Source organism: Streptomyces angustmyceticus, from assembly GCF_040701845.1.
GTDB lineage: Bacteria > Actinomycetota > Actinomycetes > Streptomycetales > Streptomycetaceae > Streptomyces > Streptomyces angustmyceticus_A.
The window spans coordinates 1-57,123 of record NZ_JBFBHQ010000025.1 but is presented as its reverse complement, the minus strand read 5'-3'; the positions used below and the strand labels follow the sequence as shown (position 1 = coordinate 57,123).

At 72.9% G+C, this 57,123-nt stretch carries 51 protein-coding genes (1 of these 51 only partly in view); 23 read left to right on the top strand and 28 right to left on the bottom strand.

Going from position 1 to position 57,123, the window contains the following annotated elements; translation table 11 throughout:
* On the top strand, positions 1–256 hold the 3' end of the coding sequence (locus AB0411_RS31500; protein ID WP_366420675.1) for a choline/carnitine O-acyltransferase. Its footprint begins 1,559 nt before the window's first position; the window shows 256 of its 1,815 coding nt (coding positions 1,560–1,815); the start codon falls outside the window, past its left edge; the stop codon is at positions 254–256.
* A 94-nt stretch (positions 257–350) separates the two neighbouring features.
* Here AB0411_RS31500 and AB0411_RS31495 read toward each other — a convergent pair whose 3' ends face one another.
* From AB0411_RS31495 to AB0411_RS31485, 3 genes are all read right to left on the bottom strand, one after another.
* Entirely contained in the window at positions 351–1,220 is an 870-nt protein-coding gene (locus tag AB0411_RS31495; RefSeq protein ID WP_366420674.1) for an Fpg/Nei family DNA glycosylase, read from the bottom strand.
* A gap of 91 nt (positions 1,221–1,311) precedes the next feature.
* Positions 1,312–1,935, bottom strand: coding sequence for a hypothetical protein (locus AB0411_RS31490; RefSeq protein ID WP_366420673.1), 624 nt, complete (start codon positions 1,933–1,935; stop codon positions 1,312–1,314).
* The gene (locus AB0411_RS31485) at positions 1,932–2,552 is read right to left on the bottom strand and encodes a hypothetical protein (RefSeq protein ID WP_366420672.1); all 621 of its coding nucleotides are present in this window, start codon (positions 2,550–2,552) and stop codon (positions 1,932–1,934) included. The genes AB0411_RS31490 and AB0411_RS31485 overlap by 4 nt, the downstream gene beginning before the upstream one ends.
* A 344-nt stretch (positions 2,553–2,896) precedes the next feature.
* Here AB0411_RS31485 and AB0411_RS31480 point away from each other — a divergent pair, with 344 nt between their 5' ends.
* The 5 genes from AB0411_RS31480 to AB0411_RS31460 all read left to right on the top strand — a co-directional run bounded on the left by AB0411_RS31480 (position 2,897) and on the right by AB0411_RS31460 (position 6,092).
* Positions 2,897–3,922 (top strand): sensor histidine kinase, encoded by a 1,026-nt coding sequence (locus AB0411_RS31480; protein WP_366420671.1) that lies wholly within the window; start codon positions 2,897–2,899, stop codon positions 3,920–3,922.
* Positions 3,919–4,563 carry a response regulator transcription factor gene (locus AB0411_RS31475; RefSeq protein WP_366420670.1) on the top strand — a complete coding sequence of 215 codons (645 nt, stop codon included), beginning with the start codon at positions 3,919–3,921 and terminating at the stop codon, positions 4,561–4,563. Before AB0411_RS31480 ends, AB0411_RS31475 begins: the two co-directional genes overlap by 4 nt.
* Positions 4,564–4,718: 155 nt before the next feature.
* Positions 4,719–5,489: a hypothetical protein gene (locus tag AB0411_RS31470; protein ID WP_366420669.1), complete on the top strand. Its 771-nt coding sequence runs from the start codon at positions 4,719–4,721 to the stop codon at positions 5,487–5,489.
* Complete coding sequence (locus AB0411_RS31465) at positions 5,486–5,860, top strand: GntR family transcriptional regulator (protein WP_366420668.1); 375 nt, start codon at positions 5,486–5,488, stop codon at positions 5,858–5,860. The genes AB0411_RS31470 and AB0411_RS31465 overlap by 4 nt, the downstream gene beginning before the upstream one ends.
* Before the next feature lie 40 nt (positions 5,861–5,900).
* Positions 5,901–6,092 carry a hypothetical protein gene (locus AB0411_RS31460; protein WP_366420667.1) on the top strand — a complete coding sequence of 64 codons (192 nt, stop codon included), beginning with the start codon at positions 5,901–5,903 and terminating at the stop codon, positions 6,090–6,092.
* Here the strand turns inward: AB0411_RS31460 and glnA are convergent.
* Positions 6,089–7,498, bottom strand: coding sequence for a type I glutamate--ammonia ligase (gene glnA, locus AB0411_RS31455; protein ID WP_086715079.1), 1,410 nt, complete (start codon positions 7,496–7,498; stop codon positions 6,089–6,091). The two genes, AB0411_RS31460 and glnA, sit on opposite strands and share 4 nt — an antisense overlap.
* A 339-nt stretch (positions 7,499–7,837) precedes the next feature.
* Here glnA and AB0411_RS31450 point away from each other — a divergent pair, with 339 nt between their 5' ends.
* Entirely contained in the window at positions 7,838–8,305 is a 468-nt protein-coding gene (locus AB0411_RS31450) for an RDD family protein (RefSeq protein ID WP_366420666.1), read from the top strand.
* A 305-nt stretch (positions 8,306–8,610) separates the two neighbouring features.
* On the opposite strand, the gene AB0411_RS31445 is transcribed toward AB0411_RS31450, so the two are convergent.
* The 4 genes from AB0411_RS31445 to lipB form a co-directional block, all read right to left on the bottom strand.
* Complete coding sequence (locus AB0411_RS31445) at positions 8,611–9,321, bottom strand: DUF4191 domain-containing protein (protein ID WP_366420665.1); 711 nt, start codon at positions 9,319–9,321, stop codon at positions 8,611–8,613.
* Positions 9,322–9,331: 10 nt separating this feature from the next.
* The gene (locus tag AB0411_RS31440; protein WP_086715072.1) at positions 9,332–9,550 is read right to left on the bottom strand and encodes an SCO2195 family GlnR-regulated protein; all 219 of its coding nucleotides are present in this window, start codon (positions 9,548–9,550) and stop codon (positions 9,332–9,334) included.
* A gap of 212 nt (positions 9,551–9,762) precedes the next feature.
* Positions 9,763–10,713, bottom strand: a complete 951-nt coding sequence (lipA, locus tag AB0411_RS31435) for a lipoyl synthase (RefSeq protein WP_366420664.1) — start codon at positions 10,711–10,713, stop codon at positions 9,763–9,765.
* Between the two features lie 172 nt (positions 10,714–10,885).
* A complete protein-coding gene (lipB, locus tag AB0411_RS31430; RefSeq protein ID WP_366420717.1) occupies positions 10,886–11,653 on the bottom strand; it encodes a lipoyl(octanoyl) transferase LipB in 768 nt (255 codons plus the stop codon).
* Positions 11,654–11,984: 331 nt separating this feature from the next.
* Between lipB and AB0411_RS31425 the strand changes: the two genes are divergently transcribed.
* Positions 11,985–13,439 carry a regulator gene (locus tag AB0411_RS31425; RefSeq protein WP_366420663.1) on the top strand — a complete coding sequence of 485 codons (1,455 nt, stop codon included), beginning with the start codon at positions 11,985–11,987 and terminating at the stop codon, positions 13,437–13,439.
* A 19-nt stretch (positions 13,440–13,458) separates the two neighbouring features.
* Here AB0411_RS31425 and AB0411_RS31420 read toward each other — a convergent pair whose 3' ends face one another.
* From AB0411_RS31420 to AB0411_RS31410, 3 genes are all read right to left on the bottom strand, one after another.
* Positions 13,459–14,835 carry an NAD(P)/FAD-dependent oxidoreductase gene (locus AB0411_RS31420; protein ID WP_366420662.1) on the bottom strand — a complete coding sequence of 459 codons (1,377 nt, stop codon included), beginning with the start codon at positions 14,833–14,835 and terminating at the stop codon, positions 13,459–13,461.
* A 252-nt stretch (positions 14,836–15,087) separates the two neighbouring features.
* A complete protein-coding gene (locus AB0411_RS31415) occupies positions 15,088–15,972 on the bottom strand; it encodes a TIGR01777 family oxidoreductase (RefSeq protein ID WP_366420661.1) in 885 nt (294 codons plus the stop codon).
* A gap of 93 nt (positions 15,973–16,065) precedes the next feature.
* Positions 16,066–16,584: a DUF4240 domain-containing protein gene (locus tag AB0411_RS31410; RefSeq protein WP_366420660.1), complete on the bottom strand. Its 519-nt coding sequence runs from the start codon at positions 16,582–16,584 to the stop codon at positions 16,066–16,068.
* A 242-nt stretch (positions 16,585–16,826) separates the two neighbouring features.
* Between AB0411_RS31410 and AB0411_RS31405 the strand changes: the two genes are divergently transcribed.
* Both AB0411_RS31405 and AB0411_RS31400 read left to right on the top strand, forming a co-directional pair.
* Complete coding sequence (locus tag AB0411_RS31405; protein WP_366420659.1) at positions 16,827–18,719, top strand: hypothetical protein; 1,893 nt, start codon at positions 16,827–16,829, stop codon at positions 18,717–18,719.
* A 126-nt stretch (positions 18,720–18,845) separates the two neighbouring features.
* Positions 18,846–19,784 (top strand): SDR family oxidoreductase, encoded by a 939-nt coding sequence (locus AB0411_RS31400; protein ID WP_366420658.1) that lies wholly within the window; start codon positions 18,846–18,848, stop codon positions 19,782–19,784.
* Between the two features lie 17 nt (positions 19,785–19,801).
* Here the strand turns inward: AB0411_RS31400 and AB0411_RS31395 are convergent, their stop codons facing one another.
* The 7 genes from AB0411_RS31395 to AB0411_RS31365 form a co-directional block, all read right to left on the bottom strand.
* A complete protein-coding gene (locus tag AB0411_RS31395) occupies positions 19,802–20,875 on the bottom strand; it encodes a helix-turn-helix transcriptional regulator (protein WP_366420657.1) in 1,074 nt (357 codons plus the stop codon).
* A 690-nt stretch (positions 20,876–21,565) separates the two neighbouring features.
* On the bottom strand, positions 21,566–24,238 hold the full coding sequence (gene aceE / locus AB0411_RS31390) for a pyruvate dehydrogenase (acetyl-transferring), homodimeric type (RefSeq protein WP_366420656.1): 2,673 nt from the start codon (positions 24,236–24,238) through the stop codon (positions 21,566–21,568).
* Between the two features lie 329 nt (positions 24,239–24,567).
* Positions 24,568–25,191 carry a GntR family transcriptional regulator gene (locus AB0411_RS31385; protein WP_086715052.1) on the bottom strand — a complete coding sequence of 208 codons (624 nt, stop codon included), beginning with the start codon at positions 25,189–25,191 and terminating at the stop codon, positions 24,568–24,570.
* A gap of 184 nt (positions 25,192–25,375) precedes the next feature.
* The gene (sucB, locus tag AB0411_RS31380; protein WP_366420655.1) at positions 25,376–27,142 is read right to left on the bottom strand and encodes a 2-oxoglutarate dehydrogenase, E2 component, dihydrolipoamide succinyltransferase; all 1,767 of its coding nucleotides are present in this window, start codon (positions 27,140–27,142) and stop codon (positions 25,376–25,378) included.
* 56 nt (positions 27,143–27,198) lie between these two features.
* Positions 27,199–28,587, bottom strand: coding sequence for a dihydrolipoyl dehydrogenase (gene lpdA, locus AB0411_RS31375; RefSeq protein WP_366420654.1), 1,389 nt, complete (start codon positions 28,585–28,587; stop codon positions 27,199–27,201).
* 325 nt (positions 28,588–28,912) lie between these two features.
* Positions 28,913–30,448 carry a leucyl aminopeptidase gene (locus AB0411_RS31370; protein WP_366420653.1) on the bottom strand — a complete coding sequence of 512 codons (1,536 nt, stop codon included), beginning with the start codon at positions 30,446–30,448 and terminating at the stop codon, positions 28,913–28,915.
* Positions 30,449–30,648: 200 nt separating this feature from the next.
* Positions 30,649–31,443, bottom strand: a complete 795-nt coding sequence (locus AB0411_RS31365) for an adenosylcobinamide-GDP ribazoletransferase (protein ID WP_366420652.1) — start codon at positions 31,441–31,443, stop codon at positions 30,649–30,651.
* A 115-nt stretch (positions 31,444–31,558) separates the two neighbouring features.
* On the opposite strand from AB0411_RS31365, the gene AB0411_RS31360 reads away from it, so the two are divergent.
* Positions 31,559–32,296 (top strand): hypothetical protein, encoded by a 738-nt coding sequence (locus AB0411_RS31360; RefSeq protein ID WP_366420651.1) that lies wholly within the window; start codon positions 31,559–31,561, stop codon positions 32,294–32,296.
* Here the strand turns inward: AB0411_RS31360 and AB0411_RS31355 are convergent.
* The 5 genes from AB0411_RS31355 to AB0411_RS31335 form a co-directional block, all read right to left on the bottom strand.
* Positions 32,271–32,918, bottom strand: a complete 648-nt coding sequence (locus tag AB0411_RS31355; RefSeq protein WP_366420716.1) for a hypothetical protein — start codon at positions 32,916–32,918, stop codon at positions 32,271–32,273. The two genes, AB0411_RS31360 and AB0411_RS31355, sit on opposite strands and share 26 nt — an antisense overlap.
* Before the next feature lie 173 nt (positions 32,919–33,091).
* Positions 33,092–34,858 carry a phosphatidylglycerol lysyltransferase domain-containing protein gene (locus tag AB0411_RS31350; protein ID WP_366420650.1) on the bottom strand — a complete coding sequence of 589 codons (1,767 nt, stop codon included), beginning with the start codon at positions 34,856–34,858 and terminating at the stop codon, positions 33,092–33,094.
* Between the two features lie 144 nt (positions 34,859–35,002).
* Complete coding sequence (gene cobT / locus AB0411_RS31345; RefSeq protein WP_086720767.1) at positions 35,003–36,049, bottom strand: nicotinate-nucleotide--dimethylbenzimidazole phosphoribosyltransferase; 1,047 nt, start codon at positions 36,047–36,049, stop codon at positions 35,003–35,005.
* A gap of 16 nt (positions 36,050–36,065) precedes the next feature.
* The gene (locus tag AB0411_RS31340) at positions 36,066–36,815 is read right to left on the bottom strand and encodes a class I SAM-dependent methyltransferase (protein WP_366420649.1); all 750 of its coding nucleotides are present in this window, start codon (positions 36,813–36,815) and stop codon (positions 36,066–36,068) included.
* Between the two features lie 62 nt (positions 36,816–36,877).
* Positions 36,878–38,206: a bifunctional adenosylcobinamide kinase/adenosylcobinamide-phosphate guanylyltransferase gene (locus tag AB0411_RS31335; RefSeq protein WP_366420648.1), complete on the bottom strand. Its 1,329-nt coding sequence runs from the start codon at positions 38,204–38,206 to the stop codon at positions 36,878–36,880.
* A 161-nt stretch (positions 38,207–38,367) separates the two neighbouring features.
* Here AB0411_RS31335 and AB0411_RS31330 point away from each other — a divergent pair, with 161 nt between their 5' ends.
* Entirely contained in the window at positions 38,368–38,583 is a 216-nt protein-coding gene (locus AB0411_RS31330) for a hypothetical protein (protein WP_366420647.1), read from the top strand.
* 160 nt (positions 38,584–38,743) lie between these two features.
* Here the strand turns inward: AB0411_RS31330 and AB0411_RS31325 are convergent, their stop codons facing one another.
* Positions 38,744–39,340 (bottom strand): DUF3043 domain-containing protein, encoded by a 597-nt coding sequence (locus AB0411_RS31325; protein WP_366420646.1) that lies wholly within the window; start codon positions 39,338–39,340, stop codon positions 38,744–38,746.
* A 314-nt stretch (positions 39,341–39,654) separates the two neighbouring features.
* On the opposite strand from AB0411_RS31325, the gene AB0411_RS31320 reads away from it, so the two are divergent.
* From AB0411_RS31320 to AB0411_RS31290, 7 genes are all read left to right on the top strand, one after another.
* Positions 39,655–40,455 carry a PspA/IM30 family protein gene (locus AB0411_RS31320; RefSeq protein ID WP_366420645.1) on the top strand — a complete coding sequence of 267 codons (801 nt, stop codon included), beginning with the start codon at positions 39,655–39,657 and terminating at the stop codon, positions 40,453–40,455.
* A gap of 56 nt (positions 40,456–40,511) precedes the next feature.
* The gene (gene pspAA, locus AB0411_RS31315; protein WP_159480488.1) at positions 40,512–40,790 is read left to right on the top strand and encodes a PspA-associated protein PspAA; all 279 of its coding nucleotides are present in this window, start codon (positions 40,512–40,514) and stop codon (positions 40,788–40,790) included.
* Positions 40,791–40,871: 81 nt separating this feature from the next.
* Complete coding sequence (locus AB0411_RS31310) at positions 40,872–42,173, top strand: sensor histidine kinase (protein ID WP_366420644.1); 1,302 nt, start codon at positions 40,872–40,874, stop codon at positions 42,171–42,173.
* Positions 42,170–42,856, top strand: a complete 687-nt coding sequence (locus AB0411_RS31305; RefSeq protein WP_366420643.1) for a response regulator transcription factor — start codon at positions 42,170–42,172, stop codon at positions 42,854–42,856. Before AB0411_RS31310 ends, AB0411_RS31305 begins: the two co-directional genes overlap by 4 nt.
* 151 nt (positions 42,857–43,007) lie before the next feature.
* The gene (locus AB0411_RS31300) at positions 43,008–46,262 is read left to right on the top strand and encodes an efflux RND transporter permease subunit (protein ID WP_366420642.1); all 3,255 of its coding nucleotides are present in this window, start codon (positions 43,008–43,010) and stop codon (positions 46,260–46,262) included.
* 256 nt (positions 46,263–46,518) lie between these two features.
* A complete protein-coding gene (locus AB0411_RS31295; protein WP_366420641.1) occupies positions 46,519–47,604 on the top strand; it encodes a methyltransferase domain-containing protein in 1,086 nt (361 codons plus the stop codon).
* A gap of 106 nt (positions 47,605–47,710) precedes the next feature.
* The gene (locus tag AB0411_RS31290) at positions 47,711–48,157 is read left to right on the top strand and encodes a hypothetical protein (protein ID WP_366420640.1); all 447 of its coding nucleotides are present in this window, start codon (positions 47,711–47,713) and stop codon (positions 48,155–48,157) included.
* Positions 48,158–48,326: 169 nt separating this feature from the next.
* Here AB0411_RS31290 and nadA read toward each other — a convergent pair whose 3' ends face one another.
* Complete coding sequence (gene nadA / locus AB0411_RS31285) at positions 48,327–49,526, bottom strand: quinolinate synthase NadA (protein WP_366420639.1); 1,200 nt, start codon at positions 49,524–49,526, stop codon at positions 48,327–48,329.
* Between the two features lie 357 nt (positions 49,527–49,883).
* Between nadA and erpA the strand changes: the two genes are divergently transcribed.
* On the top strand, positions 49,884–50,237 hold the full coding sequence (gene erpA / locus AB0411_RS31280) for an iron-sulfur cluster insertion protein ErpA (protein WP_006606077.1): 354 nt from the start codon (positions 49,884–49,886) through the stop codon (positions 50,235–50,237).
* 123 nt (positions 50,238–50,360) lie between these two features.
* Here the strand turns inward: erpA and AB0411_RS31275 are convergent, their stop codons facing one another.
* Together AB0411_RS31275 and AB0411_RS31270 are read right to left on the bottom strand one after the other, a co-directional pair.
* A complete protein-coding gene (locus AB0411_RS31275) occupies positions 50,361–51,890 on the bottom strand; it encodes a hypothetical protein (RefSeq protein ID WP_366420638.1) in 1,530 nt (509 codons plus the stop codon).
* Positions 51,891–51,994: 104 nt separating this feature from the next.
* The gene (locus AB0411_RS31270; RefSeq protein WP_366420637.1) at positions 51,995–52,222 is read right to left on the bottom strand and encodes a hypothetical protein; all 228 of its coding nucleotides are present in this window, start codon (positions 52,220–52,222) and stop codon (positions 51,995–51,997) included.
* Between the two features lie 159 nt (positions 52,223–52,381).
* Here AB0411_RS31270 and AB0411_RS31265 point away from each other — a divergent pair, with 159 nt between their 5' ends.
* Positions 52,382–53,356, top strand: coding sequence for a carbohydrate kinase family protein (locus AB0411_RS31265; RefSeq protein WP_366420636.1), 975 nt, complete (start codon positions 52,382–52,384; stop codon positions 53,354–53,356).
* 11 nt (positions 53,357–53,367) lie between these two features.
* Here AB0411_RS31265 and AB0411_RS31260 read toward each other — a convergent pair whose 3' ends face one another.
* On the bottom strand, positions 53,368–54,846 hold the full coding sequence (locus tag AB0411_RS31260) for a cysteine desulfurase/sulfurtransferase TusA family protein (protein WP_366420635.1): 1,479 nt from the start codon (positions 54,844–54,846) through the stop codon (positions 53,368–53,370).
* Positions 54,847–55,231: 385 nt separating this feature from the next.
* Between AB0411_RS31260 and ctaC the strand changes: the two genes are divergently transcribed.
* Positions 55,232–56,194, top strand: coding sequence for an aa3-type cytochrome oxidase subunit II (gene ctaC, locus AB0411_RS31255; RefSeq protein WP_366420634.1), 963 nt, complete (start codon positions 55,232–55,234; stop codon positions 56,192–56,194).
* A partial coding sequence (locus tag AB0411_RS31250; protein WP_366420633.1) for a cbb3-type cytochrome c oxidase subunit I occupies positions 56,191–57,123 on the top strand: 933 nt, incomplete at its 3' end. The genes ctaC and AB0411_RS31250, both read left to right, overlap by 4 nt.

Below are 57,123 nucleotides of genomic sequence, written 5' to 3'. Positions count from 1 at the left end.
ACCCGGCTGGCTGACGATGCGCGACGACTACCTGAGCACCAGCTCCGCGCCGTCCGCCAACATCCAGTACTTCGGCTTCGGCTCCACCAGCAGCCGCTGCATCGGCGTCGCCTACGTCCTGCTGCCCGACCGCTTCCACCTCTACCTGAGCACGCCGCTGGCCGTGGCCGACCAGATGGTGACCTTCGCCGACCGGCTCCGCGAGGCGGTGGCGGAACTCCGGGAACTGCTGGCGCCCGGGGAGGGCGGGGCCTGACCGCTCGCACCACCGCATGACACCTGCCGGTCGGGGACCCCGGCCCCCGACCGGCCCGTCGCCGTCCGGCCCGCCCGGCTCCTCGCTCCCCTGCCTACTTCAGCAACCGGGACATCCGCCGGTCCGCGAGCACCTTGCCCCCGGTCTGGCAGCCCGGGCAGTACTGCATCGCCCAGTCACTGAACGACACCTCACGGATGGTGTCCCCGCACACCGGGCAGGCCTCCCCCTTCCGCCCGTGCACCCGCAGCCCGCTCTTCTTCTCCGCCTTGAGGTCCTTGAGCGCCAGCCCCTGCGACCGCTCCACCGCCGCGGCGAGCGTCGTACCGATCGCCTCGTAGAGCCGCGCCACCTCCTCCGCCGAGAGCCGGGCGGCCGGCTTGAACGGCGACATCTTCGCCGCGTGCAGAATCTCGTCCGAGTAGGCGTTCCCGATCCCGGCGATCACGCTCTGGTCCCGCAGCACCCCCTTGATCTGCCGGCCTTCCTCCGCCAGCAGCCCCGCGAACGCCTCCGCCGTGAACCCGTCGGAGAGCGGATCCGGCCCGAGCCGCGCAATGCCCGGCACCTCCCTCACCTCGCGCACGACATACACCGCCAGGTGCTTCTGGCTCCCGGCCTCGGTCACCTCGAACCCCGCACCGTCGCCGGGCTCCCCGAGCCGCACCCGCAACGCCAGCGGCCCCTTCCCCGGCCGCGGCGGCACCGCCGGCAGCCGCTCGCTCCACCGCACCCACCCCGCCCTCGCGAGGTGCATGACCAGGTGCAGCTCCCCGGCACGGAGATCGAGGAACTTCCCGTGCCGGCGCACCTCGTCGAACGCCCGCCCTTCGAGCGCGGTGAGCGGCGGGTCGTACGTCTTCAGCGCATGGACGGAGACCGGGTACACCCGCTCGACGACCCGCCCCACGACATGCTCGCCCAGGAACCGCGCGAGCGACTCGACCTCCGGCAATTCAGGCATAACGCCAGTGTGCCCCGGAAGTGCGGTGGACACCGGTCGCGGCTGCGGGAGGCCGGCGGCGTGAGCGGGGCGGCGACACCGCCCCTGGACGTCACCGCGACCGTGACCGGCGTACCCGACGACGGCGCAGCCAGTAATGCCCGGTCACCACCGCGAGCAGCGGGCCCCAGGCCGTCAGCGGCAGGTAGCAAGCGGTCATGACCCAGTACGCGACGCCGTCCGGTGCGTCCGGGTGGCCCATGGCGTCCGGCGCGTTCCAGCCGAGCGCGCCCAGTACGCCGAAGGCGGTGAGGACGGTGGCCCCCAGCCCGGCCGGGACCACGGCCACCGCCGTCGGTACCCGCCGGCCGCCGAGGAGCGCAATCCAGCGGGGAAAGACCTCGCCCCAGCGCTGGACGAGCCCGAGCGTCAGCAGCCCGAGGCCCTCGGCGAACAGGGTCAGGGCGATCATGTAGAGCGAGAACCCGCTGCCGAAGGTGACCGTGGCCATCGCCTCGTCACCCGTGAAGCCGACCGGTATGCCCAGGGCCGCCACGATCCGCCACAGGCCGCTGGGCAGCGGGGCCGACGCGGCGAGGCGCGCGAGCCGGACCACCCAGCGCGGCGGCTCGGCTGTGGCCGTGGGCGAGGTGGACGACGTGGACGCGGTGGCCGTCGCGGCCGGCCCGGACGCCGAGGACGGCCCGGACATCGCGGACGGCTCCGGGGGCCTCACTTGCCCCCCTCGCCGGGCAGCGGCGGCAGTACGTGCCGCACCCGGAAGTCACCGCTCTTGACGGTCTCGTAGGGCGCTGCGCTCAGGCAGGCGGGGACCTTCATCCTGGGTATCTCGTCGACCGCCCAGCTGTAGCCGACCCGGTCGTGCCGGCCGTCGTCGTACACGGTGAACCCGACCCGCTTGCCGACGATCCGGCGGTCGGGATGGTCGGAGCGCGTGATGATCCCGCTGGCCGTGGCCACGGGACCGCCGGTCAGCAGGCAGTCGATCCGGCCCGCGAAGGTGGCACCCCGTGTGCCGTCGTGGGAGTAGTGGCTGAAGCGGAAGCTGCCGCGCGAGGTGCCGCCCGCGCCGACGGGGGCGAACCCGTGCGCGTCGAACGAGAAGGCCACCCGCTCACCGTCCGCCCCTCGGTCCATCGTCGCCGAGCCGGTGAGACCGGACTCCACGGCCGCCGCGGACTTCGCCGCCACCACACCGGATAAGCCCGCCCCGCCGGCCGACGCGGCAGCGGCACTCCCCTCGTACAGCCCGAGCGGACCCATCGACCCGAGCAGCCCCAGCGCCGCCACCGTGGCGATCGCGCCCCCCACCGTCGTCCTCACATATCGCATACCGAACTTCCCGCCTTCCTCAGCCCGTCGGGGCCGCATCGCCCCGTTGACGCGTTCAGCTTCCGGGGCGAGGCGGGCCCGCGCCCATCGGCCAACCGGCAGATCCACGGGCACAGGAAGCGGCCGCCTCTGCCGATCGGCAGAGGCGCCACCCGTAGCGCGCTCCATAAGCTGGACAGGCGGAGGACGCGCCGGCCGGACCGGGCCGAAGGGCGCGCCGCCGAACCGAGCGAGCGGAGGCGCCGCCGGGCGGGAGCCAGGCGGACCGGGGGAGAGGGCCAACGATGAAACCGGTACACGGCCGCGCAGCGCTGGGCCCGGGCGGACCGGGGGAGGGGCCGGCGATGAGAGATGTCCCCACGTCGTTACGCGCCTGGTCGGGCCGAGCGGCCGGGCTCGCCGCGGTGCTCCTGCTCACCGCCGCCTTCGGCTGGGCCCCGGACACCGCACCGGACGGCTCCGGCCCGCTCTTCGCCGCGGCGACGGCGCTCGTCGTGCTGCAGGCGGCCGCGTTCCGGTGGGCGCCGTGCCGCGAGGCGGCCGTGGGCACCGGCCTCGCGGCCGTCGCGCTGGTGCTCTGGGCCCAGCCGCTCGTGCCGGCCGCGTCCCTCTACGAACGGGTCGGCATGGGGGCGTTCTGGTTCCTGCCCACGCTGGGTGCGGCCGTAGTGGGCGGCTACCCCCGGCTGATGGCACGCCGCGGGGCCCGGGCCGTCCGCGAGGCCCGGCACCGGCAGCAGCTGGAACTCGCCCACGACCTCCACGACTTCGTCGCCCACGACATCAGCGGCATCGTGGCGCAGGCCCAGGCCGCCCGCTTCGTGGCCGGCCGGGACCCGGAGGCGGTGGCCGGGGCGCTGGAACGGATCGAGCGGGCGGGCCTCGCCGCCCTGGCCTCGATCGACCGCACGGTCCACCTGCTGCGGGAGCCGGGCCGCGAGGCCGGCCGCACGGCCCTCCCCGGCACGGCCCGGCTCGCCGAACTCGTCGACAGGTTCGACGCGGACGGCCGTACCCGGGCCCGTCTCACCATCGCCCCCGCAGCGCGGGCGGCGCTCTCCCGCGAGGCCGCCGCCACGATCCAGCGGGTCGTCACCGAAGCCCTGACGAACGTCCGCCGCCACGCCCCCGACGCGGCCGGCGTCGAGGTGGCCCTCACCCACGAGGACGGCACCGTCCGCCTGACCATCACCAACGACACCGGCCGCACCCGGCCACGCGGCCGCGAACACGGCGGAACCGGCCTGCTCGCCCTCACCGAGCGCGTCCGTGCCCTGAACGGCACCCTCCACACCACCGGCGACGACGGCACCTGGCGCCTCACCGTCACCCTCCCCGCCCCGCCTCCCGCCCCTGGAGACCCGGCATGACGCCGACCCGCGTACTGATCGCCGACGACCAGGACGACGTCCGCGGCGGCTTCCGGATGATCCTCGACTCGCAACCGGACATGACGGTGGTCGGCGAGGCCGCGGACGGCATCCACGCCGTCGACCTCGCCCGCACGCTGCGCCCGGACGTGGTCCTCGCCGACATCCGGATGCCACGCCTCGACGGCCTGGAGGTCACCCGCCGACTCGCCGCGCACACCCGGGTCGTGGTCGTCACCACCTTCGACCTGGACGACTACGTCCACGCCGCCCTGCGCCACGGCGCCGCCGGCTTCCTGCTGAAACGCTCCGGCCCCACCCTCCTGATCGAGGCGGTACGCGCCGCAATGGCGGGCGACACCCTGATCAGCCCCCAGATCACCGTCCGCCTCCTGCGCCACCTCACCCCGCCGGCCGCGGCCGCCCCTGCCCCGGACCCGCTGACGGCCCGCGAACGCGACATCGCCCGCCTGGTCGCGCAGGGCCTGACCAACGCGGAGATCGCCGTGCGCCTGGTCATCACGCCCGGCACGGTGAAGACCCACCTCGCCCACATCCAGGCCAAGTTGGGCGTCCGCAACCGCGTCGGCATCGCCGCCTGGTCCTGGCGATCGGGCCTGACCGCCCCCGACAGCCCCTAGGACACTCGCCCCAACTTGTATCGATCCATTGACACAAGATTCCCCTCCCGGGCATCTTGTGTTGACCACTCGATACAAGCCGGGCTTGCGGGCGAGCGGCGTCCGCTGCCGCCGTGCGCAAGCCGCGCAGCCGACACCACTCACCGGAGTCCCCCATGCTCGACACCGACCGGCCCGCGTCCCGCCTCCGGTCCCGGGCCGACCGCCACGCCCGCTGGGCAGGGCTGGCCGTGGGCGTCATGGCCGCACCGCTGTGGGCCACCGTCGACATCACCCATCACCCCCTCAGCACCTTCGAGGCGGGCGTACCCCTGGTCAGCTTCGTCACCGCCTTCGGCCTGTGCGCGGTGGGCGGCGTCCTGCTCGGCGACGTCCTCACCCCCCGCCCCCTGGAAGCGGTACGCACCGCCGTCCTCACCCCGCGCCGGATCCGGGACCACGTGCCGCGCGCCATGACCCCTGTGCTGCTCCTCCAGGCGGTGTTCCTCGCCGTGCTGGTGGGCACAGGGGCCGCCGTGGCCACCCAGGGCGCCATGGACCAGGCGTACCGGGCCATCGGTGCCGGCTGCGACGGGACCGAACCCTCCGTCAGTCTCTGGGCCGGCATCTTGTCCGGCAGGCAGATCCTCGGCTCTCTCGCCCTCGGCACGGTCGCCTGCGCCTGGGCCCTGCGCCGTGTCGCCCGCCGTGCGGGCGGCGACCAGGAGCGCCGCGACCGCTCGCGGGCCATCATCGCGGCCTGGGGAGTGCTGGTCTCGACCCTGCTGCTGCTCGTCGCCCTGATGGCCGCCACCTGGCAGACGCACTGCGCCGCCACACTGGGTACCGTCACCGCCGTGGCGATCTACCCCATGGGCCTGTCGGCCCCCTTCACCCTGGCCTGGTCCCTGTTCAACGTGGTGGCGCCCCGGGCGGCCCGACGATGACCGGGCCTGCCGTCCGCGTCGACACCACCAGCCCGGTACCCCCGTACGAACAGATCCGCGCCCAGCTCGCCGCCCTGATCACCACGGGCCGACTGGCCGAGGGCGAACGCCTGCCGACCGTGCGTCAGCTCGCCACCGACCTGGGCCTGGCACCGGGCACCGTGGCCCGCGCGTACCGCGAGCTGGAGACCGCCCACCTGATCCGCACCCGCCGTGGCGCAGGCACCCGGGTCGCAGCGCCCCCGCCCGCACCGAAGCACCTCGATCCGGCCCGACTCGCCGCACTGGCACAGGACTTCACCGCCACCGCCCGCGCCCTGGGCGCCGACACCGAAGCCATCCTGACCGCCGTCCACCAGGCCCTGGACTAGAACGCCAGCAGCCGTTCTCCGCTCTCCGCCGTCCAGCGCGATGCGCGTGCTGCGTCCGGCCCCAGCGGGCACCAAGGCCCGCACCAACGCCGCGGTGCGGGCCGCACCGGACGAGGCGGGCCCGCCCACCGAACAGCACGACGGCCGCGCCTCCCGGAACCGGAAGAGCGCGGCCGACGGCCTGCAGACGGCACAGGGCAGCGGAAACCGCTCCGACCTGCGGCGTTCTTAGATGTCGAAGTACAGCTCGAACTCGTGCGGGTGCGGGCGCAGCTGGATCGGGGCGATCTCGTTGGTGCGCTTGTAGTCGATCCAGGTCTCGATCAGGTCGGAGGTGAAGACGCCGCCCTGCTGGAGGTACTCGTTGTCGGCCTCGAGGGCGTCGAGGACGGCCGGGAGGGAGGTCGGGACCTGGGGGACGCCCGCGTGCTCCTCGGGGGCGAGCTCGTAGAGGTCCTTGTCGATCGGCTCGGCCGGCTCGATCTTGTTCTTGACGCCGTCCAGGCCCGCGAGGAGGAGGGCGGAGAAGGCGAGGTACGGGTTCGAGGACGGGTCCGGGGCGCGGAACTCGACGCGCTTGGCCTTGGGGTTCGAGCCCGTGATCGGGATACGCATGGCCGCGGAGCGGTTGCGCTGCGAGTAGACCAGGTTGACCGGGGCCTCGAAGCCGGGGACCAGGCGGTGGTAGGAGTTCACCGTCGGGTTGGTGAAGGCCAGCAGCGACGGGGCGTGCTTGAGGATGCCGCCGATGTAGTAGCGGGCGGTGTCCGAGAGGCCCGCGTAGCCCTGCTCGTCGTAGAAGAGGGGGCTGCCGCCCTGCCACAGGGACTGGTGGACGTGCATGCCGGAGCCGTTGTCACCGAAGATCGGCTTGGGCATGAAGGTCGCGGTCTTGCCGTTGCGCCAGGCGACGTTCTTCACGATGTACTTGAAGAGCATCAGGTCGTCGGCCGCGGCGAGCAGCGTGTTGAACTTGTAGTTGATCTCCGCCTGGCCGGCGGTGCCGACCTCGTGGTGCTGGCGCTCGACCTGCAGGCCGGCCGCGTCCAGCTCCAGGGAGATCTCGGCGCGCAGGTCGGCGAAGTGGTCGACCGGCGGGGCCGGGAAGTAGCCGCCCTTGTACCGGACCTTGTAGCCGCGGTTGTTCTCCTCCGAACCGGTGTTCCAGGCGCCGGCCTCGGAGTCGATGTGGTAGAAGGACTGGTTCGCGCCGGTCTCGAAGCGCACGCTGTCGAAGACGTAGAACTCGGCCTCGGGACCGAAGAACGCGGTGTCCGCGATGCCGGTGGAGGCGAGGTAGGCCTCGGCCTTCTTGGCGATGTTGCGCGGGTCACGGCTGTACTGCTCGCCCGTGATCGGGTCGTGGATGAAGAAGTTGATGTTGACGGTCTTGTCGCGGCGGAACGGGTCCACGCGAGCCGTCGACAGGTCCGCGCGCAGCGCCATGTCGGACTCGTGAATGGCCTGGAAGCCGCGGATCGAGGAGCCGTCGAAGGCGAGTTCCTCGGCCGGGTCGAACGCCTTTGCCGGGATGGTGAAGTGCTGCATCACACCGGGCAGGTCGCAGAACCGGACGTCGATGAACTTCACGTCCTCGTCCGCGATGAACTTCTTGGCCTCGTCGGCGTTCTGGAACATCCAACTCCTCCTAGCCCGGTCACCGGTCGGCGGACGCGGGATTGCTACTCGGAACGCGACCATGTGCGGTGGCGCGTTGCCCGACCATAGGCAGGCGGGATTTCCCAAGCATGACCCATTTGTTTCGCCGAGGTTAACCGGCGTACGCCTGCCTTTATTCACCAGTGTGACCCATAAAGGGGCATTTTGGCCCGGGGTGGCGGGCCGTTCGTTGCGGCGTCGCGCCGAGTCGTTCCGCCCCTTCGGGCCCGCCCCGGCGGCCGGACCGGAAGAGGGGCCGAACCGTCCCGTACCGGACCTCGCCGCAGCGAATGTATGCGGTCGCAGTACCGTGGTCGGGTGGACAACAGGCAAGCAATCGGATCGTGGATCTCCGGGCCCCGCGCGGCAGCCGAGGACATGGGTGTCGAGTTCGGATACCGCGGGCAGCAGCTCGGGCTGCCGGAGACGGGGCCGGGCTCGATCGCGCGCCCCGGACGGCGCTTCGCCGCGCTCTTCCTCGACTGGGCGCTGTGCATGCTCATCGCGTTCGGGCTGCTCAGCGGCGGTAAGGCGCAGGCGGCGAGCAACTGGGCGCTGCTGGTCTTCGCGGTGCTCAGCGTGCTGACGGTGGGCACGGTCGGCTTCACGCCCGGCAAGCGGCTGCTCGGCCTGCGGGTGATCGCCGAGGGCGGCGGCCGGCTGTCGCTGCCGCGGGTCGTGCTCCGCACGGTGCTGCTCGTCGTGATCATCCCGGCCGTCGTGTGGGACCGGGACGGCCGGGGCCTGCACGACCGCCTCGCGCGCGCCGTCCAGGTCCGCATCTGAGGAGGCCGCGGGGGAGCCGCCCGGGGCCCCTGCCGTGGCGCCGGGGCGGCTCCGCGTCCGAGGAGCCCCTACGGGTTCCCCCGAGGCCGTACGGGTTCCGTCCTTGAGGCCGTACGGGTTCCGCCCCCGAGGCCGTACGGTCCCGCCTGCCCGCCCCTCCGGACCGCCCCGGAGCGAAGCCGCCCAGCAAGCCGCACAACCCAGCCGCACGACGAAACGCCCCGGAGCCTTCGCCCCGGGGCGTTCGTCGTTCGTCGGAGTGTCGGGACCGCCGGCCGGGCGCGGGTGCGCCGGCGCCGGTGCGGTCAGCGGGCCTTGCCGCCGCCCTTGGGCATCCGCATGCCCTTCGGCATCGGGCCCTTCGGGACCGGCATGTTGCTCATCAGGTCGCCGAGCGCCTTGAGGCGGTCGTTGACGGCCGTCACCTGGGCGCCGGGGAGCACACGCGGCAGCTTCAGCAGCGTCGTACGCAGCTTCTTCAGCGGCACCTGGCCCTCGCCGTCGCCCACGATGATGTCGTGGACCGGGGCGTCGGCGACGGTGCGCGCCATCCGCTTCTTCTCGGCGGCCAGCAGGCCGCGGAGACGGTTCGGGTTGCCCTCGCCGACCAGCACGATGCCGGCCTTGCCGACGGCGCGGTGGACCACGTCCTGGCTGCGGTTCATGGCCACCGCGGGGGTGACCGTCCAGCCGCGGCCGACGTTGTCCAGCACCGCGGCCGCCGCGCCGGGCTGGCCCTCCATCTGCCCGAAGGCAGCTCGCTCGGCGCGCCGTCCGAAGACGATCGCCATCGCGAGGAAGGCCAGGACGAAGCCCAGGATCCCGCCGTAGATGGGGTGGCCGATCGCGAAGCCGATGGCAAGGAGGACGCCGAATACGACGATGCCTACACCAGCGACGACTAGACCGACCTTGGAGTCGACCCGACGGGTCATCTTGTAGGTCAGGGCGATCTGCTTCAGCCGCCCGGTGTTCTCAGCGCCGGCAGCGCCCTCTGAGTTTGCCTTCCTCGCCATACAGCGAAGTTTACGTGGCGTGCGGGCGCCCGGTCGCCGCGGCCTCCAGTACGAACTCGGCCTCGTGGCGGTCCTTGGCGCGGCGGCGGTCCTCCAGGACCGATGTCCAGGCGTTACGGCGGGCGGTGCGCTGCCCGCCGCGCATCAGGACGGCCTCGACGGCACGCAGTGCACCGGTGACCGAAGGGATGGGGAGGGCGGGATTGGCGCGGAGCGGCGCGGCCTGCATGGTGGGTGACTCCCTCTGAATCTGTTCGGAGAAGCAGGAGTAGGTGCGGGAGCGGTGCGTGCATCCATCGTCACGGAAAGGTGTTACCAACGGATGACCTGCCGGTCAAACACCGATGAAACGTTGACGCGGCCCCCACGCCCCCCGTCAGGAGGAGTGCGGGCCGCGTCCCCAGCATGTGCCACGTTTCACAAGAAGGCGCGCCGGGGAAATCAAACCGCCTGACTGGACGCCTCGACCTCGCGCCGCTCGATGGCCTGCTGGTAAAGGCGGCCGGCGCGGTAGGAGGAGCGGACCAGCGGGCCGGACATCACGCCGGCGTAGCCGATCTCCTCGGCCTCCTCCTTGAGCTCCACGAACTCGGCGGGCTTGACCCAGCGCTCGATCGGGTGGTGGCGCACGGAGGGGCGCAGGTACTGGGTGATCGTGATCAGCTCGCAGCCCGCGTCGTACAGGTCCTGCAGCGCCTGGCTGATCTCCTCGCGCTCCTCGCCCATGCCCAGGATGAGGTTGGACTTGGTGACCAGACCGGCCTCGCGGGACTTGGAGATGACCTCCAGCGAGCGCTCGTAGCGGAAGCCGGGGCGGATCCGCTTGAAGATGCGCGGGACCGTCTCGACGTTGTGCGCGAGGACCTGGGGGCGGGAGGAGAAGACCTCGGCCAGCTGCTCGGGGACCGCGTTGAAGTCGGGGATCAGCAGCTCGACGCCGGTGTCGGGCATCGCGGCGTGGATCTGCCGGACGGTTTCGGCGTAGAGCCAGGCGCCGCCGTCGTCCAGGTCGTCGCGGGCGACGCCGGTGATCGTGGCGTACTTCAGGCCCATGGTCTGCACGGACTCGGCGACCCGGCGGGGCTCGTCGCGGTCCAGCTCCTGCGGCTTGCCGGTGTCGATCTGGCAGAAGTCACAGCGGCGGGTGCACTGGTCGCCGCCGATGAGGAAGGTCGCCTCGCGGTCCTCCCAGCATTCGAAGATGTTGGGACAGCCCGCCTCCTGGCAGACCGTGTGCAGACCCTCGCTCTTGACCAGGCCCTGGAGGTGGTTGTACTCGGGACCCATCTTCGCCCGGGTCTTGATCCACTCGGGCTTGCGCTCGATGGGGGTCTGGCTGTTCCGGACCTCCAGGCGCAGCATCTTGCGTCCGTCGGGTGCGACTGCGGACACGACCGGCTCCCTACGACTTCGTTTCTTCGGCGTACACCAGGGTACGCCCGTTGATTCGCACGTCTTTACGTGCGGGGCAACCGCCAATGACGGGGTTGCATTCCCGGCGGCCCCGGGAGACCCCGGGCCGGGCGGCCGCCGGACCCGGGAGGCCCGGCCGGCGGCCGTCCGGTCAGACCGCGCGGGGGAGCAGTTCGGCGCCCTCCAGGACGTCCCGCAGATGCTTCTCGGCGACGGGCAGGACCTCGGCGATGGTGATCTCGCGGCCCAGTTCGCCCGCCAGCGAGGCGACGCCGGCGTCACGGATGCCGCACGGCACGATCTTGTCGAACGAGGTGTTGTCCGGGTTCACGTTCAGTGCGAAGCCGTGCATCGTGACGCCCTTGGCGACCCGGATGCCGATCGCGGCGAGCTTGCGGTCCTCACGGCGCTGGCCGGCGTTGGACGGCGCGTACTCCGGACCGTTCAGCCGCGGGTCGAACAGCTCGTCCGCCGCCCGCGGGTCGAAGTCGAGGTTCAGCCCGCCCAGGGCCGCCCGCTGCTCGGCTGTGCCCACGGTGTCTCCCAGGACCCACACCCCGCTGCGGCCCTCGATCCGGGTGCCCTCCACGCCGAACTCGGCGCAGACCCGGATCAGCGCCTCTTCGAGCCGGCGGACGTGGGCCACGACGTCAACCGGGCGCGGCAGCTTCTGGATGGGGTAGCCCACCAGCTGGCCCGGCCCGTGCCAGGTGATCTTGCCGCCGCGGTCGACGTCGACGACCGGGGTCCCGTCCAGCGGGCGCTCGTCGTCGGTCGTGCGCCGTCCCGCCGTGTAGACGGCCTGGTGCTCCAGCAGCAGGCAGGTGTCGGGCGCCTCGTCGGCGAACCGGGCGGCGTGCACCCGGCGCTGCTCCTGCCAGGCGGTTTGGTACTCCACGGCGTCGGCGCCGAAGCCCATGTGCACAAAGCGCAGCCCCTCGGGTACGGGGGTCTCCCCCCGAGAGATCGCAGTCACGGCAGCTCCTCTTCGAACCTTTGTTGCACTTTGCTGCAACGTTGATGCCACTTCGCGCCCATGCCACTGTACGGCCGCCCGCTCCGGACCCCGCAGGCGGCCGGTGTCCGGACCTCCCGTCCCTGCTCACACGATCGGATGAACGCGAGGAGGAGGCCGGGAACGGGGCCCCGAAGGCCGTTACATTCACGCCGTTCCACAAGGGCGATGAGCATGCCGGACAGGGTCCGCCGAACCCGGCAGCGGCCCGGAAGGCAGGAGACCGGTAAAGCTGATGACGGAACGACCCCCGCACCACACTCCCAACCGCCAGCTCGCCGCGCTCATCGCCGAGGCGGGCTTCTCGAACGCCGGGCTGGCCAGACGGGTGGATCAGCTCGGCATCGAGCACGGCCTCGACCTCCGCTACGACAAGACGTCGGTGACCCGCTGGCTGCGCGGCCAGCAGCCCAGGGGCACCACCCCCGCCCTGATCGCGGAGGTCTTCACCCGCCGGCTGGGACGCCGGCTGTCCGCCCAGGACCTCGGCCTGGACGCCTGTGCGCCGGTGTACGCCGGACTGGAATTCGCCGCGAGCCCCAGCGAGGCGGTGGACATCGTCAGCGGCCTGTGGCGCAAGGACTCCGGCAGCCACGCCGAACTCCGCAAGATCGCCTTCACCCCGGCCGGGCTCGTGGTGCCCAGCCGCGACTGGCTGATCGGGCGCGCCGACGAACGGGTCGCCCGTGGTGAGGCCCCCGCCGACGCGGCGGGCCGGGTCCCCGTACAGGGCCGGCCCACGGTCCCCCGGCAGCGCCGCACCGACCGCGTCGACCGCACCCAGGGCTCCAAGGTCACCTCCGGCGACATCGCGGCGCTGCGCTCGGTCGGCGAGCTGTTCCGGGCGCTGGACCACGCCTACGGCGGCGGCCACGCCCGGCAGGCCCTGGTGCGCTACCTGGAGCACGAGGCCGAGCCGATGCTCCGCGGCAGCTACGGCGAGGCCACCGGCCGCCGGCTCTTCGCCGCCGCCGCCGATCTGACCCGGCTCGCGGGCTGGACCTCGTACGACATCGCGGCCCACGGGCTCGCCCAGCGCTACTTCGTCCAGGCCCTGCGGCTGGCCCAGGCCGCCGGGGACCGGGCCTACGGGTCCTACGTCCTGGTGACCATGAGCCGGCAGGCCGTCTACCTGGGGCACGGCAGGGAGGCCGTGCAGCTCGCGCGGGTCGCCCAGCAGGGCATCGGCAGCAGCGCGCCGCCCGCCGTGCAGGCGCTGCTGCACTCCGCCGAGGCCCGCGGCCACGGCGTCCTGGGCGAGGTCCGGGCCTGCACGACGGCGCTGGCCCGCGCCGAACGGGCGCTGGAGACCGTCCGCCCCGGCGACGACACCCCGTACTGGGCGCGCTTCTTCGACGAGGCGCAGCTCGCCGACGAACTGGCGCACTGCCACCGCGACCTCCAGCAGTACCGCGCCGCCTCCCAGCACGCCGAGCGCTCCCTCCAGCTGCGCGCGGCCGGGTTCGCCCGCAGCAGGCTCTTCTGCCGGGTGGTGCTGGCCACCGCGCGGCTGGGCCTGGGCGAACTGGAGCAGGCCTGCACGCTGGGCGCCGAGGCCGCGCTCCAGGCCTCCGAGATGCGCTCCGTACGGGCCCACGAGTACGTCAGGGAGTTCGAGCGCCGCCTGGAGCCCTACCGGGACGCGGCGCCGGTGCGGGGCTACCGCGAACGGGTGGCGGCGCTGGGCTGATGCCGGGCCGGCGCCCGGCTCAGGCCGCCGTGGGCAGGGTGTCCGGTTCCGTGGTGAAGGCCGGCAGGCCGAAGTCCTGGAGGAGCGCGCGGGCGGCGCGGCGGCCCGAGTTCAGCGCGCCCTGGAGCGTGCTGGTGTCCCGGTGGTCGCCGCACACATAGAGGCCGGAGAGCACCCGCACCGTGCGCTCCGGGTCGTGCGGCGCCGGCATCGCGGGGACCGCGTAGGGGTCGTGATGGGCGGTCAGCAGCTGCCAGTCGTCGGTGTCCGCGGCGTAGATCCGGTCGAGCTGGGGGCGGACCGTCTTGTCGAGCACGGACAGCGGCAGCGCCGCCGCGGCGCCGAGCACGGTCGTGGTGACCAGGGACCGGCCCGGCGGGGTGCGGGACGGGTCGATGGCGCCCGCGGCGTAGCTGTAGGCGACGGCGCCGTCCGTCGGCAGGATCAGGGCCGTGTCGCGGGACGGCGCGCCCCCGCGGGCCGCCGCGGTGTGGTGCAGGACGGCGACCGGGTGGAACGCGGGCACCCGCAGCCCCGGCAGCAGCTCGGCCGCATCGCGCGCGCCGGTGGCCACCACCACCGCCCGGCAGGGGATGTGGCCGTGCTCCGCGGTGCTGACGCCGGTAGTGGAGACGGCCGTGACCTGCACGGACGTACGGACCGTGCCGGGCGGCAGCGCGGCGGCGAGCAGCTCGGGGACGGCCACGGCGCCGCCGGCCGGCAACCACAACCGGCCCTGCGCAAAGGCGCGCAGGGCCGCCGCCCCGCCCCGGCTGGAACCGCGCAGCTGGGGGTCGCACAGCAGCGCCGCCAGCAGGGGCCGCAGGAACGCGTCATGGCCGCGGTGCGGGAAGGCGGGGCGGCTCGCCAGGGCGTCGCGGATCGGACGGTCGGCGGACGGGGCGTGGGTGCCCGGGGAAGGGGCTGCGGGGGTGTCGGCGCGGCGGTCGATACGGACCGCGCGGCGGTCCGGGGACGGCAGGGCCCGCCGGTCGGTCAGGCGCACGGACTGACGGTCCGTCCGGCGTTCCGCACGGCGGCCGGCCCGCGACAGGGCACGCGCCGCGGACAGTGCGCCCTTCGCACTGCGGGGCGCGCTGATGCGCTGCGTCCGCTGCCCGTTGTGGATGCTCAGACCGGGCGCGAACGGACGGAGCGTCAGGTCGCCGAGGCCCGGCGTCCGGCGCAGCTCCGCGACGGGGACGGCCAGCGGCCGGCCGCAGCGGTCCAGCCGGAATCCGTCGAGGCGGTCGGTGACGGAGCGGCCGCCGATCCGTGGCGCGGCCTCCAGGACGGTGACGGACACTCCGGCGCCGGTCAGATGGCGGGCGGCGGCCAGCCCGGCCGGACCGGCCCCCACGATGACGACGTCCACGGCCGATGCGGTGCGCAGCACATGCCCCTCCCGAGGTCGGTCCCGACGAGGGCGCGCCCGAGTCGTGCCCGGTGCCGCCGTGGGGGATACCGAGGTGCGGCGTGCGAGGACGGCGGGGCGGCGGCGGTGAGGTTCGACAGGGGGCGTCCGGGGGCGCGTCGACCGCGCCCCTTGGCCAAAGCTTCCCGTGTGGCCCTGCGGCTATGCCGCCCGGAGGGCGTTGTGACGCGGACGACTCCGCGGACCGGCCGGCCGGTCGGCCCGGCCGGACGGCTATGCGGCCCGGACCGCCTCGATGATGCGCGGATGGGTGAACGTGAAGCCGGAGTCCAGCAGCCGCCGCGGGACGACCCGCTGACTGCCCAGCACATCGCCCGCGAACTCGCCCAGGGCCACCCGCAGGACCGGGGCCGGCACGGTGAACAGCGTGGGGCGGTGCAGGACATGGCCCATCACGGCGGTGACCTCGCGGTTGGTGACCGGCTCCGGCGCCGTCAGGTTGACCGGCCCGGTCAACTCTTCGGTGTCGAGGAGGTGGCGCAGCGCCCTGATGTGGTCCGCCAGGGAGATGAAGCTCCAGTACTGGCTGCCGTCGCCGAGCCGCCCGCCCAGCCCGAGCCGGAAGAGGGGGAAGAGCCGGCCCCAGGCGCCGCCCGAGCGCGCCACGACCAGCCCGGTGCGGGCGAAGACGGTACGGATGCCCGCGTCCTCGGCGGGCTTCGCGGCGTCCTCCCAGGCCACACAGAGCTCCGGCAGGAATCCGCGGCCGGCCGGCGCGCTCTCGTCCGTCCGCCGGTCGCCGGTGTCGCCGTAGTAGCCGATCGCGCTGCCGCACACGAGGACGCCCGGCGGGGTGTCCATGGAAGCGAGCGCCGAGGCGAGGGCGCGGGTGCCCAGGACCCGGCTGTCGCGCAGCTCCTGCTTGTAGGCGGCCGTCCAGCGGTGGTCGCCGACCCCGGCACCGGCCAGATGGACGACCGCCCCGCAGCCGGCCAGCCCGGCGGTGTCGACCTCCTGGGCCCCGGGGTCCCAGCGCACCTCGTCGGCGGCCGAGGGCGCGCGCCGTACGAGCCGGACGACGTCATGGCCCTCCGCGCGCAGGGAGCGTACGAGCGCCGTGCCGATGAGTCCGGTCGAGCCGGTGATCGCGATCCGCATGGGGCCATACTGCCCGCACCGGCGGGCCGGCGGTGACATCCGGGGCCCGGCCGGCCGCGGCACGGGGCGGCCGCGCGGCCCGGCGCCCGCGCCCTACGGCTTGAAGCGGTCCCAGAGGGTGGGGAAGCGCTCCGCCATGGTCCGCTCGTCGTCGAAGTCGAGGTAGCTGCCGAGCGGTTCGCGCGGCGGCGGGGGCAGCTCCAGATCGGGCATCACCCCGCCGGTCATCTGCTCGTACGCCTCGTCGGCCGCGTACCCCAGCTCCTCGGCGTCGCCGTCGACCCGCTCGTCGAAGTCGTCGAGGAGCTCGGCGAGCTGGTCCGGGTCGTGCAGCGCGCCCTCGAAGACCTCCCGGCCCTGGCCGATCAGCCAGCAGCGGAAGTAGTCGAAGGCGTCGTCGCTCGCGCCGCCCAGCAGCACGGAGGCCGCGGCCCACAGGTCCCAGGAGTAGGCCCGGTTGTAGCGGGCCTCGAAGTGGCGGGCGAAGTCCACGACGGCATCCGGGTCGAGCCCGAGGAGCCGCTCGACCAGCGCGTCGGCCTGCTCCTCGGGGTCGCCCTCGGCGGCCTCGCGGGAACCGTCGATCAGTTCCCAGAACTCCGTCTCGTCCATCACCGCTCCAGCATCTGCCCTGCCGGGGCCCGCCGCATGCGGAGTACCCCGGATGCGGCGGGGTCGTTATCCGGATCGGTGACGCGGCGGGCACGCCGGTGACGGGGTGTTCGGATCGGGTTCGCTCACCCCGGCCGGTCCGCCGCCGGGTGACCGCCCCAAGGATCACTCGTTGGACGGCGTGCAACGACCGAACGACGGCACATCCACCATTTCGCGGAGGGCTGTTCCAGGCCATGCCCATGGACGAACGCACCCGGGCCGATGTCGAGCGGGCCGAGGCGGCCATCGTCGAGCACTATCCACGGCTCGTCCGCCTCGCCTACCTCGTCCTGCCCCCGTCGACGGGCCGCCACCGCCGGGTCCTGACCGCGCACGGACTGGTCCAGCGGGCACTGCCGCGGGCCCGGCTGCGGCGGCCGGACGGCGGGCTGCCCGCCCAGCGCGGCCCGGCGGCCGAGTCGGGCTACGACGGGGTGCGGCTGCGGGCCCTGCGGCTGGCGCTGGCGCACGAGGCACGGCCGGTGCGGGTACCGGCCGCCATGCCCCGGGTCTGGGGGCTGCGGCTCTTCCCGCGGGCCGGCGGGGCCGAGGAACTCGCCCTGGACCAGGCGCTGTCCGCCGTCCCCGCGCCGGTACGGGCCGCCATCGGGCTGTGGCAGCTGGAGGGCCTCGACGAGGACGCCGTCCGCAGCGTGCTGGCACGGGCCGGGGTCGAGGAACCGGACGCCGCGCAGCGGGCGGCGGCGCAGCTGGACCGGGAGACCGGGGCCGGCGCCGGGGCGCTGTTGAACTCGGGGGAGTTCGACCCGTGCACGGTGCAGATGCGGCCGACGGACCTGCTGCGCCGCCGGCAGCGGGTGCGGGTGGCGCTCGCGCTGGCGGCGGCCTTGGCGGTCGGCGCGACGGCCGTCGGGGTGTCGCGCGGCGACGGGGACCGGACCGGGCACACCGAGACCGCCGCGGAGCGGGCGCTGGATGCCGGGCGGCTGCAGCGCACCCCCAACGAACAGTGGGCCGACACCTCCCGGGTGGACTTCACCGCCTGGCCCGCCCGCGGCCGGCAGGCCGGTGACCAGGAGCTGCTGGGGCGGGCGCTGCGGGTGTGGGCGGCGCCGCCGGCCGACACCCGGATCGTGACCTCGGCGGACACCTCCACCCGGCCGCCCGACCATCCGCCGCAGCTGCTGTACGCGGGCCTGATCGACAACGTGATGGTCGTGGTCCTCCACGACGGCGAGCGGCTGGTGCGCTACGCCGAACCCGAAGACGCCACGCCCACCCTGCACTTCGCACGGGTCGACGACGCGGACCCGACCACCGGCGCCGCGCTGGTGATCGGGCGCGGCAACGGCTGGATGCGCTATCTGCTCGCGCCGTGGATCTCCGAGGTCACCGTCCGCGACCTGCTGGCCCCGGCCGCCCCGGCGCACGGGCTGCACGTCGCCCCGGACGGCGTCACCGACCGGATCCCGACACCGCCCGAGGGCGGCGCCGGCTGCGGACACTGGCCGGCGGCCCAGTTCCGGCCCTCGGCCCGCATCGGCGCGACCGCCGCGAACCAGCCCTTCCTGGTGACCGACCTCGACGACCTCGTCCCCGTCCGCCTCACCTCCCCGCCGCCCGGTGGCGCCCCGGCCGCCGGACCGGAGGAGGCGACCGGCGCCCCGGCCCTGCAGCGCTGGGCCCGTACGGCCTGCTCGCTCGGGTCGCTGCGGGGCGCGGGCGTACGGTCCGTCAGCAACTGGGCGTTCGCCGAGCAGCGCCTCCCGGAGGGCGGCGGCAGCGCGACCTGGCTGTGCACCCGCGCCGACACCTGGCGCGGCCCCGGCAGCGTGACCCTGAACTTCCTGCCGCCCGCCGGGCCCGGCCGGATCGCCGGACGGGCCGCGGACACCGCCGCCTGCAGCCGCTTCGGCGGCCCCGTGGTGGGCGACGTCCGCTGGCGGGCGAAGTCCGGCACGTGGTACCTGCTCGCGGCCGGCAGCCCCGGCGTCGGCGGCCTCGACGTCACGGGCGCGGCGCGGGCCACCGGTAAGGCGAACACCCTCGCCGCCCCGGCCGGACCGGACTCTCCCGCCCAGGTCACCGGGCGGCTGCCGAGCGGGGGGAGCGTGCGCGCGCTCCGTCCGTAGCCGCCGGCCGGACCGATGGAGCGGGCCGTCGAAGGCCGTCGGTGAATCCGGACAGAAGGTGTCGGGTTTACCTGTCACGGTCGCCGTGTACGGATGCGAGGCACCTGACAGCGAGGAGTGGCGTACGTGACGGGACAGCAGGAACCGGCGAGGCAGCAGGAACTGGCGGGACGGGTGGTGCTGGTCGCCGGGGCGACCCGCGGGGCCGGCCGCGCGATGGCCGTCGAACTGGGGCGGGCCGGCGCCCTGGTGTATGTGACGGGACGGACGACCCGCGAGCGGGTCAGCGAGGTCGGCCGGCCCACGGAGACGATCGAGCAGACCGCGGCACTGGTGACCGCGGCCGGCGGCACCGGCATCGCCGTACCGACCGACCATCTGGACCCGGCGCAGGTCAAGGCGCTCACCGAGCGCATCGACCGGGAACAGGGGCGGCTGGACGTGCTGGTCAACAGCGTCTGGGGCGGCGACCGGCTGATCGAGTTCGACACCAGGCTGTGGGACCTCGACCTCGACAAGGGCCTGCGGATGTTCCGCCTGGGCATCGACACCCACATCATCACCAGCCACTACGCCCTGCCGCTGCTGATCAGGCGGCCCGGCGGTCTGGTCGTCGAGGTCACCGACGGCACCGCCGCCTTCAACCGCACCTACCGCGAAAACCTCTGCTTCGACCTCACCAAGAACGCACCCCACCGCATCGCCTTCGGACTCGCCGCCGAGCTCAAGGAACACGGCGGCACGGCGGTCTCGCTCACCCCCGGCTTCCTGCGGTCCGAGGAGATGCTCGACCACTTCGGGGTGACCGAGGAGACCTGGCGCGACGCGGTCGCCCAGGAACCGCACTTCGCCATCGCCGAATCGCCCGCCCTCATCGCCCGCGGCGTACGGGCACTGGCCGCCGATCCCGCCAAGGAACGCTGGAGCGGTCAGTCGCTCTCCAGCGGGCAGCTGGCGAAGGAGTACGACTACACCGACACGGACGGCTCGCGGCCCGACTGCTTCGCCTACTTCGAGGACGTCGTCTTCGGCGGGAAGGACGCGGCGGCGGACGCCTACCGGTGACCGGGGCGGCCGGCGGGTCACGGTTCGCCCGCGTCCGGCCCGTCCGGCCCGTTTGGTGTCCCGTCCGCCTCCGCGTACAACGCGGCCGTCCGGCGGGCGGCCGACGCGAAGCGCTCACGCAGCCCGGAGGGCGCGAGGATCTCGCCCTCCGGGCCGAGCGCCAGCAGCTGGCCGAAGGCGACCTCGGCGGACTCCACGGCCAGGGTCACGGTCAGCCGGCCCTGCTCATCCGGGCGGCCCGCGGCCCGCGCCCGCGCGAGCGCCTCATGGGCCGCGGCGCGTTCGGTGACGTACGGCAGCTGGAGGGCGCCGCGCGACGAGAGCCGCACCACCACCTCCTCGCGCAGGATCGACCGGGCGAACTGGGCCGCCCGCTCCGCCCAGAACGCCGGGAGGTCGAAGGCACCGTCGCGGCTGAAGCGCCCGTCGGCGTCGTCGGTGGCGCCGGCGGCCGTCTCGCTCTCGGCGGGCGTCGCGGCGGACGTCACGGCGGTGAACCGGTCGACCCGGTACACGCGGTAGTCGCCCTGGGCACGCGCCGCCAGGTACCAGACGCCCGCCTTCAGCACGAGGCCGTACGGCTCCAACTCCCGCTCCACCTCGGTGTCCTTGCGGAGGTAGCGCGCGGTGACACGGCGGTCGTCCCAGACCGCGTCCGCGATCTCCGGCAGCAGGGCGGGTGTCTCGGGTTCCTGATACCAGCCGGGCGCGTCGAGGTGAAAACGCTGGGCGGCGCCCGTCGCGGCGTCCCGCAGCTCCGGCAGCAGGGCGGCGGAGACCTTCAGGCGGGCGGCGGACGCGGCGTCCGCCAGGCCCATCTCGCGCAGGGCGGACGGCACTCCGGACAGGAAGAGCGCCTCCGCCTCGCTGCGGCCGAGGCCGGTGAGGCGGGTGCGGTAGCCGCCGACGAGGCGGTAGCCGCCGGCCCGGCCGCGGTCGGCGTAGACGGGCACCCCCGCCTCGGAGAGGGAGAGCACGTCCCGGGCGACCGTCCGCTCGGACACCTCCAGCTCCCGTGCCAGTTCGGCGGCCGTCATCGACGGTCGCCCCTGGAGCAGCAGCACCATCTTGATCAGGCGGGCAGCGCGCATGGGTCCATGATGCGGGGGGCCACTGACAGTGGCCGGGAGCGCGACATTTTGTCTGCGGGTGCGTTGTGGCTGGGCGCGCAGTTCCCCGCGCCCCTTTGGGGCGCCGTTTGTGCCGGGCCAGAGCCTTGCCAAGGGGCGGGCGTTCGGTGCCGTAACGGTGATCGGTACGGCGGGACGGCCGCCGACGTGCGGCGGTCGGAGGGGATGTCCGGTGCCCCGCCCGCAGGACCGGAGCGGACGCCGGGCCGATCTCTCCCACGTACCAGATGCGCCCGCGCCGAGGACGGGGTACCGGGCGTCCCCTCCGACCCACCACCCACTGGGAACAGGCGAAACGGCCCCAGCCACACACAACGCGCCACCCGACCCGGCCGCGAAGCGACCCCGTGCCCGGCCCCAGCCACACACAACGCGCCACCCGACCCGGCCGCGAAGCGACCCCGTGCCCGGCGCGAGCCACACGCAGCGCGCCACCCGACCCGACCGTGAAGCGATCACGTGCCGGACCGCGGAGCGACCACGTACCCCACCGCCCGGAAAGACAGCCCGGCCCGGCCGTAGTCAGGGCGTGGCCGGCCGGGCCGGTGGTGGGTTCCCGTGTGGAGGCCCCGGGCGCGGGAAGGTGGCCTCCACACGGGAGTTGGGGGTGCCCCGGAGGGCGGGCGGACCCGGTGACGGGTCCACCTGGGATCACAGCCCGTAGCGCTCCCGGGCCTCCTTGACGGCCTCCGGCTTGACCTCGCCGCGGCGGGCGAGGGCGGCGAGCGCCTGGACGACCACGGACTGCGGGTCGACGCCGAAGTGGCGGCGGGCCGCCTCGCGGGTGTCGGAGAGGCCGAAGCCGTCCGTGCCGATGGAGGTCCAGTCCTGCTCGACCCAGGGGGCGATCTGGTCGGGGACCGCGCGCATCCAGTCGCTCACCGCGACGACCGGGCCGGGGGCGCCGGCCAGGGCACGGGTGACGTACGGGATGCGGTCCTCGCCCTCCAGGCGGGCGGCGTCGCACTCCAGGGCGTCGCGGCGCAGCTCCGTCCAGGACGGCGCCGACCAGACGTCCGCGGCCACGCCCCAGTCGTCGGCCAGCAGCCGCTGCGCCTCCAGGGCCCAGTGGATGGCGGTGCCGGACGCGAGGAGCTGCAGCTGCGGGCTGTCGGCCTCGGGCCTGGTGCCCTCGTTGAAGCGGTACAGGCCCTTGAGGATGCCCTCCTCGACGCCCTCGGGCATGGCCGGCTGGACCTTGGTCTCGTTGTAGACCGTGAGGTAATAGAAGACGTCCTCGGCGTCCGGGCCGTACATGCGGCGCAGGCCCTCCTTGACGATGACCGCGACCTCGTAGGCGAAGGCGGGGTCGTAGGAGAGCGCCGCCGGGTTGGTGGAGGCGATCAGGTGCGAGTGGCCGTCGGCGTGCTGGAGGCCCTCGCCGGTCATCGTGGTGCGGCCGGCGGTGGCGCCGATGACGAAGCCGCGGCCCAACTGGTCGGCGAGCGCCCAGAACTGGTCGGCGGTGCGCTGCCAGCCGAACATCGAGTAGAAGATGTAGAAGGGGATCATCGGCTCGCCGTGCGTCGCGTAGGACGTGGCGGCGGCGGTGAAGTCGGCGAGCGAGCCGGCCTCGGTGATGCCCTCGTTGAGGATCTGGCCGTCCTTGGCCTCCTTGTACCAAAGGAGCTGGTCACGGTCGACCGGGTCGTACGTGGCGCCCTTGGGCGAGTAGAGGCCGGCGGTCGGGAAGAGCGACTCCATGCCGAAGGTGCGGGCCTCGTCGGGGACGATCGGGACCCAGCGCTTGCCGGTCTCCTTGTCCCGCATGAGGTCCTTGACCAGGCGGACGAACGCCATGGTGGTGGCGATCTCCTGGCTGCCGGAGCCCTTCTTCAGGGCGTCGAAGGTCTTGTCGGCGGGCATCGGCAGCGGCTTGGCGGCGACCTTGCGGGCGGGGGCCGGGCCGTCGAGGGCGGCGCGCCGCTCGCGCAGGTAGACCATCTCGGGGGAGTCGTCGGCCGGGCGCCAGTACGGCACCCGGTCGCCCTCCAACGCGCTGTCGGGGATGGGGAGTTCGAGGACGTCACGCATGGTGCGGAACTCCGCCATGGTGAGCTTCTTCATCTGGTGGTTGGCGTTGCGGGACTCGAAGCCCGTGCCGAGGGTGTAGCCCTTGACGGTCTGCGCCAGGATGACGGTCGGGGCGCCCTTGTGCTCGACGGCGGCCCGGTAGGCGGCGTACACCTTGCGCGGCTCGTGGCCGGCGCGGGAGGTCTGGAACAGCTCCAGCAGCTTGGCGTCGGTGAGGCGGCTGGCGAGCGCGCGCAGCGAGTCGTTGGCGCCGAAGAAGTGCTCGCGCAGGTAGGCGGCGTCGCGGGTGGCGTAGGTCTGGAACTGCGCGTCGGGGGTCTCACCGAGGCGGCGGATCAGGGCGCCGTCGGTGTCGAGCGCGAAGATCTCGTCCCAGGCCTGGCCCCACAGCGACTTGACGACGTTCCAGCCAGCCGCGCGGAACTGGGCCTCCAGCTCCTGCACGATCTTGAAGTTGGGGCGGACCGGGCCGTCGAGGCGCTGGAGGTTGCAGTTGATGACGAAGGTCAGGTTGTCCAGGCCCTCGCGGCCGGCCAGCGCCAGGGCGGCGGTCGACTCGGGCTCGTCCATCTCGCCGTCGCCCAGGAACGCCCAGACGTGGGAGTTGGCGGTGTCCTTGATGCCGCGGTGCTCCAGGTAGCGGTTGAAGCGCGCCTGGTAGATGGCGGAGAGCGGGCCCAGGCCCATGGAGACGGTGGGGAACTCCCACAGCCAGGGCAGCCGCCGCGGGTGCGGGTAGGAGGGCAGGCCCTCGCCGCCGGCCTCCTGGCGGAAGTGGTCGAGGTGGTCCTCGGTGAGGCGGCCTTCGAGGAAGGCGCGGGCGTAGATGCCGGGGGAGGCGTGGCCCTGGATGTAGAGCTGGTCGCCGCTGCCGTCGCCTTCCTTGCCGCGGAAGAAGTGCTGGAAGCCGGTCTCGTAGAGCCAGGCCGCCGAGGCGAAGGTGGCGATGTGGCCGCCGAGGCCGAGGGCGGAGCCGCGGGTGACCATCGCGGCGGCGTTCCAGCGGTTCCAGGCGGTGATCCTGGCCTCCATCGCCTCGTCGCCGGGGAAGGCGGGCTCGGCGGAGGTCGGGATGGTGTTGACGTAGTCCGTCTCCAGGAGGGACGGCAGGGCGGTGCCTTCGGTGCGCGCGGTGTGCTCCAGGGCGCGGCGCATCAGGTAGGAGGCGCGATGCGGGCCCGCTGCCTTGGTGACGGCGTCGAGCGACTCGCGCCACTCGGCGGTCTCCTCGGGGTCGCGGTCCGGGAGCTGGTCGAGCTGGCTGTACGGCAGGCGCACGGTTTCGGGCATGGGTGGCCCCTTTCCGGACGGGGGGTAGCTCGGGGGTGCCGTCGTGAGGGGCCGCGTCCTCAGGGTGGACGGCGGCTCCGACGGCACCCCCTACGAGTTCGGCAGGCAGGGTTGTCGCGCCCCGTCGGAAGACGATACGCCTCTGATCGATGATCGATCAACGATCGCGAGAGGAATCACCGCAGGTCGGCACGGGGTGCCGCATTCCCGGGCACCGCGTGCCAGGGCGAAGGGGGGCGTACGCCCGTCGGAAAGGGGCCGGACACCCGGTCAGGAAGGGGCCGTGCACCCCGTAGGGGAACGGCCGCTCATCCCTCCCGGACGCCGGGTCAGACGCGAGGTGCGCAGCTCAGCACGTGTGACTTGAGCAGGGCGCCGATCTTCGGGTCGCGGCGCCGGAACGCGTCCACGATCTCCTGGTGGTCCTGGGCGTGCGAGCGCGGCTCCGGGCTGAACCAGCGGATCGACAGCGTCGTCCAGACCTCGATGCCCAGCGACTCCCAGGTGTGCAGCAGCACGGCGTTCCCGGCGGCCCGTACGACCTCCCGGTGGAAGGCCACCGTGTGCCGCACCTGCGCCTCCCCGTCACCGGCCAGGTCCGCCTCGCGCAGCGCCGCCACCTCGCGCTCCAGCGCCACGGTGTCCTCGGCCAGCCGCCCGGCGGCGAGTTCGGCGGCCACCTGCTCCAGGCCGGCCCGCACCGGGTAGCTCTCCTTGAGGTCGTCCGCGGTCAGATTCCGCACCCGCACGCCCTTGTTCGGCGCCGACTCGATCAGCTGCAGCGACTCCAGCTCCCGCAGCGCCTCCCGTACGGGCGTCTGGCTGACCTCCAGCTCCACCGCGATCCGCCGCTCCACGATCCGCTCGCCCGGCTGCCAGCGGCCGCTGACGATCCCCTCGAGGATGTGCTCGCGGATCTGCTCGCGCAGCGAATGGACGACGGGCGGGGTCATGGGGTGCTCCTTCAGAGCGCGTGGTGACGAGGGGGCCATTATCCGGGACGGGCCGGGGGCACCCCCAACGGTGGCCGGGGAGGGGCCGGGCGGTTCGGGGCGCAAGGACGCGCAAAGGGGCCGGCCCCGGCTCGTACGAACCGGGGCCGACCCCTGTGGCACACCTATGGCGCGACTGCCGGACTCAGAGACCGATCTCGGTCTCGAACTCGGCGGCCTCCAGGATCTGCTTGACCGTGGTCAGGTAGCGGGCGGCGTCCGCGCCGTCCACCAGACGGTGGTCGTAGGAGAGCGCCAGGTACGTCATGTCGCGCACCGCGATGGTCTCGCCGAGGTCCGGGTGGTTGATGACCACCGGGCGCTTGACGGTCGCACCGATGCCCAGGATGCCGACCTGGTTCGGGGGCACGATGACGGTGTCGAACAGGGCGCCGCGCGAACCGGTGTTGCTGATGGTGAAGGTCGCACCGGACAGCTCGTCCGGCGTGATCTTGTTCGCGCGGACCTTGCCCGCCAGGTCCGCCGTCTTGCGGGCGATACCGGCGATGTTGAGGTCACCGGCGTCCTTGATGACCGGGGTCATCAGGCCCTTCTCCGCGTCCACCGCGATACCGACGTTCTCGGTGTCGAAGTAGGTGATCGTGCCCTCGTCCTCGTTGATCCGGGCGTTGACGACCGGGTGGGCCTTCAGCGCCTGGACCGCGGCCTTGACGAAGAACGGCATCGGGGAGAGCTTGACGCCCTCACGCTGCGCGAACGCGTCCTTGGCCTTGTTGCGCATCCGCATGATCTTGGTGATGTCCACCTCGACCACGGAGGTCAGCTGCGCCTGGCCGTGCAGGGCCTTCATCATGTTGTCGCCGATGACCTTGCGCATCCGCGGCATCTTGACGGTCTGGCCGCGCAGCGGGGACGCCTCGATGACCGGGGACTTGGCAGCGGCGGCCGGGGCGGCGGCCGGAGCCGGCGCGGCGGCCTTGGCGGCCTCGGCGGCGGCGATGACGTCCTGCTTGCGGATCCGGCCACCGACACCGGTGCCCTTGACCGTGGACAGGTCGACGCCGTTCTCCGCGGCGAGCTTGCGCACCAGCGGGGTGACGTAGGCGCCCTCGCCCTCACCGGCGGCCGGAGCCGGAGCGGCAGCCGCCGGCTTGGGGGCCGGAGCGGCCGGCGCCGGGGCCGGGGCCGGGGCGGCCGGCGCCGGGGCCGGGGCGGGAGCGGCCGGAGCCGGGGCGGGCGCCGGGGCAGCGGCGGCGGGGGCCGGCGCCGGGGCCGGGGCGGGCTCCGGAGCGGCGGCCGGGGCCGGGGCGGTCGGCGCCGGGGCGGCGGCCGGAGCGGCACCGGCCGCGCCGATGACGGCCAGCTTGGCGCCGACCTCGGCGGTCTCGTCCTCACCGACGACGATCTCCAGCAGGGTGCCGGACGTCGGGGCGGGGATCTCGGTGTCGACCTTGTCGGTGGAGACCTCCAGCAGCGGCTCGTCGGCCTGGACCTCCTCGCCGACCTCCTTCAGCCAGCGGGTGACGGTGCCCTCGGTGACGCTCTCGCCGAGCGCGGGGAGGACGACGTCCGTGCCCTCGGCGCCACCCTCGGGGGCGGCGGCGGGGGCGGGGGCCTCGGCGGCCGGAGCCGGGGCAGGCTCGGGCTCGGGCTCCGCCTCGGCCGCGGGGGCCTCGGCGGCGGCCGGGGCCGCCTCGGCCGCGGGCGCACCGCTGCCGTCGTCGATGAGGGCCAGCTCGGCGCCGACCTCCACGGTCTCGTCCTCGGCCACCTTGATGGCGGACAGGACGCCGGCCGCCGGGGCCGGGATCTCGGTGTCGACCTTGTCGGTCGACACCTCGAGCAGCGGCTCGTCGGCCTCGACGCGCTCACCCTCGGCCTTGAGCCAGCGAGTGACGGTGCCCTCGGTGACGCTCTCGCCGAGCGCCGGCAGGGTTACGGAAACCGCCATGGTTTCAGTTGCTCCTTACAAGTGTGGTGCGGATGTGGTCGCGCCCGGGACTGGGGTCAGTCGTGGGAGTGGAGAGGCTTGCCGGCCAGGGCCAGGTGGGCCTCGCCGAGGGCCTCGTTCTGCGTCGGGTGCGCGTGCACGAGCTGCGCAACCTCGGCCGGCAGGGCCTCCCAGTTGTAGACCAGCTGGGCCTCACCGACCTGCTCGCCCATACGGTCACCGACCATGTGGACGCCGACCACGGCACCGTCCTTGACCTGGACGAGCTTGATCTCGCCCGTGGTCTTGAGGATCTTGCTCTTGCCGTTGCCCGCGAGGTTGTACTTGAGAGCGACGACCTTGTCGGCGCCGTACAGCTCCTTGGCCTTGGCCTCGGTGATGCCCACCGAAGCGACCTCGGGGTGGCAGTACGTGACGCGCGGAACGCCGTCGTAGTCGATCGGCACGGTCTTTAGACCGGCCAGCCGCTCCGCCACCAGCATGCCCTCGGCGAAGCCGACGTGGGCGAGCTGGAGGGTGGGAACGAGGTCACCGACGGCCGAGATGGTCGGCACGTTGGTCTGCATGTACTCGTCGACGAGGACGTAGCCGCGGTCCATCGCGACGCCCTGCTCCTCGTAGCCCAGGCCCGCCGAGACCGGCCCGCGGCCGATCGCGACCAGCAGCACCTCGGCCTCGAAGGTCTTGCCGTCGGCGAGGGTGACCTTGACGCCGTCGGCGGTGTACTCGGCCTTGTCGAAGAAGGTGCCGAGGTTGAACTTGATGCCACGCTTGCGGAAGGCCCGCTCCAGCAGCTTGGAGCTGTTCTCGTCCTCGACCGGGACGAGGTGCTTGAGGCCCTCGATGATGGTCACGTCGGTGCCGAAGGACTTCCACGCGGAGGCGAACTCGACGCCGATGACGCCGCCGCCCAGCACGATCGCGGACTTCGGGACGCGGTCCAGCGTGAGCGCGTGGTCCGAGGAGATGATGCGGTTGCCGTCGATCTCCAGGCCCGGCAGCGACTTCGGCACGGAGCCGGTCGCCAGCAGGACGTGGCGGCCCTGGACACGCTGGCCGTTCACATCGACGGAGGTCGGGGAGGACAGCCGCCCCTCGCCCTCGATGTAGGTCACCTTGCGGGAGGCGATCAGGCCCTGCAGGCCCTTGTACAGGCCCGAGATGACCTCGTCCTTGTACTTGTGGACCGCCTCGATGTCGATGCCCTCGAAGGTGGCCTTGACACCGAACTGCTCGCTCTCGCGAGCCTGGTCGGCGATCTCACCGGCGTGCAGCAGAGCCTTGGTGGGGATGCAGCCGTTGTGCAGGCAGGTGCCGCCGACCTTGCCCTTCTCGATCAGGGCGACGTCCAGGCCCAGCTGCGCCCCGCGCAGGGCAGCGGCGTAACCACCGCTACCGCCTCCGAGGATCACTAGGTCGAAAACGGTGCTGGCGTCGTTCGCCACGTCACGTCCTCCATGCATGGGTACGCCGGAGCCGGTCTCCGATGACCGGGCGGCGGCTGTGGTTCGGCCGCTGTTACTTCGGCCCTGGGTAAGGGGGGCCCTGTCCTGCCGAGAACCCATCTTCGCACTTGTTCCACGAAGCCGGGACGGCGGGCCGGGCTCGGGGCGGGCGATCAGCCTGCCCATAGGGGTTACTGGCGCGTACTGGCGTGCGGATTTCGTCGAGGGCGAACACCGGGCGCACGCGCGCCGACGGCCCCGGGCGGTATGCCCGGGGCCGTCGGGATTTGACCGGCAAGAGGGAGGAAGCTCCCCGGGTTGACCGTCAGCCCAGGTCGCCCGCGGCGGTGCGCTCCGCCAGCCGCACCAGGGTGCGCACCGCGGATCCCGTGCCGCCCTTGGGGGTGTAGCCCCAGGGCGCGCCCTCGTGGAAGGCCGGGCCCGCGATGTCCAGGTGGGCCCAGGTGATGCCCTCGCCGACGAACTCCTTCAGGAAGAGGCCGGCGACCAGGCCGCCGCCCATCCGCTCGCCCATGTTGGCGATGTCGGCGACCGGGGAGTCCATGCCCTTGCGCAGCTCGGACGGCATCGGCATCGGCCAGGACTGCTCGCCGACCTCCTCCGCGATCTCGTGGATCGAGGTACGGAAAGCGTCGTCGTTCGCCATGATCCCGAAGGTGCGGTTGCCCAGCGCCAGCACCATCGCGCCGGTGAGGGTGGCGACGTCCACGATCGCGTCCGGGGTCTCCTCCGAGGCGCGGGTCAGGGCGTCGGCCAGCACCAGGCGGCCCTCGGCGTCGGTGTTGAGCACCTCGACGGTCTTGCCGCTGTACATGGTCAGCACGTCACCGGGGCGGGTGGCGGAGCCGGACGGCATGTTCTCGGCGAGCGCCAGCCAGCCGGTGACGTTCACCCGCAGGCCCAGCCGGGCGGCGGTCACGACCGCGGCGAACACCGCGGCGGCACCGCTCATGTCGCACTTCATGGTCTCGTTGTGGCCGGCCGGCTTGAGCGAGATGCCGCCCGAGTCGTAGGTGATGCCCTTGCCGACCAGCGCCAGGGTCCGGTCGGCCTTGGGGTGGGTGTGCGCGATCCGCACCAGCCGCGGCGGGGTCTCCGCGCCCTGGCCGACGCCGAGCAGGCCGCCGTAGCCGCCCTTCTTGAGCGCCTTCTCGTCCAGCACCTCGACCTTGAGGCCGAACTCCTTGGCCGCGGCCTGCGCCTCGGCCGCGAAGGCCTTCGGGTCGAGGTCGTTGGGGGGCATGTTGATCAGGTCGCGGGCGCGGTTGATCTCCGCGGCCAGCGCCTGGGCGCGCTCGGCGGCGGCCTTGAACTCCTTGTCCCGCGGCTTGCCGCCGAGGATCGCGGCCTCCGCCAGCGGCGCCGACTTGGCGTCGTTCTTCTTGGCGGCCTGCCCGTTGCCGTTGCTGCGGTAGGCGGTGAAGGTGTACGCGCCGAGCAGCGCGCCCTCGCTCACCGCAGCGGCCGCCTCGGCGTCCTCGACGGGCAGCGCGAAGCCGGCCTTCTTGGTGCCGGTCAGGGCACGGGCCGCGCTGCCGGCCGCGCGCCGCAGCGCCTCGGTGTCGTAGGCCTCGTCCTTGCCCGGTGCCTCGCCGAGGCCGACCGCCAGCACGACCGGAGCCTTGAGGCCGTCCGCGGCGGGCAGCTTGGTCACCTCGCCCTCGGCACCACTTGCGCCGAGGGTCTCCAGCACAGCGGCGAGCTTGCCGCCGAAGGCCTTGTCCACGGCCTCGGCACCGGGGGCGACAACGACGCCCTTGGCGCCCTTGGCCACGCCGACGACGACGGCATCCGCACGCACCGTTGCGGCGGAAGAAGTACTGAGGGTCAGTGCAGTCACGGTGATGAAGGTCCTGTTCCGTCCGGGGAATCCGTCTGCGCACAGGGCGCTGCTCCGGCTGAGCCTACGCTCGGCGGCGCCACAAGGCCCGTCCGATACCACACCGGCACATAACGGGGCCCCGGCAGTTGTCCGTGTGCGGGATGAACTCCCCTTGCGGGTAAGCGAGTTGGGCTGGGAGTGGGGGGGCGCGCCGGGGGCTACCCGAGGGACAGTGCCACCAGCGCCGCGAGCCCCGCGCTCTCCGCGAGCGCCCCGAACACATCGCCGGTCACCCCGCCGAACCGCCGCCGGCAGTGCCGCAGCAGCACCTCGCCCAGCCCGAGGCCGAGCAGCGCCGCGAGCCCGGCGTGCAGCGCGCCGTACGCCCCGAACGCGGCGCCGGCCGCCGCGCATCCGGCCGCCACCGCCCCCGCGCACAGCAGCGCCGCCGGCACCGGGACGGTGCCCGCGACCGCCGCGCCGAGCCCCTCGTGACGGGCGGCCGGCACCCCCGCGCGGGAGGCGAGGGTCAGGGCGCCGCGCGCGGTGACCGCCGCGACGGCCGCCGCGACCGCGCCGCGCGCCCAGCCGTCCGCGTACAGCGCGTCCAGCGCCGCCACCTGGGCCAGCAGGGCGAACAGCAGGGTGACGACGCCGAACGGGCCGATGTCGGACTGCTTCATGATGCGCAGCGCCTCGTCGGCGGGCTTGCCGCTGCCCAGGCCGTCGGCGGTGTCGGCGAGCCCGTCCAGATGCAGCCCGCGGGTGAGCATGGCCGGTACGGCGGCGGTGGCGACGGCGGCGAGCAGCGGACCGCCGCCGAGCAGCAGCAGCGCCGCGCCGAGCGCGGCCGCGCACAGCCCGACGACCAGTCCGGCCAGCGGCGCGCAGAGCATGCCGCCGCGTGCCGCCTCCCGGTCCCAGCGGGTGAGGCGCACCGGCAGCACGGTCAGCGTCCCGAAGGCGAAGCGCAGGGCGTCGGAGGGGGCCGGGGGAGCGGGGGTGTCGGTCACCGCGGCAGGCTATCCGGGCCTCCGCCACGATTCACCGGCGGTCCGGGCCGTCGCCCGCCGAACCGGGCGCCGGGGTGGTGAAGTGTCCCTACCCGACAAATGGGGAGCGTGTGGGATGGGCCACTGGTGGTACCGCAACATCGTCGAGCCGGGGAAGCTGCCGCTGCTGCTGGCCCTCGCCTCCTTCGTGCTGACCTTCCTCGTGACCCGGGTGGTCACCCGGCTGATCCGCGCGGGCAAGGGGCCGTTCCGCGACATCACCCCCGGTGGCGTCCACGTCCACCACGTCGTGCCCGGGGTGATCCTCATGGTCCTCGGCGGTTTCATCGCCCTCGCGGGCGGCCGGCGGGGCTTCGGCGCCGGGGTGGCCGCGGTGCTCTTCGGCATCGGAGTGGGCCTCGTCCTGGACGAGTTCGCGCTGATCCTCCACCTCGACGACGTGTACTGGACCGAGGAGGGGACCAAGAGCGTCGAGATCGTCATCCTCACCGCGGCCCTGGCCGCCCTGATCCTCGCCGGCTTCCTGCCGTTCGGCGTCAACGAACTCGGTGCGGAGGAGAGCACCGACCGCTTCACGGTCGTGCGGACCGTGGCCGTCAACTTCCTCTTCGCGCTCGTCGCGCTCACCAAGGGCAAGGGCCGGATCGCGGTCGTCGGGGTCTTCGTGCCGTTCGTCGCGCTCTTCGGCGCGGTCCGGCTGGCCCGCCCCAACTCGCCCTGGGCCAGGCGCTTCTACCGCAAGCGCCCGAAGGCGCGGGCCCGCGCCCGGGTCCGCGCCTACCGTCACGACCGCCGATGGTCGGCGCTGCGGCGCAAGGTCGAGCACGTCATCGGGGGTGCGCCCAGCCGCTGATCCGCGGCGCGGCCCCGCGCTCGCCCGGCCGCCACACCTCCCGCAGCGCACACAGCACCAGCACCGCCAACACCGCCGCGACATGCTCCTTGCCCGCCAGGTTGCTCTTGATGGACACCACCTCGACGACCATCGCCACGGCGACCGCGGCACAGGTGAACCACGCGCGGTAGCGCCAGCACACGAACACCGCCAGCCCCACCACCGCGGCCGACGGCCCGGTGTCGATCACGTACTTGTCCGAATCGGGCAGCCCCAGGGGGCTCACCGGGCCGATCCAGATGCCGATGCGCGCGTACATCGTCCCGGCGAGCGTGGCGACGTAGGCGACCAGCAGCGTCTGCCGCCAGCCCACACAGATCTCCGCGATCCCGAAGACCACCAGGATCTGCGCCAGCGCCCCCCACACCGGAAGGTCCAGCGCCGGGACGAACAGCGAGAGCGGGGTGCGCAGCAGCGCCAGCCACAGGTGCTCCCAGGCCTGGACGGAGCCGACGTTCTGGACCGCCCGGTAGCCCCAGGCCTGGTTCTGCACGAAGTGGAAGACCAGGGTCAGGCACACCGCGGTGAGCGTCACCGGAATCGCCCGCAGCCTGGCGGTGACCAGCGAGGCCCCGACCATCCGCAGCAGCGCGCCCCACTCGGCACGCGCGGCGCGGCCCAGGGGGGACGCCTCCCGCGGTCCCGGCGCGGACCCCTTCCGCCGTGCTGGCACCGGCCCCTCCCGCCGCCCCGGCACCGGCCCCTCCCGCCGCCCCGGCACCGGCCCCTCCCGCCGCCCCGCCCCCGCAGTGCTCATCTCACGTTCTCCAGGTGCTTGCGGTTCAGCCACTTGGGCAGACCGGGTGCTTCCAGAAAGCCTTCCGCACGGCCGGCGGCGATTCCGATGCGCAGCAAATCGGTGCTCTTTTCGAAGAGCATGTAGCGCGGCTCCCAGATCGGCCGGTATTTCGCATTGGCGCGATAGAGCGATTCGATTTGCCACCACCGGGAGAAGAAGCTGAGCAGTGAGCGCCACAGGCGCAGCACCGGGCCCGCGCCGAGCCGCGATCCACGTTCGAAGACGGAACGGAACATCGCGAAGTTGAGCGAGAGCTGAGTGATCTCCACCTCTTTCGCCCGCTGGATCAGCTCCAGCACCATGAACTCCATCAGCCCGTTCTCGGAGTTCCGCTCCCGCCGCATCAGGTCCAGCGAAAGCCCCTTCGCGCCCCAGGGCACGAAGCTCAGCAGCGCCCGCAGCTCGCCCGCCTCCCCGTCCGTGCCGCCGTCCCGGCATTCGAGCATCACGCAGCGCCCGTCGCCCGGGTCGCCGAGGCGGCCCAGCGCCATCGAGAAACCGCGCTCGGTCTCCCCGTCGCGCCAGTCGTCGGCCAGCTCCAGCAGGCGCTCCAGCTCCGGCGCGGGGATGTCCTCGTGGCGCCGGACGGTGACCGTGTAGCCGGCCCGCTTGATGCGGTTGTAGGCCTGCCGCACGGTGCGCATCGCCCGGCCGTCGAGGGTGAACTCCGCGGTGTCCACGATCGCTTCGTCGCCGAGCTCCAGCGCGTCCAGGCCGTGCCGGGCGTAGATCGTGCCGCCCTCCTCGCTCGCGCCCATCACCGCGGGCGCCCAGCCGTGCTCCCGCGCCTCGGCCAGCCACACCTCGATCGCCCCGGGCCACGCCTCGGGGTCCCCCAGCGGGTCGCCGGAGGCCAGCGACACCCCGCCCACGACGCGGTAGGTGACGGCCGCCTTGCCGCTGGGGGAGAAGAGCACGCTCTTGTCGCGGCGCAGCGCGAAGTAGCCCAGCGAATCCCGGTCGCCGTGCCGCGCCAGGAGGGCGCGCAGCCGCTCCTCGTCCTCCTCGGTGAGCGCCTCGGTGCTGCGCACCGACCGGAACGCCGCCCACAGCACCGCGACCAGCAGCAGCGTGCTGAGCACATTGATGGTGACGTTGACCCAGTTCGGGGTGGCGATCTCCGGGAAGGCGCGGTCGTCGGCGGCCAGCGACACCAGCCGCATCAGGCCGTAGCGCCAGCGCTGCACGAACGTCGAGGCACCGTCCCCGGCGGTGTTGGTGACGGTCACCAGCAGCGCCGCGAGCAGCGAGGCGCCCAGCAGGCCGCCGGCCGCGACCGCCGCCGCCAGCTTCGGGTTCGCGCGGTCGCCCTTCGCACGGAACTCGTGGCGCCCGACCACCAGCGCGGCGGCGAACAGCACGGTCAGCACCAGCGACACCCAGTTCTGCACAGGGGCGCGGAACTCGGGGGCCACCACCATCCCGAAGGCGAAGAGCAGCGCCAGCAGCCCGGACAGCACCAGATTCAGAATCCAGGCCGCCCGCTTGCGCCGCCGCAGGGTCACCGACAGGAAGAGCGAGAAGGCGCCGGAGGCGAACCCCGCCGTCAGCAGATACGGAGTGAAGAATTCCGCGATGTTGTGCCGGCGGATGTCATTGCCGAACGACACCCATACCGCGCTCAGGAAATTGATGAAGGTGACCGTGCGCAGATACCAGATGCCGAATGCGGCACCGCGCTGTGACCACGTGCCGCGGGGGCGGTCTTCGTCCGGACTCAAGCGATATCTCCCATAAAACGTGTAAAGCGCGATCTTATGGGGAGCCGCCGGTCACCCGGTACGGGCAGGAAGTGGTGAGCGCCCCGGCAGGGCGCTCGTCCGGTCGCTTCGTCCGCCGGCCGGCCGGGGCGGGCCGGCGGCGGATCAGTCGCGTACGGGCAGTTCCGCCGCCAGGGACGCGGCCGCCTGCACCAGTGGCAGGGCGAGCAGCGCCCCCGTCCCCTCTCCGGCAGTGACGCCGTGGTCGAGCAGAGGGTTGAGTGCGATCCGGTCCAGCGCCTTCGCCTGCGCCGGCTCCCCGCTCGCCTGCCCGGCCACCCACCAGTCCGGCGCCCGGAACGCCACCCGCTGCGCCACCAGCGCACACGCCGCCGAGACCACCCCGTCCAGGATCACGGGAGTACGGCGCACCGCGCTCTGCAGCAGGAAGCCGGTCATCGCGGTGAGGTCCGCGCCGCCGACCGTGGCCAGCAGCTCCAACTGGTCGCCGAGCACCGGCCGGGCCCGCCGCAGCGCGTCACGGATCGCCGCGCACTTGCGCATCCAGGCCAGGTCGTCGATGGGGGCGCCGCCCCGCCCGGTGACCACCGAGGCGTCCGTGCCGCACAGCGCGGCGATCAGCGTGCTCGCCGCGGTCGTCCCGCCGACGCTCAGATCGCCCAGCACCACCAGGTCGGTGCCGGCGTCCGCCTCCTCGTCCGCGAGGGCCGTCCCGGTCCGGAACGCCGCCTCGGCCTCCTCGGCCGTCAGCGCGTCCTCGATGTCGATCCGCCCCGAACCGCGCCGCACCCGGTACCGGGTGACGTCCTCCGGCAGCTCCTCCGGATCGCAGTCCACCGCCAGATCCACCACGCGCAGCTGCGCCCCGGCACGCCGGGCCAGCACCGCCGCCGGGCTCGCCCCGTCCAGCACGGCCCGGACGAGATCCTTGGCGCCGCCGGCCGGCCGGGCCGACACCCCGAGCGAGGCCACTCCGTGATCGCCCGCGAACAGCACGGCCCGCGCCCGCTCGACGGGACGCACCGGAACCTGCTGCTGCGCGGCGGCCAGCCAGTCACCCAGCTCGTCGAGGCGGCCGAGCGCGCCCGGCGGCACGGCCAGCCGCGCCCGACGCTCCTCGGCGTCACGGCGCACGCCGCCATCGGGGCGCTCGATCAGGTGGGCGAAGTCGTCGAGGTTCAAGGCGCTCATTGGGCGCAGATTACCGTCAACTCACCGGTGACGAGGCGCGCCGGGGAGAACGGGCCGGCGCGAACCGGACCTCGGCCACCAGCGGCGTCAGCGCGCGCAGCACCGGGAGGCGGCCCGCCTGCCACATCAGACGGGCCGGCAGGCCGCCCGCCGCGGCGCACCGGGGCGGAGCCGGCACCGGGCCGAGTTCGCGCACCGCCTCGATGCCCGGGTGCACCCCGGCCACCCGCGGCAGTTGGGCACGGTCCAGTGCCCAGCGCACCGGATCCGGTCCCCGGCCGCCCGCCGCGGCGGCCCGGCGGGCCAGCGCGCCCGCCCACCGTGGCAGTGCGTCAAAGACCAGCACCCCGCCGGGAAACCGCTCCGCACACGCCGCCAGCAGCGCGCGCACCGCGGGCGGCGGCAGCCGCATCAGCACCCCGGGCGCCGTGACCACGACCCCGCGCCACGGCTCCGGCACCGCGTCCAGCCAGCCGGGATCGGTCACCGCGCAGGCGACCGTACGGTGCCGGGCGCCGTCCGGGAGCAGCATCCGGCGGGCCGCCGCGGTGGTCGGCGGCACCACCGTCAGCCAGGTGAGCCGCCCGTTGTCCAGCCGCCAGAAGCCGGTGCCGAGCCCCTCGCCGAGCGCGACCACCGTCGCCCGCGGCCACCGCTCCAGATAGGCGCGTACGGCCGCGTCGAAGAGCCGCCCGCGCCCGCTCGGCTCCCGGGCCGCGCCCCACCCGGCCGGCGCTTCGGATTCGGTCCGCTCGGATTCGGTCACGGGTCAAGAGCACCCGGCGCCGCGCCCCCGGGCAAGCGGACACGGGCCCCGCCGGGCATCCGTCATCCGCGCAGCGCAAGCGCCTGGCCCGCGACGACCAGCAGCACCTGCTCGCACTCCGCGGCGAACGCCGCGTTCAGCCGCCCCAGTTCGTCGCGGAACCGGCGGCCCGCCGCGGTCGCCGGGACCACCCCGGAGCCGACCTCGTTGCTCACCGCCACCACCGGCCGGTGCGTCTCGCGCACCGCCGCCACCAGCGCATCGGTCCGCTTCCGCAGCGCCTGCCGGCCGCCGGCCTCCCAGGTCGCGTCGTCCCACGCCCCGACCTCGTCCATGACATGCGTCAGCCACAGCGCCAGGCAGTCGATGAGCAGCGGCGACACCCCGGCCGGGCGGCCGCCGCCGTGTCCCGCCCCGGGGCCGTGGCCTTCCTCGTCCCTCCACGCGGCGTGCTCCGCGGTGGCTTCCTTCTCCGGCGCCGGTGCCAGCAGCGGCACCAGGTCGCAGGTCTCCACGGTGCGCCAGCTGCTGGGGCGCCGCTCGCGGTGCAGCGAGACCCGCTGCGCCCAGTCCTCGTCGCCGTCCCGGGTGCCCCCGGTGGCCACGTACACCACGTCCGGGAAGGCCGCGAGCCGCCGCTCCGCCTCCACCGACTTCCCGCTGCGCGCGCCGCCCAGCACCAGGGTCCGCCGCGGCAGATCCGGCACCGCGTGGAACTCCCCGACCAGCAGCGTGCTGCCGTCCGCCACCGCGCGGGCCCCCGCCGCCGCCAGCCTGCGGTGCAGCTCGGGACCCGGCGGCACCCCGTGGTCGAGGTGCACCGCGACCACGTCCGTCGCCGCGTCGACCGCGCCGCTCGCCCGCAGCCTGGCCAGCGCATCGGGGCGCGCCAGGACGTCCAGCAGCACCAGGTCGTACGGCGGGGCGCCGCCCGGGCCCTCGTCACCGCCCGCCGGCCGGCTGCCGTTGCCCAGTCCGGCCGGTGCCGCACCCGGCGGCAGATACAGCAGCCGCTCGCCGTCGGCGCCGGAGATCTCGTACCCGGTGCCCGGGACGTCCACCGCGGTGGCGCGCACCCGGTGCCCGTCGAGCAGCGCCAGCTCCCGCCCGTCCGCGACCCGGGCCGGCTGCGGCAGTCCGGCCGGCACCTCCATCACCGGGCCGTCGTGCGGATGCGAGAGCAGCACCTGCCGTACGCCCGCCAGCGACCGGCCGGCCCGGGCGGCGGCGAAGGCCGGGCCGGGCGTCAGGTCGATCATCAGCGCGCCGTCGACGAGCAGCGCGGTCGCCGCCCGCGCCTCGTCGCCGACGGCGGTCGCGCAGGCGGCACACGGGCAGCCGGGGCGCGGCAGCGCTTGCGGGGCCCCGGTGCCGAGGAGAGTCACATCCACACCGCCGAGTTTCTCGCGTCCGTGCCGGGCGGGCGCGGCGGGGGCGGCCTCGACACGGCCGTTAGGCTGCCGATCAGCACGGAAGCACGGCACCGCGGAGTGCGTCAGGTCGCGCCCCGCGGTGGCACAGATACGTACCCGGTGGGATCCAGGAGGCGCACATGGCGTGGACGTGGCGGTTCGAGAAGGCCGACGGCTCGGAGGCGGCGCCGGCCGTGCAACCGGAGGAGTTCACCACCCAGGGCGACGCGGAGTCCTGGATCGGCGAGGAGTGGAAGGCCCTCCTGGAGGGCGGCGTCGACCAGGTCAGGCTCTTCGAGGACGGCACCGAGATCTACACGGGCCCCATGAGCCTGCACGCGGACGCGGAGGCCTGAGCCCCGACGACGCGACGGGGCCCGGGCGGCCCTCGAACGATGCTCGGCCGGGCCCGCACGGGCCCGGCCGAGCATCACCGTCCATCCCGCCGCGACGGCGCGCGGCCGGGCGAGGGTCCGGTGGAACAGGGGACGTCCCCAGCCACCACGTACGACGCCCTTAAGGCCGCTGTCCCCGCTTCACCTGCGGCTTCGGCAGCCTCAGCCGCCGCATCTGCAGCGTGCGCATCACCGCGTACGCCTTCACGCCCTTGAGGTTCTCGTTCGGGAAGCGCTCCTGCAGCCGCTTGCCGAGCCGGAACCAGATCAGGACCGAGTCGAGCACGATCAGCACGATGATCACGAGCCACAGCAGCAGCGCGATGCTCTGGATGGACGGCACCCGGATCATGGTGAGCACCAGGATCACCACGGCCATCGGCAGGAAGAACTCGGCGACACACCAGCGGGAGTCGACGAAGTCCCGCGCGAACCGGCGCACGGGCCCCTTGTCGCGCACCGGCAGATACCGCTCGTCGCCGCTGGCCATCGCCTCGCGCTGGCGGGCCATGTCGACCCGGCGGGCCTCGCGCTGGGCCTTCGCCGCGTCCTTGCGGTTGGCCGGCGTATGCGCACGGGAGCGGCGCTGCGACTGGGCTTCGCTGCGTTTGGGCGTCGGGCGGCCCTTGGGGGCCTGCGGGTCGCGGGGCTGCTGGGGCTGGTCCGCGGTCACCTTGGCGGTCGCGGCCTGCTCATCCTTCGAACGGCTTCGGAACACAACACCCAAGAGTACGTGCTCGGCGCGGGTGGGCCACGGTCCGACGGGGCACGATCCGGCAACGGCGCCCCGGCACCCGGTGCCCGACCGGTCCGGAAGCCCTGCCCTACCGGGACACAGCGGGCATCGTGCCCCTTGTCCGGACTCTCCCTACTCCTTGCGCGGGAGAGGACCGGCCGCCGATCGTCCTGGAGGAGGAGCGCATCCGGGCGCGAACAGTGCGGTAATGGAACCAGGGCCCGTACTGTGGGGTCTGTAGATGTGCTGGAGCCTAAGCCCGAGGTGACTCGGTCAGAAGGGGGCGCGCGAGGCCCATGAGCGATGGTGTCATGAAGCGGATGGGGATGATCTTCCGCGCGAAGGCCAACAAGGCCCTGGACCGGGCCGAAGACCCGCGCGAGACCCTCGACTACTCGTACCAGAAGCAGCTGGAGCTGCTGCAGAAGGTACGCCGCGGCGTCGCCGACGTGGCGACCTCCCGCAAGCGCCTGGAGCTGCAGCTCAACCAGCTCCAGGGCCAGTCCGCCAAGCTGGAGGACCAGGGCCGCAAGGCGCTGGCGCTCGGCCGCGAGGACCTGGCCCGCGAGGCGCTGAGCCGGCGCAGCGCGCTGCAGCAGCAGGTCACCGACCTGGAGACGCAGCACCAGACGCTGCAGGGCGAGGAGGAGAAGCTCACGCTCGCCGCGCAGCGGCTGCAGGCCAAGGTCGACGCCTTCCGTACGAAGAAGGAGACGATCAAGGCCACCTACACGGCCGCCCAGGCGCAGACCCGGATCGGCGAGGCCTTCTCCGGCATCTCCGAGGAGATGGGCGACGTCGGCATGGCCATCCAGCGTGCGGAGGACAAGACCGCACAGCTGCAGGCCAGGGCCGGTGCCCTCGACGAGCTGATGGCCTCCGGCGCGCTGGACGACCCGTCCGGCATGGCCAAGGACGACATCACCGCCGAGCTGGACCGGCTCTCCGGCGGCAGCGACGTCGAACTGGAGCTGCAGCGGATGAAGGCCGAGCTCGCGGGCGGCACCTCGGCCGGCCAGCAGGCCCTCGAGAGCGGCCAGAACGGCGAGGGCCAGTCCGCCCCGCAGCAGGACCGGCCGCGTTTCGACAAGCAGTGACGACGGGCGGCGGATAGCCTCGCAGAGATCGTCGGACCGGACCAAGGGAGACCGTCGTGATCGTACGGATCATGGGGGAGGGCCAGGTGAAGCTGGACGATGCCCACTTCGCCGAGCTCAACAAGCTGGACGATGAGCTGCTCGCCGAGATGGAGAGCGGCGACGAAGCAGGCTTCCAGCGCACCCTCGGCGCCCTCCTGGACGCGGTGCGCCGGCTCGGCTCGCCGCTCCCCGACGACGCCCTCGAACCGTCCGAACTCATCCTGCCGTCCCCGGACGCCTCCCTCGAAGAGGTCCGGGAGATGCTCAGCGACGACGGCCTCATCCCGGGCTGAGTCCCGGTCAGCTCCCGTCACTCCACTCCAGCGCACAGCGCCCCGGCCCCTCGGCGGACCGGGGCGCTACCGTTTCCTCTTGTGAGCCTCCTCGACCCCCGCCCGGACGCGCCCCGCGCCGGCCGCTTCCAGTGGCACCGGACGCATCCGCTCGCCTTCGACGCCGTCCTGGCGGTGGCCATCCTCGTGTGCATCCTGTGCGGCCCGGTGGCCGGGCCGCACGGCCCGCACGCACCCCGGCTCGGCAGCGGCCACCTGACCGTCATGACCGCGGTGCCGGCCGCGCTGGCCTGCGCCGCCCTGGTCCTGCGCCGCCGGCTGCCCCGCACCGTCCTGGCCGTCACCGGCGGGTGCACCCTCGTCGAACTGCTCGCCCGCTCCGGCGACCCCGGGGCCCCCGTGGCCGCCTCCGCGGTGATCGCCCTCTACACCCTGGCCTCGCGCACCGACCGGCCCACCACCTGGCGGATCGGCGCGCTGACCATCGCCCTGCTGACCGCCGCCGCGATGCTCTACGGCCCCCGCCCCTGGTACGCGCAGGAGAACATCGCCCTCTTCGCCTGGACGGGCATGGCGGCGGCCGCCGGCGACGCGGTCCGCAGCCGCCGGGCCTTCGTCGACGCCATCCGCGAGCGCGCCGAACGCGCCGAGCGCACCCGCGAGGAGGAGGCCCGGCGCCGGGTCGCCGAGGAGCGCCTGCGGATCGCCCGTGAGCTGCACGATGTCGTCGCCCACCACATCGCCCTGGTCAACGTCCAGGCCGGAGTCGCCTCGCACGTCATGGACAGCCGTCCCGACCAGGCCAAGCAGGCGCTGGCGCACGTCCGGGAGGCGTCCCGCTCGGCGCTGGAGGAACTCCGCACCACCGTCGGGCTGCTGCGGCAGTCCGACGACCCCAAGGCACCGACCGAGCCCGCGCCGGGCCTCGGCGTCCTCGACCAGCTCGTCGACGGGTTCGTCCGCGCCGGCCTCCCCGTCGACCTGGAGATCCCGCACCCGCCCCGGCAGCTGCCCGCCTCCGTCGACCTCACCGCCTACCGCGTGGTCCAGGAAGCCCTGACCAACGTCCACAAGCACGCCGGCGAGGGGGCCCGCGCCACGGTGCGGATCCTGCACTCCGACACCGCGCTGACCGTGACCGTCCTGGACGACGGCGCGGGCCGGGCCGGCATCCCGCGCCAGAAGGGCGGCGACCGGCCGCCCGTGGAGCCGGGCGGGCCCGGCGAGCCGGAGGACAGCGGCGGCGGCCACGGCCTGATCGGGATGCGCGAGCGGGTCTTCGCGCTGCGCGGCACGGTCGTGACCGGCCCGCGCGCGGCCGGCGGCTTCCAGGTGCGGGTCACCCTTCCGCTGCAGACCGTCCGTACGGGGGAGTCGATATGACGATCAAGGTGCTGCTCGCCGACGACCAGGCGCTGCTGCGCAGTGCGTTCCGGGTGCTGGTCGACTCGGAACCGGACATGCGGGTGGTCGGGGAGGCGTCCGACGGTGCCCGGGCGTACGAACTGACCCGCGCACAGCGTCCCGACGTCGTCCTGATGGACATCCGGATGCCCGGTGTGGACGGCCTGGCGGCCACCCGCATGATCAGCGAGGACCCCGAGCTCACCGATGTCCGGGTGGTCATCCTGACGACCTTCGAGGTCGACGACTACGTGGTGCAGTCGCTGCGGGCCGGTGCCAGCGGCTTCCTCGGCAAGGGCGCCGAGCCGGACGAGATGCTGGGCGCGATCCGGATCGCGGCGGCCGGGGAGGCGCTGCTGTCGCCGGTCGCGACCAAGGGCCTGATCGCCAAGTTCCTCGCGCAGGGCGGCAGCACGGCGGACGGCGGGCCCGGCGGCCCGGGCACCGAGCGGCTGGCTACGCTGACCGGCCGCGAGCGCGAGGTGCTGACCCTGGTGGCGGGCGGGCTGTCCAACGACGAGATCGCCGAACAGCTCGCGGTCAGCCCGCTCACCGTCAAGACGCATGTGAACCGGGCCATGGCCAAGCTGGGCGCCCGCGACCGGGCCCAGCTGGTGGTCATCGCCTACGAATCGGGACTCGTACGCCCACGGGTGCAGTGAAGGTGGAGCCTCCCGTACTCCCAACGCGGTACGGGCAGCGGCCGGAAACCGACCTGCGAGCGAGGAAATCCGGCCAGGGCATGGCGGAAGGTGTAGGTGGGCCCGGGAAAGGCCCCGCCGACCGTTTCAGAACAGAAGAGAGACCCCACCCATGACCTGGCTGTCCCGACTCAGCCTCGTACAACGGGGCCTGATAGCGCTGATGTCGATCGTGGCGATCGCCTTCGGTGCCATCGCGATCCCACAGCTCAAGCAGCAGCTCCTGCCGTCCATCGAACTCCCGATGGTGTCCGTGCTGGCCCCCTACCAGGGCGCCTCCCCGGACGTCGTCGAGAAGCAGGTCATCGAACCCCTCGAGGACGGCGTCCAGGGCGTCGACGGCATCAAGTCCGTCACCTCGACGTCGAGCGAGGGCTCGGGCGTCATCATGGCGCAGTTCGACTACGGCAACGACTCCAAGCGCCTGGTCGCCGACGTCCAGCAGGCCGTGAACCGCGCCCGCGCCAAACTGCCCAAGGACGTCGACCCGCAGGTGGTGTCCGGTTCGACCGACGACATCCCCACCGTCGTCCTCGCCGTCTCCTCCGACGCCAAGGACCAGCAGACGCTGGCCGACCAGCTCAACCGCAGCGTCGTGCCGGACCTGAAGAACATCGACGGCGTCAGCCAGGTCACCGTGGACGGCGTCCAGGACCGGATCGTCGCGGTCACCCCCGACGACAAGAAGCTCGCCGCCGCCGGGCTGAGCGCCCAGTCGCTGGGCCAGGCCCTGCAGAACGGCGGGACGTCGGTGCCCGCCGGCTCGTTCTCCGAGGACGGCAGGAGCAAGACCGTCCAGGTCGGCGCCGGCTTCACCTCCGTCGCGCAGATCAAGGACCTGAGGCTCGCCCCGTCGGCGGGCGGCGGCGCGGGTGCGGGTGCGTCCGCCGGCGGTGACGCCACCTCGGGCGGCGGCGCGTCCGCCGGCGGCGCTCCCTCCGCCGGCGGCGGTCCGTCCGCGGGCGGGCGTCCGGGCGGCGCGGTCCGCCTCGGCGATGTCGCCACCGTCAAGGAGGAGCAGGCCACTCCGACGTCCCTGACCCGCACCAACGGCAAGCCCAGCCTCGCCGTGAACGTGACGATGGACAAGGACGGCAGCGCGGTCGCCATCTCCGACGCCGTCAAGGACAAGCTCTCCAAGATCCGTCAGGACCTGGGCAAGGGCACCCACGTCACGGTCGCCTCCGACCAGGGTCCGCAGGTCTCCAAGTCGATCGACTCGCTGACCACCGAGGGGCTGCTCGGCCTCGCCATGGCGGTCATCGTCATCCTGGTCTTCCTGCTCAGCCTGCGCTCCACGCTGGTGACCGCGGTCTCCATCCCGCTCTCGGTCGTCATCACCCTGATCGTGCTGTGGACCGGTGACCTCTCCCTCAACATGCTCACCCTCGGCGCGCTGACCATCGCGATCGGCCGCGTCGTCGACGACTCCATCGTCGTCCTGGAGAACATCAAGCGGCACCTGGGCTACGGCGAGGAGCGCCGCGAGGCCATCCTCAACGCCGTCAAGGAGGTCTCCGGAGCGGTCACCTCCTCCACCCTCACCACGGTCGCGGTCTTCCTCCCGATCGGTGTGGTCGGCGGCATGGTCGGCGCCCTGTTCGGCTCCTTCTCGGTGACGGTGACCGTCGCCCTGCTCTCCTCCCTGATCGTCTCCCTGACCGTCGTCCCGGTGCTCTCCTACTGGTTCCTGCGGGCCCCGCAGATCCCCGAGGGCACCACGGTGGACGACCTGCGCCGGGCGGCCGAGGAGAAGGAGGCCAAGAGCCCCCTCCAGCGCTTCTACGTCCCGGTCCTGCGGTTCGCCACCCGCCGCCGGCTCACCAGCCTGGCCATCGCCGTGGTGATCCTCCTCGGCACCTTCGCCATGGGCCCCCTGCTCAAGACCAACTTCCTCGACCAGGGCGCCCAGGACACCCTCACCCTCAAGCAGGAACTCAAGCCCGGCACCAGCCTGGACGCGGCCGACAAGCAGGCCGAGCGGGTCGAGAAGGTGCTCGCGGCCAACGACGACATCGCCGACTACCAGGTCACCGTCGGCTCCTCCGGCTTCATGGCGGCCTTCGGCGGCGGCACCGGCGCCAACCAGGCCTCCTACCAGCTCAAGCTGAAGGACTCCGCGGACTCCGGCAAGGTCACCGACGCGCTCCGTGCCGACCTCGACAAGCTCGGCAAGTCCATCGGCGACACCAGCTTCGCCACCGGCGGCGGCTTCGGCAGCCAGGACCTGAGCGTGGTCGTCAAGTCCGGTGACGCCGGTGTCCTGAAGACCGCCAGCGAGCAGGTCCGCAAGACCGTCGCGGGCCTCGACGACGTCACCGACGTCCAGAGCGACCTCTCCCAGAGCGTGCCCCGGATCTCCGTGAAGCCCAACGCCAAGGCGGCCGCGGCCGGTTACGACCAGGCCTCGCTCGGCGCGGCGGTGACCCAGGCGGTCCGCGGCACCACCAGCGGCAAGGCCGTCCTGGGCGACACCGAGCGGGACATCGTGGTCAAGTCGGCCCACCCGGCCACCACCGAGGGCGAGCTGAAGGACCTGACCGTCCCGACCCCGTCCGGCCCGGCGAAGCTCAGCAGCCTGGCCACCGTGCGGACCGTCCCCGGCCCGGTCCAGATGACCCGGATCGACGGCGCCCGCTCGGCGACCATCACCGCCAAGCCGACCGGCGACAACACCGGCGCGGTCAGCGCCCAGCTGCAGCAGAAGATCGACGCGCTGAAGCTGCCGGACGGCGCCACCGCCACGATCGGCGGCGTCTCCCAGGACCAGTCCGACGCGTTCTCCTCGCTCGGCCTGGCGATGCTGGCGGCCATCGCCATCGTCTTCATGCTCCTGGTGGCCACCTTCCGCTCGATGATCCAGCCGATGATCCTCCTCGTCTCGATCCCGTTCGCGGCGACCGGCGCGATCGGCCTGCTGGTCGCCACCGGCACCCCGCTGGGCGTCCCGGCGATGATCGGCATGCTGATGCTGATCGGCATCGTGGTCACCAACGCCATCGTGCTGATCGACCTCATCAACCAGTACCGGTCGCAGGGTTACGGCGTCGTCGAAGCGGTCGTCGAGGGCGGCCGCCACCGGCTGCGCCCGATCCTGATGACGGCGCTGGCCACGATCATGGCGCTGCTGCCGATGGCGCTGTCCATCACCGGCGACGGCGGCTTCATCTCCCAGCCGCTCGCCGTGGTCGTGATAGGCGGTCTGATCACCTCCACCCTGCTCACCCTCCTCCTCGTCCCGACGCTCTACGCGATGATCGAGCTCCGCAAGGAGCGCCGGGCCGAGAAGAAGGCCGCGAAGCGGTCCGGCAAGAACGGCCCGCAGGCCGAGGAGAGCGACCGCGCCCCGGAGCCGGCCGGCGTCTGACGACCGCCCACCGGATTCCGAGCAGAAACGATGCCCCCGCAAGCACCTGCTTGCGGGGGCATCGTGCCGGGCATCGGGACCTGGGGCGGCCGGACCGCTCCACGACCGACTGCACCGGCAAAGGGGGCCGCAATGGGTAAACACGGTGACGGCAAGGGCGGCGCGGACGGCGACCGGCAGCAGAGCCCGAAGGAATCCGACGGCCAGTGGAGCAAGCCGGTGACCGACCCGCCCAAGAAGAAGTAGGGGCGGCCGCATGTCCTCGCCGGAGCGGCTGCTGGAAATCCTCCGCAACAAGGGCGCGTTGCCGCCGGAGTGGGCCCCGGCCGTCGCCGCGGTCGACCGCGCGCACTTCGTGCCGGACACCTTCGACGTGGGCGACCGCACCGTCTCCCGGTCCACGGACGAGGCGGAGTGGCGGCGGATGGTCTACGCCGACCTGCCGCTGATCACCCAGCACAACGACGGCCGGGCCGTGGCGGGCCAGGTCGCCTTTCCCACCTGCTCGACGTCCATGCCCTCCCTCATGCTGGACATGGCCGCGATCGTCCGGGACGGCGACTGCGTACTGGAGATCGGCACCGGCACCGGCTACCACGCCGCCTGGCTCGCCCACCGCCTCGGCGGGGACCGCACCACCAGCGTCGAGACCGACAAGGCGCTCCACGACATCGCCCGGGACAACCTGGCGCGGGCCGGCCTGCACCCCCGTCTGGTGTGCGGCGACGGCCTGGCCGGGGCCCCGGGGCGGGCGCCCTTCGACCGGACCATCGCCACCTGCACGGTCCGCGACATCCCGTACGCCTGGGTCGCACAGACCGCGCCGGGCGGCACGATCCTCACCCCGTGGGGCTCCTCGTTCCACTCCTACTCGTTCGCGACCCTGACCGTCCGCGACGGCCGGGCCACCGGTCGCTTCTCCGGCCGCCCGGCCTTCATGTGGGCCCGGCAGCAGCGCCGCTCCTACGGCCGCATCCGGGACTGGTACCACGGCGAGGAGGGCGAGCGGGCGACGACCACCGTCGACCCCCGCGTACTGGAGGAGAACCCGGACGCCCGCTTCGCCGTCGGCCTGCGGGTACGCGACGCCTGGCCACTGCTCTGCCCCGCCGACGACGGCAGCGACGAAGCCACCTACTGGCTCTTCGACGACGCCCGCACCTCCTGGGCCACCGTCGAATACGTCCCCGGCCACGGCACGTACGAGACCGAACAGCACGGCCCGCGCCGCCTGTGGGACGAGGTGGAAGCCGCCTACCGCACCTGGACCGCCGCAGGCGGCCCCACCCGCGACCGCTACCGCATCACGGTCACCCCCGACGGGCAGCACGTGTCCCTGTGACGGCCCGGCCGGCGCGGGGTACGCATTCGGCGGCACATCTCTCGCCGATCTCCAGGAGCGGTGATTACGTGACGTGTGCTGCCCGACCGACGAAAGGTGAGCGAGCGTGCCGTCCGTCCTGCGCCGCAAGGCCGCCCCCGTGACCGCCGCCGCACTCGCCTGCGCACTGGCCTGCGCGGCCGCCCCGCCCGCCGCCTCCGCCCCGGGCGACGTCCGGGTCCGCGTCGCCGTCACCGGCGGCCCCTACACCGCCAGCGTGGGACTCGTCATCACCGGAGCGCGCACGCTCCTGGGCGGCTACTACTGCGCCGCCGACGGCCTCGCCCCCACCCCCCTCACCGCCCTGGTCGACGCCGACGAGCAGTACGGACTCGGCGGCGTACAGGCCCGCTGGGACGCCACCGCGCAGGACTTCGTCGTCACCCGGATCCACGGCGACGCCGCCGAGGGCAAGAAGAAGTGGAACGCGTACGTCAACGAGGAAAAAATCAAGAAGGGCCCCTGCCACACCGCCATCAAGGGCGGCGACAAAATCCGCTGGACCCTGGAGTAACCCGGCAACAACGGTGGCCCGCCCCCCGCAGCGGACCCGGCCCGCCGCTGGGGGTACCTCCCACGCCCTTGAGGCAGCGGGGGAGCAGCGGCGGACGCGCAGCGGGCGAAGAACGGCGGCAAACCCCCACGGCGGGAAAGCCGAAAGTGTGGGCTGCCGCCCGCAACGGCTACGGCAACGCCAACATCCGCTCCAGCGCCAGCTTCGCGAAGCTCTCGGTCTCCCGGTCGACCTGGATGCGGTTGACGACCTTCCCGGCGGCCAGCGATTCCAGCGCCCACACGAGGTGGGGCAGGTCGATGCGGTTCATCGTCGAGCAGAAGCAGACCGTCTTGTCGAGGAAGACGATCTCCTTGTCCTCCGCGGCGAAGCGGTTGGCCAGCCGGCGGACCAGGTTCAGTTCGGTGCCGATGGCCCACTTCGAGCCGCGCGGGGCGGCTTCCAGCGCCTTGATGATGTACTCCGTCGAGCCGACGTAGTCCGCCGCGGCCACGACCTCGTGCTTGCACTCGGGGTGGACCAGGACGTTGACGCCCGGGATACGGGCGCGTACGTCGTTCACCGACTCCAGCGAGAAGCGGCCGTGCACCGAGCAGTGTCCGCGCCACAGGATCATCTTGGCGGCCCGCAGCTGTTCGGCGGTCAGGCCGCCGTTGGGCTTGTGCGGGTTGTAGACCACGCAGTCGTCCAGGGACAGGCCCATGTCGCGGACGGCGGTGTTGCGGCCCAGGTGCTGGTCGGGCAGGAAGAGGACCTTCGTCGGACCAGGTCCGCCCTGCTCGAAGGCCCAGTCCAGCGCCCGCTTGGCGTTGGAGGAGGTGCAGATCGTGCCACCGTGCTTGCCGGTGAAGGCCTTGATGTCGGCCGAGGAGTTCATGTACGAGACGGGGACGACCTGTTCGGCGATGCCGGCCTCGGTGAGCACGTCCCAGCACTCGGCGACCTGCTCGGCGGTGGCCATGTCGGCCATCGAGCAGCCGGCGGCCAGGTCGGGGAGGATCACCTGCTGGTCGTCGCCGGTGAGGATGTCCGCGGACTCCGCCATGAAGTGCACACCGCAGAAGACGATGTACTCGGCGTCCGGCCGGGCGGCGGCGTCCCGCGCGAGCTTGAAGGAGTCGCCGGTCACATCGGCGAACTCGATGACCTCGTCGCGCTGGTAGTGGTGCCCCAGGACGAAGACCTTGTCCCCGAGCGCCGCCTTGGCCGCGCGGGCCCGCTCGACGAGGTCGGGGTCCGACGGCGCCGGCAGGTCGCCGGGGCACTCCACGCCGCGCTCGCTCTTCGGGTCGGCCTCGCGGCCGAGGAGGAGCAGCGCCAGCGGGGTCGGCTGGACGTCCAGGGGCTGGGCGGTGGTCACAACACGCACCCTCTCTTTTCTTCGATGAGCGCGGCGCAGCCGCATCAGTGGAGCCGGTGCACGCACCGGGAACCTTTTCGTCTATATGACGCTATCTATCATAGCTGCTTCACGTCACTTTGACGATGGCCATTGTGTCGATGTGACGCATCAGCACCCGCGGCCCCGGCCGTGTGCGGTCGGCCACGTGTTCCGGGCGCCCGGTGTGCGAGCATGAGGAGAGAACAAGGCGAGAGGCCGGCCCCGGACGGTGTCCGGCGGGCTTCTCGGCAATTCGCGCCCAGCCTGGAATTAATCCGGGACGTCTCCGGTTGCAGCTGGTTGCATCCGATGACAAGCGGTCCGTACAACCCGGGAGAGATGTAGATGAGCGTTCAGGACGAGACCACCGTCAGCGACGGCATCATCCTGTCCGACGCGGCCGCGTCGAAGGTCAAGAGCCTGCTGGAGCAGGAAGGCCGGGACGACCTCGCGCTGCGGGTGGCCGTTCAGCCCGGCGGCTGCTCCGGGCTGCGCTACCAGCTCTTCTTCGACGAGCGTTCGCTCGACGGCGATGTCGTCAAGGACTTCGACGGCGTCAAGGTCGTCACCGACCGGATGAGTGCCCCCTACCTGGGCGGTGCCTCCATCGACTTCGTCGACACCATCGAGAAGCAGGGCTTCACGATCGACAACCCCAACGCCACCGGCTCCTGCGCCTGCGGCGACTCCTTCAGCTGAGGGACACGGGCAGCACGCACGAAAGGCGGCGCCCCCCGAGTGGGGGAGCGCCGCCTTTCGTGTTCCCGTCTCCGTGCGGACCGCCGCGGCGGCCGGTGCCGCGGGAGGTCCCGCGGCGTCCGCTCACCGCTTCGGCACGGCGTCACCGGTCGACACGTCGACCACCTTCCGGCCGTCCAGCGGCTTCTCCAGCGTGACGGTCTTGGTGAACTCCTTGGCGATCTTCACGCAGACCTGGCCCGGCTTCTTGTCCTTGCCGGTGACCTTGGTCTTCACGGTGCTGCCGGACTCCTCGGCGCTCACCGAGTAGACACTGCACACGCCGCCCCAGAAGTGCACCGTCAGCTTCTTGCCGCCGTCGCCCACGTCGTACGACTCCAGGGCCATCGCCCCGGGCTTCCCCGACGGCTTCCCGGACGGCTTCTGCGGGCTCTGCGACGCGCCGTCGCCGTCCTGGTGGGCCAGGTACTTCGGGTTCACCGCCGGGTGCGCGACGGTCGAGGAGGCGTCCGGCCCGCTGCCGGCGCCCGGCTGGCGCACCGTGTACAGCCACGACGGCACCAGTGCCTGCCCGCCGTCCACGTACTGCACCGACAGGCCGAAGACCGCACCCGTCACCTCGTTCGGCGGCTGCGCCTTCGTCGGCGCCGGCTCGCACGGCGCTATCCCGCCGCCCTTGCCCTTGCCGTCCTTGCCGCCCTTGGTGCCGGGCAGGGAGGGGCAGTCGGCCGGCTTGTGCCCGCCGACCGAGTTCAGCCGGTCCAGCGTCCTGCCGGCGCCCAGCACCGGATAGTCCGCGCCCTTGACCGGGTTCGCCAACTGGCCGCTGCCGCCGACCACCTGGCCGTCCGAGCCGACCTGCAGATCGCTCTGCCAGCCGTACGTCGGCAGCCCGCCGAGCACCGGATTCGCGCTGACGATCCGCACCGCGCCGGACAGCCCGCCCGCATCGAGCCGGGCGTTCTCCTGGCCGAGTGCCTTCAGCACCGGCCGCACCGCCCGCTCGGCCTTCGCCGGCGACACCGCGCCCTTGCTGTCGTCCTCGGTCGTGACGTCACCGCCGCCGCGGTACGAAGGACAGCCGGGCCGGCCCGACGGCGCCGCGCCGTCGGCCCGGTCCTGGTCCTTGCCGCCCTTGGGGGAGGCGGGCAGCGCACAGTTCGTGCCGCCCGGGGTGCCGTACTGCGAGTACGTCCAGGCGCCCGAGCCGGACTTCTTGACCTCCAGGACGGGGCTGCGGGCGTCCCGCGTCAGGCCGCCGACCTTCCAGGAAGTGCCCTCCGAGCGCACCTTCCCGGACACGTCCAGCGCCTTCGCCAGCCGCTCCACGGTCTCCTGGCCGATCTGCCCCTTGGGGCGGTACACCGGCGCGGACGCCGGGCCGCCGGGCAGTTTCTCGACCGCGCGGTACTTCGCCCCCTGCGGATTGGGCTCACCGGCCGCGATCGACCCGCCGCCGGTGTAGCCGTCGAGCGCCAGCGGCGGCGGGGCGCCCTGGGCGGGGGCGCCGCCGTCGCCGGACGCGGACGAGACCCAGTACGCCGCGCCGCCCCCGGCGAGAAGCACCGCCGCGGCCATCGAGGCGACCACCACAGGGGTGCGCCGCCTGCGCTCCTTGGGGTTCGGGGTGTCGGTCGTGTCCTCGGTGTTCACCGCATCGCTCCTTCGGCTCCGCTGAACATCTGACGTGCCATCCTCCGTGAGGTGACGCCGATGAGACGGACCGGGGGTGCATACGGTTCCGGCCGGGCGGCCGGTCAGTCGCCGTACTCGGACATTCCGTCCACGAGCGCGGCCGAGCGGGAGGGGACCTCGATGCCGTGCAGATCGGCGGCGCGCCCCGCCGCGGGTGCCGGGCGGCGCCCGGCCTTGAAGCGGCCGGCCATCCGCGCGCAGTCGCCGCGCAGCTCGTCGAGCGATTCGGGGTCCTGCGCGAGGGGCGAGGAGCCCTTGCGTGGTGTGACGGCTTTCACAGGCTTGGTCATAGGGGCACCGTACGCAGCCATATAGCGACGAGAAAGACCTACTATTGGGTAGTTTCAGCCCTTCCAAGTGTCCGGGATGACCGGGTGGCGCGCGACCCCGGCGGGTAGCGTTGCTACACGTCCGCCCGCCCCTACGCCTTCCGCAGGAGCAGACCCGTCGTGCGTATCGCAGTCACCGGCTCCATCGCCACCGACCACCTGATGACCTTCCCCGGCCGCTTCGCCGATCAGTTGGTCGCCGACCAGCTGCATACGGTCTCCCTTTCGTTCCTGGTCGACCAGCTCGACGTCCGGCGCGGCGGTGTCGCCGCCAACATCTGCTTCGGCATGGGCCAGCTCGGCACCTCGCCGATCCTGGTCGGTGCCGCCGGCAACGACTTCGAGGAGTACCGCGCCTGGCTCGACCGCCACGGCGTCGACACCCGCTCCGTCCGCATCTCCGAGGTGCTGCACACCGCGCGCTTCGTGTGCACCACCGACGCCGACCACAACCAGATCGGCTCCTTCTACACCGGCGCGATGAGCGAGGCCCGGCTGATCGAGCTGCAGCACGTCTCCGAGCGGGTCGGCGGCCTGGACCTCGTGCTGATCGGCGCGGACGACCCCGAGGCGATGATCCGGCACACCGAGGAGTGCCGGACCCGCGGCATCCCCTTCGGCGCCGACTTCTCGCAGCAGATCGCCCGGATGGACGGCGACGCCATCCGCACCCTCCTGGAGGACGCGGCCTACCTCTTCTCCAACGAGTACGAGAAGGGCCTCATCGAGTCCAAGACCGGCTGGACCGACGCGGAGATCCTCGCCAAGGTCGGCACCCGCGTCACCACCCTCGGGGCCAACGGCGTCCGCATCGAGCGGGTCGGCGAGCCGTCCATCGAGGTCGGTGTCCCGGAGGAGAACGCCAAGGCCGACCCGACCGGTGTCGGCGACGCCTTCCGCGCCGGCTTCCTGTCCGGCCTGGCCTGGGGCGTCGGTCTGGAGCGCGCCGCGCAGATCGGCTGCATGCTGGCGACGCTGGTCATCGAGACCGTCGGCACCCAGGAGTACGAGCTGCACCGCAGCCACTTCATGGACCGCTTCACCAAGGCCTACGGCCACGAGGCCGCGGCCGAGGTCCAGCAGCACCTGGCCTGACCGGCCCGGTCTCAGGCGCGGCGCCGCACGACGTACGCGGCGCCGCGCTCGGCCGCCCGCTCGCCCGCGTACTCCTGGTCGCGCATGGCGCACCAGGCGGGGATGTCCTGCCGGGCGGCCTCGTCGTCGGAGAGCACCGTCACCGTCCCGCCGACCGGCACCTCGCCGATCGCCTTCGCCAGCTCGATGACCGGGATCGGGCAGCGCTTGCCCAGGGAGTCGACGACCAGACCGGGTGCCTCGGCGGTCTCGGAGGCTTCGGCGGACCCGGCGGCGGGTGCCGCGGCCTCCGGGCGCGCCGCCGCCCGGGTGTCCTGCGGCGCCGCGTCCGCCACGGCGCCCCCGGCCCCCGACGCCGGCACGCCCAGCCGCTCCCGCACCGAGTGCACCACCCGCGGCAGCACCTCCAAGAAGCGGTCCACCTCCGCCTCCGCCGTGCCGTACGGCAGCGAGACCCGCACGTTCCCCTCGGACAGCACGCCCATCGCGCGCAGCACATGGCTCGGCGTCAGGGTGCCGGACGTGCACGACGATCCGGACGACACCGAGAAGCCCGCCCGGTCGAGCTCGTGCAGCAGCGCCTCCCCGTCGACATAGAGACAGGAGAAGGTGACGAGATGGGGGAGGCGGCGCACCGGATCGCCGACCACCTCGACGTCCGGGACCAGCTCCGGCACCCGCGCCCGGATCCGGTCGACCAGCCGCCGCAGCCGCTCCGCCTCCGCCCCGGTCCCCGGGTCCGCCCGCAGCGCGCGCAGCGCCGCCGCGGCGGCCACGACGGCGGGGATGTTCTCGAAGCCCGCGCTGCGGCCCGACTCCCGCTCGTCCCGCGGCCCCTGGGGCGCGAACCGGGTGCCCTTGCGGACGGCGAGCAGCCCCACGCCGGGCGGGCCGCCCCACTTGTGGGCGCTCGCGGTCAGCAGCGACCAGGCGCCGGGCACCGGGCCCCACGGCACCGACTGCGCGGCGTCCACCAGGAGGGGGACCGCCGCCTCCCGGCAGAGCGCGGCCACCTCCTCGACCGGTTGTTCGGTTCCCACCTCGTGGTTGGCGGACTGGAGGCAGACCAGCGCGGTGTCCGGGGCGAGCGCCGCGGCGACGTCGTCGGCCGCCACCCGGCCCGAACGGTCCACGGCCAGCTCCACGCGGCTGCCGCCGGCCGCCTCGTGGGCCTCGGCGGCATGCAGGACGGAGGAGTGCTCCACGGCGGAGTGCAGCAGCCGCCGGCCGGCCCGCCGGCGGCCCGCCAGCGCCCCGGAGACTCCCGCGTGCACCGCCTGCGTCCCCGAAGGGGTGAAAACCACTTCGTCCGGGCGGCAGCCCACGGCCTCGGCCGCGGTCTCCCGCGCGGCGTCCAGCAGCATCCGGGCGCGCCGCCCCTCCCGGTAGAGGCGGGCCGGGTCGGCCCACCCCTCGTCGAGGGCGGCGAGCAGGGCCTCGCGGGCGACGGGATGCAGGGGGGCGGCGGACGCCGTGTCGAAATAGGCCACGTACGAGACGGTAGTACCCCGGCCCGCGCCGCGGGCGTCCCCAGGCCCCGCCCCGCGCGGGGCACGGGTCTCCCGGCCCCGGGCCGGGCGGCGGCCGCGCGTCCGGGGGTGGTGCGGGCGCGGTCCCGGGCACGGCGTCAGATGCCTGGTGGAAGCGGGTATTCGGGGGGTATCCGGGGGTTCCGCGGGGGTCTGCCGGGGGCCGTGGCCACCCCTTAGGGGTGCGCCGCGGCGCGTTGGGCACCCTCCCCGCGCGACCCCAAATAGCGTCCAGTAGGGTTTGGTCCGCATAAACATCCAAACCCCTGCCCGACGCAGGGCGGCGACCGACCAGCGAGTAAGGCCGCAGCCGACCGCGCGGGCGAGACTCTCGGGAAGGCGCTACGTGAGTCCCAACGGCTCCGACCGCTCGTCGCGGCGCCCGATGCGGCGGAAGCTGCCGCAGGTGCTTGCTGCGGGCCTGGTCCTGGCGACCGCTACTGGTTGCACATATAAGGACTTCCCCCGCCTCGGCATGCCGACGCCCGTCACCGACGAGGCGCCGCGGATCCTCTCTCTTTGGCAGGGCTCCTGGGCCGCCGCCCTCGCAACGGGCGTGCTGGTCTGGGGCCTGATCATCTGGAGCGTGATCTTCCACCGCCGCACCAGGACCAAGGTGGAGGTCCCCGCACAGACGCGGTACAACATGCCGATCGAGGCGTTGTACACGATCGTCCCCTTCATCATCATCGCGGTGCTGTTCTACTTCACCGCGCGCGATGAGAGCGCACTCCTCAAGACCTCCAAGAAGCCGGACCACGTCGTGAACGTGGTCGGCTTCCAGTGGAGCTGGGCGTTCAACTACCTGGAGAACGTGGACGGCGACAAGTCGACGTCGGCCATCGACTCCAAGGCGCTCAAAGCGATCCCGGACAAGTGGAAGAAGACCGCGCCGGCCGGTGCCGACGGTGTCTACGACACGGGCACTCCGGGCGAGCGCAACCCGCAGACCGGCAACCCCGGTCCGACCCTGTGGCTGCCGAAGGGCGAGACGGTTCAGTTCGTGCTGACCTCTCGTGACGTCATCCACTCCTTCTGGGTGGTGCCGTTCCTGATGAAGCAGGACGTCATCCCGGGCCACACCAATGTCTTCGAGGTGACTCCCAACAAGGAGGGCACCTTCATGGGCAAGTGCGCCGAGCTCTGCGGTGTCGACCACTCCCGGATGCTCTTCAACGTCAAGGTCGTCTCCCCCGAGCGGTACCGGGAGCACCTGAAGGACCTGGCGAAGAAGGGCCAGACCGGATACCTGCCGTCGGGCATCGAGCAGACGGATCACGCCAGGAATGCGGAGACCAAGAACCAGTGAGCATCCTCAACGAACCTCAGGGTGCCGCCGCCGAATCGGCTCCGGCAGCACCGCCTGTACGCAAGAAGCAACCCGGCATCGCCGCCGTGAAGTGGCTCACGACCACTGACCACAAGACCATCGGCACGATGTACCTGGTCACGTCGTTCGCGTTCTTCTGCGTCGGCGGACTGATGGCGCTGCTGATGCGCGCCGAGCTCGCCCGTCCCGGCACGCAGATCATGTCGAACGAGCAGTTCAACCAGGCGTTCACGATGCACGGCACGATCATGCTGCTGATGTTCGCGACGCCGCTGTTCGCCGGTTTCGCGAACTGGATCATGCCGCTGCAGATCGGCGCGCCCGACGTGGCGTTCCCGCGGCTGAACATGTTCGCGTACTGGCTGTACCTCTTCGGCTCGCTGATCGCGGTGGCCGGCTTCCTCACCCCGCAGGGTGCGGCGGACTTCGGCTGGTTCGCGTACTCGCCGCTCTCGGACGCGGTGCGTTCGCCGGGCGTCGGCGCGGACATGTGGATCATGGGTCTGGCCTTCTCCGGCTTCGGCACGATCCTGGGTTCGGTCAACTTCATCACGACGATCATCTGCATGCGGGCGCCCGGCATGACGATGTTCCGGATGCCGATCTTCACCTGGAACGTGCTGCTGACCGGTGTGCTGGTGCTGCTGGCCTTCCCGGTGCTGGCGGCGGCGCTGTTCGCGCTGGAGGCGGACCGCAAGTTCGGGGCGCATGTCTTCGATGCGGCCAATGGCGGGGCGTTGCTGTGGCAGCACCTGTTCTGGTTCTTCGGGCATCCCGAGGTGTACATCATCGCGTTGCCGTTCTTCGGCATCATTTCCGAGGTCATTCCGGTGTTCTCCCGGAAGCCGATGTTCGGTTACATCGGTCTGATCGCGGCGACGATTTCGATCGCGGGTCTGTCGGTCACG

What these genes read in the sequence shown, in the direction of transcription:
- AB0411_RS31270 (WP_366420637.1), bottom strand. Translation starts at nt 52,222, where the DNA reads ATGACCAAGCCTGTGAAAGCCGTCACACCACGCAAGGGCTCCTCGCCC.
- AB0411_RS31295 (WP_366420641.1), top strand. Translation starts at nt 46,519, where the DNA reads ATGTCCTCGCCGGAGCGGCTGCTGGAAATCCTCCGCAACAAGGGCGCG.
- sucB (WP_366420655.1), bottom strand. Translation starts at nt 27,142, where the DNA reads ATGGCGGTTTCCGTAACCCTGCCGGCGCTCGGCGAGAGCGTCACCGAG.
- AB0411_RS31415 (WP_366420661.1), bottom strand. Translation starts at nt 15,972, where the DNA reads ATGCGGATCGCGATCACCGGCTCGACCGGACTCATCGGCACGGCGCTC.
- AB0411_RS31330 (WP_366420647.1), top strand. Translation starts at nt 38,368, where the DNA reads ATGGCGTGGACGTGGCGGTTCGAGAAGGCCGACGGCTCGGAGGCGGCG.
- AB0411_RS31470 (WP_366420669.1), top strand. Translation starts at nt 4,719, where the DNA reads ATGCTCGACACCGACCGGCCCGCGTCCCGCCTCCGGTCCCGGGCCGAC.
- AB0411_RS31480 (WP_366420671.1), top strand. Translation starts at nt 2,897, where the DNA reads ATGAGAGATGTCCCCACGTCGTTACGCGCCTGGTCGGGCCGAGCGGCC.
- AB0411_RS31355 (WP_366420716.1), bottom strand. Translation starts at nt 32,918, where the DNA reads ATGGTCGGGGCCTCGCTGGTCACCGCCAGGCTGCGGGCGATTCCGGTG.
- AB0411_RS31360 (WP_366420651.1), top strand. Translation starts at nt 31,559, where the DNA reads ATGGGCCACTGGTGGTACCGCAACATCGTCGAGCCGGGGAAGCTGCCG.
- AB0411_RS31385 (WP_086715052.1), bottom strand. Translation starts at nt 25,191, where the DNA reads ATGACCCCGCCCGTCGTCCATTCGCTGCGCGAGCAGATCCGCGAGCAC.
- cobT (WP_086720767.1), bottom strand. Translation starts at nt 36,049, where the DNA reads ATGAGCGCCTTGAACCTCGACGACTTCGCCCACCTGATCGAGCGCCCC.
- AB0411_RS31405 (WP_366420659.1), top strand. Translation starts at nt 16,827, where the DNA reads ATGGACGAACGCACCCGGGCCGATGTCGAGCGGGCCGAGGCGGCCATC.
- AB0411_RS31410 (WP_366420660.1), bottom strand. Translation starts at nt 16,584, where the DNA reads ATGGACGAGACGGAGTTCTGGGAACTGATCGACGGTTCCCGCGAGGCC.
- AB0411_RS31465 (WP_366420668.1), top strand. Translation starts at nt 5,486, where the DNA reads ATGACCGGGCCTGCCGTCCGCGTCGACACCACCAGCCCGGTACCCCCG.
- AB0411_RS31485 (WP_366420672.1), bottom strand. Translation starts at nt 2,552, where the DNA reads ATGCGATATGTGAGGACGACGGTGGGGGGCGCGATCGCCACGGTGGCG.
- AB0411_RS31300 (WP_366420642.1), top strand. Translation starts at nt 43,008, where the DNA reads ATGACCTGGCTGTCCCGACTCAGCCTCGTACAACGGGGCCTGATAGCG.
- AB0411_RS31495 (WP_366420674.1), bottom strand. Translation starts at nt 1,220, where the DNA reads ATGCCTGAATTGCCGGAGGTCGAGTCGCTCGCGCGGTTCCTGGGCGAG.
- AB0411_RS31320 (WP_366420645.1), top strand. Translation starts at nt 39,655, where the DNA reads ATGAGCGATGGTGTCATGAAGCGGATGGGGATGATCTTCCGCGCGAAG.
- AB0411_RS31460 (WP_366420667.1), top strand. Translation starts at nt 5,901, where the DNA reads ATGCGCGTGCTGCGTCCGGCCCCAGCGGGCACCAAGGCCCGCACCAAC.
- glnA (WP_086715079.1), bottom strand. Translation starts at nt 7,498, where the DNA reads ATGTTCCAGAACGCCGACGAGGCCAAGAAGTTCATCGCGGACGAGGAC.
- aceE (WP_366420656.1), bottom strand. Translation starts at nt 24,238, where the DNA reads ATGCCCGAAACCGTGCGCCTGCCGTACAGCCAGCTCGACCAGCTCCCG.
- lipB (WP_366420717.1), bottom strand. Translation starts at nt 11,653, where the DNA reads ATGGGCTTCGGCGCCGACGCCGTGGAGTACCAAACCGCCTGGCAGGAG.
- AB0411_RS31305 (WP_366420643.1), top strand. Translation starts at nt 42,170, where the DNA reads ATGACGATCAAGGTGCTGCTCGCCGACGACCAGGCGCTGCTGCGCAGT.
- AB0411_RS31475 (WP_366420670.1), top strand. Translation starts at nt 3,919, where the DNA reads ATGACGCCGACCCGCGTACTGATCGCCGACGACCAGGACGACGTCCGC.
- AB0411_RS31440 (WP_086715072.1), bottom strand. Translation starts at nt 9,550, where the DNA reads ATGCAGGCCGCGCCGCTCCGCGCCAATCCCGCCCTCCCCATCCCTTCG.
- AB0411_RS31445 (WP_366420665.1), bottom strand. Translation starts at nt 9,321, where the DNA reads ATGGCGAGGAAGGCAAACTCAGAGGGCGCTGCCGGCGCTGAGAACACC.
- erpA (WP_006606077.1), top strand. Translation starts at nt 49,884, where the DNA reads ATGAGCGTTCAGGACGAGACCACCGTCAGCGACGGCATCATCCTGTCC.
- AB0411_RS31425 (WP_366420663.1), top strand. Translation starts at nt 11,985, where the DNA reads ATGACGGAACGACCCCCGCACCACACTCCCAACCGCCAGCTCGCCGCG.
- AB0411_RS31395 (WP_366420657.1), bottom strand. Translation starts at nt 20,875, where the DNA reads ATGCGCGCTGCCCGCCTGATCAAGATGGTGCTGCTGCTCCAGGGGCGA.